The following is a 56,907-nucleotide window of genomic DNA, read 5'->3' as shown; positions in this document are numbered from 1 at the left end:
CACGCCCTCCAGCGCATATGCCTCATCCGCCAGCCGGACGAAAAGCGCATCCTGGTCTGGATCGGCATAAACGGCGACCGATTGCAGGCCGTAATCGCGACATGCGCGGATGATGCGCACGGCGATCTCGCCGCGATTGGCAATCAGCACTTTTTTCATCGCTCTTCTCCTCGAAATTATGTGTTTTTGGTCGCGATTTCGGCGAAGGGGCCGATCGGGCGGAACTTGATTTTGGCGTTGACGGGGATTTGCCCGGCAAGATCGAGATGATATTCCGCTACCGCGCCGATGACGGGATAACCGCCGGTCAAGGGGTGATCGGCAAGGAATAGAACCGGCTGGCCGCTATGGGGAATCTGGATCGCCCCGGTCGCTGTGCCTTCGCTCGGCAATTCGGCGCTGTCCTTACGTTCCACTGCCACGTCGCCGGCAAGGCGGATGCCCACCCGGTTTGATTGCGGCGTGACCTGCCAGAGCTGGCCGGTCAGGGTCTCGATACCTTTCTGTGTGAACCAGTCGGTGCGGGGGCCGAGAACGACATCCAGTGTCACGACCTCGCCGGTTGCCGGAGGATCAAAGGCCGAAACCTCATCGATCGACACACTGGAAAGACCAGACTTCTCGCCCTTGAGCGGCAGGATTGCACCTGTACCCACGGGTTCCGGGCCGACAACAGCCAGTGTATCCGTTGCGAAACTGCCGAGCACCGGCTCGACATCAAAACCGCCGCGCACGGCAAGATAACAGCGCATTCCCTTCGGCGGCTGGCCGAAGGCAACAATATCGCCGGGCTCGAGGGAGACCAGACCAGGGGTCTTGGCCGCGAAACTACGATCCGCGGTAGTGATGGTAACGGGGCAGGGCGCACCGGTTATACCGATGACGATGCGGCTTGCGCTTTTGAAGGAGAAACCGCCAAGCGTCAGTTCAAGACAGGGCGTGTTGACCGGATTGCCGACGATGCGGTTTGCGGCATTAAACGCGCCGCGATCCAGAGCGCCGGAGGCGGAAACACCCTGCCCGGTCTGGCCGAAACGGCCAAGATCCTGGAAGATGGCGGGCATCGGCGCGGTTAGCACCTCGAAATGCGGACCGTCTTTTGTCGGCGCCTTCTCGGAGCCGCGTGCTGCCGGGACGGGGAAATCGACCGTTCGACCGGCCTTGTCCAAGTCGAAGAAACGCACCCGATAACCCGGCTGGAAAAGCGCACCGGGGTCGCGGTTAATGTCCCACATCTTGACCGGCGTGGTACCGATGATCTGCCAGCCGCCGGGACTGTTTTGTGGGTAGACGCCGCTGAAAGCGCCGGCCAGCGCCACCGAGCCGGCGGGAATACGGGTGCGCGGGCTTTGCCGGCGTGGCACATGCAGGGCCGGATCGCCGCCGACCAGATAACCGAAACCGGGCGCAAACCCGCAGAAGGCCACGGTGAATTCACTTTCGGTATGACGGCGAATGACTTCGTCGATGCTCATGCCGGTCAGTTCGGCAACGTCTGCGAGATCCTCGCCATTATAATGGACGGGGATTTCCACGAGATTGTCCGAAGGCGCGATTTTTGCCGAGAGATCGCGACTTGCCAGCCGCGCGGCCAGCGCTTCGGCATCGATTTTCTCAGGGCGGAAACGGATCATCAGGGTACGGGCAGCCGGCACCGTCTCTTCAATGCCTTCGACCGGATCATTCTGAAGCGAGGCGAACAGTGCCAGCGTTTCATCGAGATCGGCGAGTTCGACAAGGATTGTGGTGAGGCTGACGGGGAGAAAACGCATCATATCCTCACGCGTGATAGGCAGTGTCGGGAATATCGGTAATGAACATGTGGCCCGGCGCATGGGTAATGGCAAAGGGAACACCCGATGCCATCACGGCGGCCTGTGGGGTCACGCCGCAGGCCCAGAATACCGGAACTTCGCCCGGTTCGATCCGAACAGCATCGCCGAAATCAGGCTTTGCGAGGTCGGTGATGCCAATTTCTTCCGGCGCGCCGACATGCACGGGTGCGCCATGTACTGCCGGAAAACGTCCGGAAATGGTGGCCGCATCGGCGACGCGTGATGCCGGGATCGGCCGCATGGAAACGACCATGTTGCCCTTCAGCCGGCCGGCCGGGCGGCAGGGCCGGTTGGTGAGGTACATCGGCACATTGCTCTTGTCGGTCATGTGGCGGATTTCGATACCCGCTTCCACCATCGGCGTTTCGAAGGTGAAGCTGCAGCCGATCAGGAAGGCAACGAGATCATCGCGCTCCGTCCAGGCGGCGGTGGCGTCAGCGGTTTCCTCGGCAAGCTTGCCGTCCCGCCAGATGCGGTAAAGCGGCAAGTCGGTTCTCAGATCAGCGCCGGGCGCCAGAAGCGTGGTGGGCGAGCCGGGATCGGAGACATCGAGCACCGGGCAAGGTTTTGGATTGCGCTGAGCATAGAGTAGGAAATCGAAGGCCCAGTCGCGCGGCAGCACGATCATGTTCGCCTGCGTGAAGCCGGGTGCAATGCCGGAAGTGGGGGCGACGAGGCCGTCGCGATAGGTGGCGCGAGCCTTTCGGGCGACTTCGGCGTCGGTATGGTTGAGATAGGATGTTGGTATCGTCATTGACCACCCCTTTCAGCGATCGGATGCGAAGGAGCGAATGTCGATGCCATCAGCCTCGAAACGACGGCGAATTTCCTGGGCAATGGCGACAGCGCCCGGGCTGTCGCCATGCACGCAGATGGATTGCGCCTCGATTTTTATGATGCTGCCATCGATCGCCTCCAGCGTACCCTCGCGGGCAAGCTGAACCATACGGTCGGCGATTTTTGCCGCGTCATGCAATACCGCACCGGTTTCCCGGCGCGACACCAGCTGGCCTTCAGGCGTATAGGCGCGGTCGGCAAAAGCTTCGGCGACGACAGGAAGGCCCGCCTTGCGGGCTAGATCGAGGATGGGGGCATTGGCAAGGCCCATCAGGACCAGCGATGGATCGATGGCCTTGATGCCATCAATGACGGCCTGTCCCTGTTTCGCGTCATTGGCGATGCGGTTGTAAAGTGCGCCATGCGGCTTGACGTAACGCACCGTGGTGCCGGCAGCGGTGGCAACGCCTTTCAGCGCGCCGATCTGGTAGATGACATCGGCAATCAGTTCTTCCGAGGTTGCGTCCAGATCGCGGCGGCCGAAGCCGACGCGGTCCGGATAGGAGACATGGGCGCCGACGACCACGCCTTTTTCGGCAGCGGCCTTGACTGTGCGGTAGATGCCGGCCGGGTCACCTGCGTGAAATCCGCAGGCTATGTTGGCGCTGGAAACGATGGCAAGCATCGCCTCGTCATCACCCATGCGCCACGCGCCGTAACTTTCGCCAAGATCACTGTTGAGATCGATAGCGGCCATGTTTGCCTCCCTTTATTGTCAGTAGCCGAGCAGGCCGAAGATCGCGCCGACCGATTTATAGGCCATATACCAGGTGAGTGCGCAGGTCAGCACACCAAGTATCAGCAGCCAGCGCGGGTAATGATAACCGTGCATCAGGTCGGCGCGTTTCCATGCTGCATACATGAAGATCGAAAGGCCGATCGGCAGAACGAGACCGTTCAGGCCGCCGACGAAGACGAGCATGGCCGCGGGTGGTGTGGTGATGATGATATAAGCGATCAGCGAGATGGCGATGAAGCCGACGGTAGCAAAATTGCGCTGGCGTTCCGTCATTTCCGGCTTGAAGGCCGTCAGGAAGGAAACGGAGGTATAGGCCGCGCCGATGATGCTGGTCATGGCAGAGGCGAGGAACACCGCACCGAACAGGCGGTAGCCGATATTGCCGGCGGCGGCATGGAACGCCTGGCCTGCCGGGTTTGCCGCCTTGCCGGAGAGATCGATGATCACGCCGCTTGCGACGACACCGAGAATGGCAAGGAACAGGATGTAGCGCAGCACGCCTGTTATCGCGATGCCGCTGAGTGCGGCGCGATTGACCGCGCTGATATTTTCAACGCCGACCATGCCCTTGTCCAGCAGGCGGTGCGCGCCGGCATAGGTGATATAGCCGCCGACGGTGCCGCCGACGATGGTGGTGATGGTGACGAAATCGATGGTATCAGGCAAGAAGGTCTGGCGGAAAGCTTCTGCCACCGGGGGACCGGAAACATATGCCGCATAAAGGATCAGTGCGAGCTTGACGAAAGCGGCCACGAAAACGACGCGGTCCATGGCGATACCCGCCCGGCGCGACAGGAAGATGCCGATGGCTGCCAGCGCGCCGATTGCGCCGCCGATCTTCGGGTCGAGATCGATCATGGCGTTAAAGCCAAGGCCGGCCCCGCCGATATTGCCGACGTTGAAGAACAGGCCGCCGATGATGACGAGGATGGCGAGCAGATAACCCGAGCCTGGAATGGCGGCATTGGCGATGGCCGGCGCCCGCATGCGGGTGATGGTGACGATACGCCAGATATTGGCCTGCACCACAAAGTCGATCAGGATGGAAATGAGAATGGCGAATGCGAATGCGGCGCCTAGTTTCACCGTGAAATTCGCCGTCTGAGTGATGAAGCCAGGCCCTACGGCTGACATCGACATCAAGAACATGGCCGAAAGCAAGGCATATCGCTGGGTTTTTGCCTTCTGTGCCGCCGCATTCGGGTCGGCGGGCGTGGGCATTTTCTGCTCCATGGATTTTCTCCGCTCCTGTCGCAATCCGCCCCTCGCGGATGCTTTATGCGGCCGATCTTGTCCTGTTCTGCGAAATTGTCAACTTTGTTGAACAATATAAAGTTATCGTTCTTTCATTTTGTCTATTTGTTGGACGCAATGACCGCGATTTAATCACGTTTTTTTCGTGCTTTGCTAATGCTTTGTGCTATGGGCAGAACATGCCGTGTCCGAACATGCCTGTCACGGAATTCCCGATGCCGCATTGCTCTTAGGAAAGGAGCGCCATGACGGAAACGATAGAGGCTCTGCCGCTTGCGGATCGATTGGCCAAGGGTATCCGTACCCTGCTGATTTCGGGCGAGCTGATGCCGGGGCAACGCCTTTCAGAGGCAGCCTTCAGTGAACGTTTCGATGTCTCCCGCAATTCGTTGCGCGAAGCCTTCCGGCTTCTGACAAAGGACGGGTTGTTGCGCCACGAGGCCAATCGCGGCGTGTTCGTTGCCGTTCCCACCATGGCTTCGGTGATCGATATCTACCGTGTGCGGCGCATGGTGGAATGCGGCGCGCTGCGCCAGGCCTGGCATAAGCACCCGGCCATCCGGACGATGCGCGCAGCGGTCGAGGATGCCAAGGTGAAGCGTGAAACGGCTGACTGGCTGGGCGTGGGCAGCGCCAACATGAAGTTTCATGCCGCGGTGGTCGATCTCCTGGACAGCGCTCGCCTCAGCGATTTTTACGAGCGTATCGCTGCTGAGCTCAGGCTTTGTTTCGGCCTGCTGAAAGATCCCGAGCAGCTTCATTCGCCCTTTGTGGACATGAACAGCAAGATTCTATCGCTCATGGAAGAGGGTAAAGCGGCCGAGGCTGGCAACGAGATGGAAATTTATCTCAATCTCTCCGAGCGCACGGTTTTGAAGGCGCTTGAACGCGCCGTCGAACACGCATCCTGACAGGGCAGGCGGCAGGGAGAGAAAGCCCCTTGTCCCTCCATTCATTTTTGCGTCGGCAGCCGATTGCCAAGTTTGCTGCGCTGCGTCATCAATGCTGACATGACGCTTCGCGACCTCACCATTCTTGTCATAGACGAAAACGCGATCCGCGCCTCCATCATCGAGGAGGGGCTGCGCGAGGCCGGCTATCATCGCGTCACCGTCATCCACGAAGTGAACGGTGTGGCGCGCACCATCGAGACGCTGCAGCCCGATGTCATCTTCATCGATCTTGAAAATCCCAACCGCGACATGATGGAGCATCTGTTCCAGCTTACCCGCACGGTCGGCCGGCCGATCGCCATGTTCGTCGATCGCTCCGACACGGCGTCTATCGAGGCGGCCGTCGAGGCGGGTGTTTCCGCCTATGTGGTGGATGGGCTGAAGAAGGAGCGAGTCAAGCCCATTCTCGATATGGCGGTCAGCCGTTTTAATGCATTCAGCCGCCTGCAGCGGGAACTTGCCGAGGCGAAATCGGCGCTGGAGGAACGCAAGGTCATCGAGCGCGCCAAGGGCATCCTGATGAAGATGCGTGGCCTTTCCGAAGAGGAGGCCTTTGCGCTTTTGCGGCAAACGGCAATGAACGAGAAAAAGAAAATTTCCGAGATCGCGCAAAGCGTGGTCACCGCGGCCGGTCTATTGATGTGACAAAGACCAGCCGGACAGTGTGGAGTGAATGACATGGCGGCACCGGGAAAATTGGCCGGATCGGATAGCGTAGCGGCTGGCGCGCCGGCAATTGTGAGCAGTGACCGGCAGAAAATCCTGCGTGCGGGTTTTATTCCGCTTGTCGACGCCTCCGTTCTGATTGCGGCGGCCGAATTCGGGTTTGCCGAGCGCGAAGGCCTGTCACTCGATCTTGTCAAGGACGTGTCCTGGGCGAACGTGCGCGACCGGTTGGCGTTTCGACAATTCGATATCGCCCATATGTTGTCTCCGATGCCCGTTGCCTCGATGCTCGGCCTAGGTTCCAATCCGTCACCGACGATCACGCCTTTTTCGCTCGGGCGCGGTGGCAATGCGATCACGCTTTCGACCCGGCTGTTTGGGCGGATGAAGGCATTGACGGGGCTGTCTGAAACGGCAGGCGCGCTTGAAAACGCCAAGGCCTTGAAGCGGGTGCTGGATGATATGCGGGCGCGCGGAGAAGCGCCGCCGACGCTTGGCATGACCTATCCGTTCTCCTCGCATAATTACGAATTTCGCTACTGGCTTGCAGCTGGCGGCATTCACCCCGATCACGATGTCAAGCTGGTGGTGGTGCCGCCGCCCTTGACGTCGGATGCACTGGAGGCGGGCGCCATCGATGGCTTCTGTGTCGGAGCGCCCTGGAACATCGTCGCCGCCGAGCGCGGCGTCGGCAGGATCGTTGCGGCCAAGCAGGACCTGTGGCCGTCCGCGCCGGAAAAGGTGATCGGCATGCGGCCCGAATGGGCGGAAAACCAGCAGGAAACGGTCGGCCGGCTGCTGACGGCGCTGGATGCGGCCGCTCGCTGGTGCGACCTTGCGGATAATCACGACGATCTGAGCACGGCTCTTGCCGACCCTCGCTACATTGGCGCGCCTGAAGGCATCATCCGCCGGGTGCTGTCAGGTGAATTCAGCATCGACAGCCAGGGCAATCGCCGGGTGATCGACAATTATTTCCTTTTCCACAGAGGCCATGCCAATTATCCGCGCCAAAGCCAGGCATTGTGGATTTACAGCCAGATGATCCGCTGGGGCCAAGCAGAATTTTCGCAAGCGGGCGTGGAAGCAGCACTTTCCGCCTATCGGCCGGATATTTATCGGGCGGCGCTGGGAGAGACCAATGCACCTGACGATGCCGATATCCGTATCGAAGGGAGGCAAGAGGGCGACCGTTTCGTGGATGGTTTCGTTTTCGATCCCGCTGACATTGAGGGCTATGTGAGCGGCTTTACGGTGCGGACATCCGCGCCATTTTCCCCGTCTTCCGGAGAGGCGTGACTGACGTTTCGTCTTGCAGGCTGCGCAAATTTCAAGCGCGGAATTTTTTGCTTTGCACAAACAGAAGACAAAAAATACACTGATTAAAATTTAATCACATCGCAAAAATATAAAAATTACTGAATAATTTCAGTGTGATAGTTTATTTTTCATAAACTGGCACGCCTCTTGCGTCTTCCTGTTTGCACCGGTCAACGGCGATCGGGGCAGGCAAGGCGCGGCATAGGCGCTTTCAAAGACATAGACGTCGCAAGGTTTTGCTGCCCGGAACACCTCCCATTCCGCAGGCGCAGACACCGAGCGGCGTTTTTTTATTTTCAGGCTTTTTTCGCAAGCGAAAACGCCACCGGCAAAGGTGGCTCAATAAGGGGAACATGCGAATGAAAAAGATATTCTCGGGTGCTGTCAGCCGCCGCACGATATTGAAGACGACTGCCACCGCCGCCCTTGTCACCGCCGTGCGCACTGCCTTTCCATCCGGCGCTTTCGCCGCCACCGCAGAACCCGAGGTGAAGGGCGCGAAAATCGGCTTTATTGCGCTGACAGATGCCGCGCCGCTCGTCATCGCGGCCGAAAAGGGGCTGTTCGCCAAGCATGGCATGCCTGATGTCGAAGTTCTAAAGCAGGCCTCCTGGGGTGCAACACGCGACAATCTCGTGCTGGGCGGCGCCTCAAACGGCATCGATGGCGCGCATATTCTGACCCCGATGCCCTATCTCATGCATACCGGCAAGGTGACCCAGAACAACGTGCCGGTGCCGATGGCGCTCATCGCCCGCCTCAACCTCGACAGCCAGGGCATTTCCGTCGCCAGGGAATATGCAGATACCGGCGTTCAGCTGGATGCTTCGAAGCTGAGGGCGGCTTTCGAGAAAAAGAAGGCTGAAGGCAAGGAAATCAAGGCGGCGATGACCTTCCCCGGCGGCACGCATGATCTCTGGATTCGCTACTGGCTCGCTGCCGGCGGGATCGACCCGGACAAGGACGTCTCCACCATCGTTGTTCCGCCGCCGCAGATGGTCGCCAATATGAAGGTCGGCAACATGGACGTCTTCTGTGTGGGCGAGCCGTGGAATGAGCAACTCGTCAATCAGGGCATCGGTTTCACCGCCTGTACCACCGGCGAACTCTGGAAGGGTCATCCGGAAAAGGCGCTCGGCATGCGCGCCAACTGGGTGGAAAAGAACCCCAATGCCACCAAGGCATTACTGATGGCCGTGATGGAAGCGCAGCAATGGTGCGACGAGATGGCCAACAAGGAAGAGATGTCCACCATCCTCGGCAAGCGCCAATGGTTCAACGTGCCGCCGAAGGATGTTCTCGGCCGTCTCAAGGGCAATATCAATTACGGTAACGGCCGTGTGCTCGAAAACACCGGCCTGCAGATGAAGTTCTGGCAGGACCACGCCTCCTATCCCTTCCACAGCCATGACAGCTGGTTCATCACGGAAAATATCCGCTGGGGCAAATTTGCGCCCGATACCGACGTGAAGGCGCTGGTTGCGAAGGTCAACCGCGAGGATATCTGGCGTGATGCGGCCAAGGATCTCGGCGTAACCGATCTTCCCGCTTCCACCTCGCGTGGCAAGGAAACCTTCTTCGACGGCAAGGTCTTCGACCCGGAAAATCCGTCTGCTTATCTCGAAAGTCTTTCCATCAAGGCGGCCTCCTGAGGAGGAGACCGGGTGTCGCCCTTCATCCGCCAGTTGCCGCCGTCCACCGGCGGAGACTGAAGACCGGGTGAGGGGCGACACCCCAACCGCAATCGAAATCAAGAGGAACCGCCCATGTCCGCATTGGCCCGAAAATACAACGAAGAGCCGCAGCAGCCGGCAGCGCAAAAGGCAAATGTCGTAGCGCTTTCGCCCAAACACCCGTCGCGGATCGATCTGCGCAAATGGGGTGCGGCAGCGGCCCGCAACACCATACCGCCGCTTGTCGTCCTCGCTGTTCTGCTTGGTGTCTGGCAGCTGCTCTGTTCCGCCCCCGGCTCATCGCTGCCGCCGCCGAGCCAGGTCTTCGAGGAAAGCTACGATCTCATCGTATCGCCGTTTTTCCATAATGGTTCGCAGGATATCGGCCTTGGGCTGCGCGTGCTGGTCTCGCTGGAGCGGGTTGCCTACGGTTTCGGCCTAGCCGCCATCGCGGGCATCATCATGGGTGCCGTGATCGGCCAGTCGGTCTGGGCGATGCGTGGCCTCGACCCGATCTTTCAGGTGCTGCGCACCGTGCCGCCGCTTGCTTGGCTGCCACTTTCGCTGGCCGCTTTTCAGGACAGCAATCCGTCGGCCATTTTCGTGATCTTCATCACCTCCATCTGGCCGGTCATCATCAATACGGCGGTCGGCGTGCGCAACATTCCGCAGGATTACCGCAACGTCGCGCAGGTGCTGCGGCTCAACCAGCTCGAATTCTTCTTCAAGATCATGTTGCCTTCGGCCGCGCCCTACATCTTCACCGGCCTGCGCATCGGTATTGGCCTGTCGTGGCTCGCCATCGTCGCCGCTGAAATGCTGACCGGCGGCGTCGGCATCGGTTTCTTCATCTGGGATGCGTGGAACTCCTCGCGCCTGCCCGACATCATCGTCGCACTCGCCTACATCGGTGTCGTGGGCTTCATGCTCGACAAGCTGGTGGCGGCGCTCGGCAAAGTCATCACCCGCGGCGCTGCGGCGAATTGAGAGGGAAAGCAATTCCAGGAAAAGTGGGAACCGGTTTTCCGTCCGGGATTGCGTCAGAGGAGAAATCAATCATGAACGCTTACCTGAAGCTCGATCATATCGACAAATATTTCGACAAGGGCGGCTCGCGTGCCGAGGTGTTGAAAGGCATCAACCTCACCATCGAAAAAGGTGAATTCGTCTCCGTCATCGGCCATTCCGGCTGCGGCAAGTCCACCATGCTGAACCTCATCGCCGGGCTGACGAAAGTTTCCGCCGGGGCGGTCCTTCTTGAAAACCGCGAAGTCAACGAACCCGGCCCGGAACGTGCCGTGGTGTTTCAGAACCACAGCCTGCTGCCCTGGCTTTCGGTTTATGAAAACGTCAATCTCGCCGTGGAGAAAGTGTTCAGCAGGACAAAAACCCGGGCCGAGCGGCATGACTGGGTCATGCGCAATCTCGATCTCGTACAAATGGGACATGCGAAGGACAAGAAGCCTTCGGAAATTTCCGGTGGCATGAAGCAGCGCGTCGGCATCGCCCGCGCGCTCGCCATGGAGCCGAAGATCCTGCTGTTGGACGAGCCTTTCGGTGCGCTGGATGCATTGACCCGCGCCCACCTTCAGGACGCGGTGATGGAAATCCATGCCCGGCTTGGCAACACCATGGTCATGATCACCCATGATGTCGATGAGGCGGTGCTGCTTTCGGACCGCATCGTGATGATGACCAACGGTCCCGCCGCCCATATCGGGGAAGTGCTTGATGTGCCGCTGGCACGCCCGCGCCACCGCATCGAGCTTGCATCCGACAAGACCTATCTCAAATGCCGCGAAGCCGTGCTGAAGTTCCTTTACGAACGTCACCGCTTTGTCGAAGCCGCGGAGTAACAACCATGACGCAAAAACTCGTCATCATCGGCAATGGCATGGCGCCGGGGCGCATGCTGGAAAACCTGTTCGAAACTGCCCCCGGCCTTTATGACGTCACTATTTTCAACGCCGAGCCACGCGTCAATTACGACCGCATCATGCTGTCGCCGGTGCTCTCAGGCGAAAAGAGCTATGAAGACATCGTCATCCACAATGACGAATGGTATGCGGCCAACAATGTCACGCTGCACAAGGGTGCGAAAGTCACCGGCATTGACCGTGACAGGAAGACTGTGACCAGTGAAAACGGCATCACGGTCTCCTATGATCGGCTGGTCATCGCCACCGGCTCTCTGCCCTTCATCATTCCCGTTCCCGGCCATCAGCTTCCCGGCGTGCTCGCCTATCGCGATCTCGACGATGTGACGAAGATGCTGGAGATCGCTGAGGGCAAAGGCCGCGCCATCGTCATCGGCGCCGGGCTTCTGGGGCTTGAAGCGGCCTATGGCCTCAAGCGTCAGGGCATGGATGTCACCGTCATTCACCTGATGCCGACGATCATGGAGCGTCAGCTCGATCCGGCAGCGGCCTATCTCCTGGAAAAGGCGCTGAACGAACGTGGTATCGACATCATCACCAAGGCCAATACCAAATGCATTCTCGGCGAGGATAAGGTTGAAGGCATCGAGCTGGAAGACGGCCGTGTCATCAAGGGCGACATGGTGGTGATGGCGGTTGGTATCCGTCCCGCTTCGGGTCTCGCCAAGGAGGCCGGTATCGCCGTCAATCGCGGCATCGTCGTGGATGACGGCATGATGACGTCGGACGCCTCGATCTATGCGCTGGGTGAATGCGCAGAACATCGCGGCATGTGTTATGGCCTCGTTGCGCCGCTTTATGAATCGGCCCGCGTGCTGGCCGACCGGCTGTGCGGAGGTTCGGCCGAATATCATGGCTCCGTCACCAATACCAAGCTGAAGGTCACCGGCATCAACCTGTTTTCCGCCGGTGATTTTGCCGAAGGTGACGACCGCGAGGAAATCGTGCTGCGCGATGCCACGGCCGGTGTCTACAAGCGCCTGATCCTCAAGGAAAATCGCATCATCGGTGCGGTGCTATACGGCGAGACGGGTGATGGGTCGTGGTTCTTCGACCTGATGAAAAAATCGACCGATATCTCTGCCATGCGTGAAACCCTGATCTTCGGCCAGGCCTATCAGGGAGGGTCGCCGCTGGACCCTATGGCGGCCGTTGCAGCCTTGCCGGATGATGCGGAAATCTGCGGCTGCAACGGCGTTTGCAAGGGTAAGATTACCTCGACCATCACCTCCAAGGGGCTGACGTCGCTGGACGATGTACGCGCCCACACCAAGGCATCAGCCTCCTGCGGCAATTGCACCGGCCTTGTCGAGCAGCTGATGACGATAACGCTCGGCGACAGCTACAATCCCGCTGCCGTGCAGCCGATGTGCAAATGCACCGATCTCGGCCATGACGATGTGCGCCGTCTCATCAAGGCCAAGGGCCTGAAGACCATCCCAGCCGTGATGCAGGAACTGGAATGGAAAACCTCCTGCGGCTGCGCCAAATGCCGGCCGGCGCTTAATTATTATCTCGTCTGCGATTTTCCGGATGAATATGCCGACGATTACCAGTCGCGTTATATCAACGAGCGTGTCCACGCCAATATCCAGAAGGACGGCACCTATTCCGTCGTGCCACGCATGTGGGGCGGGGTAACGTCCTCTTCCGAACTTCGGGCGATTGCGGATGTGGTCGACAAGTTCGAAATCCCGATGGTGAAGGTGACGGGCGGCCAGCGTATCGATCTTCTCGGTATCGAGAAGGAGGATCTGCCGGCGGTGTGGTCCGATCTCGGCAAGGCGGGTTTCATCTCCGGTCAGGCCTACGCCAAGGGGTTGCGCACGGTAAAGACCTGTGTGGGTCAGCAATGGTGCCGCTTCGGCACGCAGGATTCCACCGGCTTCGGCATCCGCATCGAAAAATTCATGTGGGGTTCGTGGACGCCTGCCAAGCTGAAGCTTGCCGTTTCCGGCTGTCCGCGCAACTGCGCCGAAGCCACCTGCAAGGATATCGGCGTCATCTGCGTCGATTCCGGTTTCGAGATCCATTTCGCCGGTGCCGCCGGTCTCGATATCAAGGGCACGGAAATTCTGGGGCTCGTCCATAGTGAGGATGATGCGCTGGAGCATATCGTGGCTTTGACGCAGATGTACCGTGAACAGGCGCGCTATCTCGAACGAATTTACAAATGGGCCAAGCGCATCGGTTACGACGAGGTTCGCCGCCAGATCATGGACGACGCCGAAAAGCGCCGGGCCTATTTCGACCGCTTCGTCTTCAGCCAGAAATTCGCGCAGGTCGATCCCTGGTCGGAACGTGTGTCCGGTCACGACAAGCATGAGTTCAGGCCCATGGCGGCAATCGGTTTCAACCAGGCAGCGGAGTGAGAACGATGGACAGCAACTGGATCGACATTGGTGACATCTCCGACATTCCGCTGCGTGGCGCGCGCTGCGTGAAAACGCCGATGGGCAAGATCGCGGTGTTTCGCACGGCGGAAAATCAGGTCTTCGCCATTGAGGACCATTGCCCGCACAAGGGCGGGCCGCTGAGCCAGGGCATCGTGCATGGGGCTTCGGTGACGTGTCCCTTGCACAACTGGGTCATTTCGCTGGAAACCGGCAAGGCGCTGGGGGCGGATGAGGGCGAGGTGCGGACCATTCCGGTGCGTAATCTGGATGGGCGGCTTTCGATAGCGTTCGAAACGCTGATGATTGCGGCGGAGTGAATTGCGATGGCGGTGGCGTTACCCCTCTCTGTCCTGCCGGACATCTCCCCCTCAAGGGGGGAGATCAATTGCAGCACAAACTTCCATTCACAACTGGCCTCGTCGCCGGTGGTGAGGAAACGAGGAGCCTTCCGCTTGTCGATCTCCCCCCTTGAGGGGGAGATGTCCGGCAGGACAGAGGGGGGTAAACGCCACGCACTGAGAGGGCAAACCCATGCCCGTTGAAACAAAAACCACCTGTCCCTATTGCGGTGTCGGCTGCGGCGTCATCGCCACCGTCAACGACTCCGGCGTCGTGTCCGTCAAAGGCGATCCGGACCATCCTGCCAATTTTGGCCGGCTATGCTCCAAGGGTTCGGCTCTCGCCGAAACCATAGACCTCGAAGGACGTCTTCTCTATCCCGAGATCGCTGGCAGACGGGCGACATGGGACGAAACGCTTGATCTCGTCGCCTCCCGCTTCTCCGAAACCATCGCCAAACATGGCCCGGATTCGGTTGCCTTTTACGTCTCCGGCCAATTGCTGACGGAGGATTATTACCTCGCCAACAAGCTGATGAAAGGTTTCGTCGGTTCGGCGAATATCGATACCAATTCAAGGCTTTGCATGTCGTCTTCGGTCGCCGGCCATCGCCGCGCCTTCGGGGCCGATACGGTGCCGGGCACCTATGAGGATATGGAGCTTGCCGATCTGGTGATCCTCACCGGTTCCAACCTCGCATGGTGTCATCCGGTTCTCTACCAAAGGCTGGCGGCGGCAAAGACCGCACGGCCGGAAATGAAGGTCGTGGTCATCGATCCGCGCCGGACGATGAGCGCCGATATTGCCGATATGCACCTCGCCATCTGCCCGGATGGAGATGTGGCGCTGTTTACCGGTCTTTTGGCGCATCTTTCCGTCAGTTCCGCGATCGATAGTGCTTACGTGCAAAACCACACGGCCGGTTTCGACGCCGCCATGCAGGTCGCAAGCGAGCATAGCCTGTCGGGGATTGCCGAAGCCACCGGCCTGACCATCGCCGAACTGATTTGCTTTTACGAATTGTTCGAACGCACGGAAAAGACCGTCACCTGTTACAGCCAGGGCGTCAACCAGTCGGAGAGCGGCACCGACAAGGTCAATGCGATTATCAACTGCCACCTCGCTACCGGCCGTATCGGCCGGCCGGGCATGGGGCCGTTTTCGCTGACCGGCCAGCCCAATGCCATGGGCGGGCGCGAAGTCGGCGGTCTCGCCAACATGCTGGCCGCCCATATGGCCATCGAAAGTGCTAGGGATCGCGACCGCGTGCAGCGCTTCTGGGCCTCACCCGCCATTGCGCAAAAGCCCGGGCTGAAGGCGGTGGACATGTTCCGGGCCGTGGCCGACGGCCGCATCAAGGCCTTGTGGATCATGGCCACCAACCCCGTCGTCTCGATGCCGGATGCCGGCGCCGTCGAAGCCGCGATCAAGGCCTGTCCTTTCGTCGTGGTGTCCGATGTCATGGACAATACCGATACGGCCCGTCATGCCCATGTGCTTCTGCCTTCACTCGGCTGGGGGGAAAAGGACGGCACGGTTACCAATTCCGAACGGCGCATTTCCCGTCAGCGCGGTTTTCTCCCTGTGCCCGGCGAAGCCAAGGCCGATTGGTGGCAAATGGCGGAAGTGGGCCGGCGCATGGGTTTCGACGCTGCTTTCGCTTATCGCCAGCCATCGGAGATTTTCGCCGAACACGCGGCCCTCTCCGGCTTTGAGAATGCGGGTAGCCGGGATTTCGATATTAGCGGGATCGAATGGGATTGCTACGATGCGATGACGCCGTTTCAATGGCCGAAAGCCGCTCCCGGTGGCAATGCCGAAACGCGCTTTTTCGCGGATGGCCGTTTTTATCATGCCGATGGCAAGGCGCGGTTCATCGCCACAGCCTTGCCGGAGACGGGCAGAACGTCGCCCGATTATCCGCTGACGCTGAATACCGGCCGTATCCGCGACCAATGGCACACCATGACCCGTACCGGCAAAAGTGCGCGGCTGACCGCCCATATCGCCGAGCCTTTCGCCGAACTTCACCCGCGCGATGCGCAGGCGCTGGGCATCGAAAGCGCCGATCTGGTAGAACTGGAAAGCCCGCACGGCAAAGTTCTGCTGCGCGCAATGGTCAGCGAAAGGCAGGCGCGTGGATCGGTCTTTGCGCCGATGCATTGGAACGACCAGTTCGCCTCGCGGGCGCGCATCGATGTGGTTGTTGCGCCGGTCACAGACCCGCATTCCGGCCAGCCGGCTTCTAAGAACGTGGCGGTAAGGGTAAGGCGTTTTGCGGCAAAGGCTTATGGCTTCGCCATCTCCCGCACCCGACCCGATGCACCCGATTGCACCTATTGGGCCATCGCCAAGGCGGATGGCGGCTACCGCATGGAGCTCGCCTTCGAGAAAGAGCCGCAGGACTGGACGCTCTGGGCACGGCAGGTTTTCGGCATCGATGTCAGGGTCGAGCCGCTTGGTTACAGCGACCGGCAGACGGGCAATCTGCGGCTTGCCTTTTTCGATGGTGAGACCCTCTTGGCAGCGGTGTTCATCGCCAATCAGCCGGTGGCCGTCGCCCGCAACTGGGCGATATCGCAATTGACCGACCGCCATGAGGATTTGCGCATGCGCTTTGCGCTGGTTGCCGGTCGCCCCGGTGCCGGGCGGGCCGATCCGGGTGCAACGGTCTGCTCCTGCTTTAATGTTGGGGTCAATCAGATCACCGCCGCCATCCGCGATGGCTGCCACAGCGTCGAAGCCATCGGCAAGGCGTTGAATGCCGGAACCAATTGCGGCTCGTGCCGCGCCGAAATCAGGGGGATCATCGATGGATGCCTTAAAACCGCAGCGGAATGAACCGGCGCGCATGGAAAAGCTCGCCAAATTACCAGTTTTCTGGGGGCTGGAGGGTAAACGTGTGGTGCTTGCGGGCGGGTCGGATGGGGCCGCCTGGAAAGCGGAACTGTTGCTCGCCTGCGGTGCTACGGTGCATGTCTATTGCGACAAGCAAGATTTGTCGGAGACATTCACGACCCTTATTGCAAAGAACCCGGCCTTGAGCTTTCACGACCAATCCTGGCATTCTGGCATATTCGACAATGCCGAACTGGCGCTGGCCGATTGCGAAACGGATGTGGAAGCAAAAGCCTTTTATTCCGCCGCGCGGGCGGCCGGTATTCCCGTCAATGTCATCGACAGGCCGGAATTTTGCCAGTTCCAGTTCGGCTCCATCGTCAATCGCTCGCCGGTGGTGGTGTCGATTTCCACCGATGGCGCAGCCCCCGTTCTGGCGCAGGCCATCCGTCGGCGCATCGAGACATTGCTGCCGCTGGCCCTGAAGGACTGGGGCGCACTTGCCCAGACGATCCGAGATCGCGTCAATCTGCGGCTTGCACCCGGCCCGTCTCGGCGATCTTTCTGGGAAAAATTCGTCGATCGGGCCTTTACCGAAAGGCTGGATGAGAGCAGCGAAGAGCGGCTGCTGACGGATATCGGAACGCAGAACGCGCGCACGGGCCCAGAGCGCGGACGTGTAACGCTCGTGGGTGCCGGTCCCGGTGACGCCGAGCTTCTGACGCTGAAAGCGGTTCGCGCCCTGCAGGCCGCCGATGTCATCTTATTCGATGATCTCGTGTCAGCGGAGGTACTGGAACTGGCGCGGCGGGAGGCGAAGCGCATGCTGGTCGGCAAGCGCGGTGGCCGGGAAAGCTGCAAGCAGGAAGACATTAATGACATGATGATCCGCCTCGCCAAGGCCGGCAAACGGGTGGTGAGGCTGAAATCCGGCGATCCGATGATTTTCGGGCGCGCCGGCGAGGAGATCGCCGCGCTGCAGGCTGAAAATATCCCGGTAGACGTCGTGCCGGGCATTACCGCCGCAAGTGCCATGGCCTCGCGCCTCGGCGTCTCCCTGACGCATCGCGACCATGCGCAGTCTGTTCGCTTCGTCACCGGTCATTCGCGGCAGGGAAAGTTACCGGAGAATATCGACTGGGCATCGCTTTCCAATCCTGCCGTGACCACTGTTTTTTATATGGGCGGCCGCACTGTAGCTGATATCCAATCCTCGCTGCTCGCCCACGGCATGCCTGCCTCGACGCCCGTTGCGGTGATGATTGCCGTCAGCCGGGCAAATGAACAGCGCTGGTGCGGTTCGCTCGCGCAACTGGCTGCGGCAGTCGAGAGACTGGGCGTGAACGAACCTATCCTGATCGGTATCGGCGATGCGTTCAGTGCCGCGTCTTCGGGATTCTCCGGTATCGATATGCAGGGGGTCGCCTCAAGGATAGCTCAGAAAGCCGGCTAATGAGTTTGTGGGCAACGCCATTGCGTGTTTCAGGCATATTCGCAGACAGGTAGAACGCACCGCCACAAACCTTCCCTTGACATTGGTTTTTCGTTCGCTCTTCAATAAAACGAAAAAATTGAAAGAGGAGGGAGGGTGAAATGCTGCTCACACCGCGTCAGGATGAAATCGTTGCGCTGGCGAAAGCGAACGGGCGGGTGCTGGTCGATGAGCTGGCGGCGCGCTTTTCGGTGACCCCCCAGACGATCCGCAAGGACCTGAACGATCTCTGCGACACCAGGGTGCTGACGCGCATCCATGGCGGCGCACTTTTTCCAAGCGGCAATGAAAACGTCAAATACGAAGCGCGCCGCGCGATTGCTTCTGTTGAAAAACAGGCGATCGGCGCCGCTGCAGCTGCCCTCATTCCCAATAACTCGTCGCTTTTTATCAACATCGGCACGACGACCGAGTCGGTGGGTGAAGCTTTGGCGGACCACCACGAGTTGATGGTCATCACCAACAATATCAATGTTGCCAACAGGTTGCGGGTTTTCCCGGGCATTGAAGTGGTGATTGCCGGCGGCGTGGTGCGCGGTTCCGATGGCGGCATCGTCGGTGAGGCGGCGGTCGATTTCATCCGCCAGTTCAAGGTCGATTTCGCCGTCATCGGCGTTTCGGCCATTGATGAGGACGGCGCTCTGCTGGATTTCGATTTCCGCGAGGTCAAGGTCGCGCAGGCGATCATTTCCAATGCCCGCCATGTCATTCTGGTGTCGGACTCGCTCAAATTCGAGCGGACGGCCCCGGTGCGCATCGGCCATCTTTCGCAGGTGCATACTTTTATTACCGACCATTGCCCGGTCGATTCGATCCGTTCCATCTGTGCCGATCATGACGTTCGGCTTATTGAAACCGAGGCGCGGGAGACCTGATCCTGCGCCATCGGAATTTCGTTTGACATTCGTTTTGTCTTCGAATTAGATGTCCATGCTTTCAATATATCGATGAGGAGAGCGTCGATGAAAGCGCGGGAGAATTCATGTCTGACGAGGCAATCCACGATATTTTCGTGATCGGCGGCGGCATCAATGGCTGCGGCATTGCGCGTGATGCCGTTGGCAGGGGTTATTCCGTTGCACTTGCGGAAATGAACGATTTTGCCTCAGGCACCTCGTCCGCCGCGACCAAGCTCATCCATGGTGGTTTGCGTTATCTCGAACATTATGAGTTTCGTCTGGTGCGCGAAGCGCTGATGGAGCGGGAGGTGTTGTGGGCCATGGCGCCGCACATCATCTGGCCCATGCGTTTCGTTCTGCCGTTTCAGAAAGGTGGCGTGCGTCCGGCCTGGCTCGTGCGTCTCGGACTTTTTCTTTATGATCACCTCGGCGGCCGCAAGCTTCTGCCTGCCACCCGTTCGCTTGATCTGCGCCGCGATCCCGCCGGAAAACCGCTGAAGCCGATTTTCGCCCGCGCTTTCGAATATTCTGACGGCTGGGTGGATGATGCCCGGCTTGTGGTGCTGAACGCCCGCGATGCCGCTGATCGTGGCGCCCTGATCCTCAACCGCACGCAGGTGGTTTCAGCGCGACGCGAAGGCGCCTTCTGGCGGGTTGAAACCCGGAGCGCAGCCGGGGAAAGCGCGACCTACCGGGCACGCATGCTGGTAAATGCCGCCGGCCCCTGGGTCGACAAGGTCCTGTCTTCGGCATTCGGCAAAAACAACGTTCACAATGTCCGCCTCGTGCAGGGCAGCCACATCATCGTGCGCAAGAAGTTTGCCGATCCGCGCGCCTATTTTTTCCAGAATCCGGACGGGCGGATCATCTTCGCCATCCCTTACGAACAGGACTTCACGCTGATCGGCACGACGGATCGCGACTATACCGCCGATCCCCGCGCTGTTAAGATCACCGCGGAGGAAATCAGCTATCTTTGCAGCGCGGCCAGCGAATATTTTGCCGAACCGGTTACGCAGGACGATATCGTCTGGACCTATTCCGGCGTGCGGCCGCTGTTCGACGACGGCGCGTCGAAAGCGCAGGAAGCGACCCGCGATTATGTGCTGAAAACTGATGGAGCGGAGGGCGAAGCACCTTTGCTCAATATTTTCGGCGGCAAGCTCACCACTTATCGGCGGCTTGCCGAACATGCTCTTGAAAAAATCGGCGATGCGCTGGGTGAAAAGGGTGCGCCCTGGACGGCGGGTTCGCATTTGCCGGGCGGGAACTTCGGTGCAGAGGCTTACGGTGCAGAGGTTTCGGCCCTGCGTTCGCGTTACCCCTTCCTGGAAGAGCGACATGCCGGGCGGCTCGTCCGCTGCTACGGAACGGATGCGACGGCAATGATCGGTTCTGCCACGGATGCGGCAGCACTGGGCCGTCATTTCGGCGGTACGCTTTATGAGGTCGAGGTTCACTGGCTGATGGCGCGGGAATGGGCGCTGACGGCGGAGGATATTCTGTGGCGCCGCACCAAGCAGGGGCTTTTTTTCACTCCTGAAGAGGTGCGCGGGCTGGAGGACTATATCGAAGACATTGCAGGGGAACGCTTGAAGGCAATCTGACGATCCGATCGAAAAGCGGAGGAGGCTTTGGATCAACATGCTTGAATTGCGAAACGTCTCGAAGATGGCCGGCGGTGAATATCATATTCACCCGACCGATCTGACGTTGCAGCGCGGAAGCCTGAACGTCCTGCTTGGACCGACACTTTCGGGCAAGACGACGCTGATGCGGCTGATGGCCGGGCTGGACAAGCCGAGCGGCGGCGCGATCTTCTTTAATGGTGAGGACGTGACGGGCTGGCCGGTGCAGAAGCGCAACGTCGCCATGGTCTATCAGCAGTTCATCAACTATCCGGCGCTGAGTGTCTACGAAAACATCGCCTCACCGATGCGGGTTGCCGGTAAAGACCAGGCAACCATTGATCGGGAGGTGAGGAAAGCCGCCGAGCTTCTGAAGCTCACGCCTTATCTCGACCGGACGCCGCTCAATCTTTCCGGTGGCCAGCAGCAGCGCACGGCGCTCGCCCGCGCCATCGTCAAGAACGCCAATCTGGTGCTGCTCGATGAGCCGTTGGCCAATCTCGATTACAAGTTGCGCGAGGAACTACGCGAGGAATTGCCGCGCATTTTCGCGGAATCCGGCGCAATTTTCGTTTATGCCACCACCGAACCTTCCGAGGCACTGCTGCTGGGTGGCAATACCGCGACGCTTAATGAGGGAAGGGTGACGCAGTTCAGCCGCACCATCGAGGTTTACCGGCATCCGGTGGATATCGTGACCGCGGAAATCTTCGCAGATCCGCCGCTTAACACCATTGAGGTCATCAAGGCCGGCAATGCTTTCACCCGTGCGGATCATGCCGTGGTCGCGGTTCCAGCCCATCTTGCCGCCATGCCGGACGGCCCGGTGACGATAGCCTTCCAGCCGCATCATCTTTTCCCTTATGCGAAGGGAGAAGCGCGGCAATCCATTCGGGCGCGAACGCTGATTTCGGAAATCGCCGGATCAGAAAGCTTCGTGCATGTGGAATTTTCGGGCCGGCGCTGGGTCATGTTGGCGCACGGCATTCACGATATCGAGCCGGACAGGGACATCGAACTGTTTCTTGATACGCGGCATTTGATGGCCTTTGACGCGAATGGCCGCGCCATCGGCAAAGCGGCTTAAAGGGAGATCGGTCATGGCACGCATCACGCTCGATCACATCCGCCACGCCTATAACGCCAAGGCGCAGGCAGCCGGCGATTATGCCCTGAAAGAAGTGCATCACGAATGGGAGGATGGCGGGGCTTATGCGCTGCTCGGGCCTTCCGGCTGCGGTAAGACCACGCTGCTCAACATCATTTCCGGGCTGCTGCGACCGTCCGAAGGGCGTATCGCTTTCGACGGAACTGACGTGACCGATCTTGCCACCGAAGACCGCAATATCGCCCAGGTATTCCAGTTCCCGGTCGTCTACGACACGATGACGGTCTACGATAATCTGGCTTTTCCGCTGCGCAACCGGCATGTGCCGGAAGCCGAAGTCGATCGTCGGGTGCGCGACATTCTTGAAATGACCGATCTTTCCGGCATGGCGAAACGTCATGCGCGCGGGTTGACGGCAGATCAGAAGCAGAAGATTTCGCTGGCACGCGGCCTCGTGCGTTCCGACGTCAACGCCATCCTTTTCGACGAGCCGCTGACGGTTATCGATCCGCATATGAAATGGGTGCTGCGCTCGCAGCTGAAACGGCTGCACCGGCAATCCGGCTTCACCATGGTCTATGTGACGCACGACCAGACCGAAGCGCTGACCTTCGCCGACAAGGTGGTGGTGATGTATGACGGGCAGATCGTTCAGATCGGCACGCCGGCTGAGCTTTTCGAGCGGCCCGGGCATACATTCGTTGGTTATTTCATCGGCTCGCCTGGCATGAACGTGCTGCCCGCCAGGATAGACGGCGCAACCGCTATGATCGGCGACCTCGGTGTGCCGCTTGCCGGTGTACCGAAGGTTGATGGAGCGCAGCGCATTGAGATCGGCGTTCGCCCGGAATTCATCCGGCTGGAACGGGGCGGCATGCCGATCACCGTCGACAAGGTCGAAGATATCGGCCGGCAGAAAATCGTCCGCGCCCGGTTTGCCGGCCAGAAGCTGGCAATTGTCGTTGCCGAAGACGAGGAAATTCCGGCGGAAGCGGGTGTTCGCTTCGACCCGGCCGCCATCGGCGTCTTTGCCGATTCCTGGCGTGTGAAGATGGGGGCCTGACCATGGAAAAGAGCTGGAACAACAAGGCGTGGTTCATGGTGCTGCCGGTTCTCGTGCTGGTCGCCTTTTCCGCCGTCATTCCGCTGATGACCGTCGTGAACTATTCGGTGCAGGATACCTTCGGCAACAACCAGTTCTTCTGGGCGGGAACGCAATGGTTCGAAGAAATTCTGGCATCGGCCCGGTTCTGGGACGCGCTGGGGCGCAACCTGCTGTTCTCCGGCATCATTCTGGCGATTGAAATTCCGCTCGGCATTTTCATCGCGCTTAAAATGCCGAAATCCGGCATCGGCGTGCCTGTCTGCCTTGTGACGATGGCGCTGCCGCTTCTCGTGCCGTGGAACGTGGTCGGCACGATCTGGCAGGTGTTCGGGCGCAGCGATATCGGGCTGCTCGGTTATTACGCCAACCAGCTTGGGCTTGATTACAACTACGTCAATGATCCGCTCGATGCATGGATCACGGTCGTCATCATGGATGTCTGGCACTGGACGAGCCTCGTCGTGCTGCTCTGCTATGCCAGCCTCGTTTCCATTCCGGATGCCTATTACCAGGCGGCCAGGATCGATGGCGCATCGCGTTTCGCCGTATTCCGGTTCATCCAGCTGCCGAAGATGAAACGCGTACTGCTCATCGCCTTCCTGCTGCGCTTCATGGACAGCTTCATGATCTATACCGAGCCTTTCGTGGTCACCGGCGGCGGCCCGGGCAATTCCACCACCTTCCTGTCCATCGATCTCGTGAAGATGGCGCTCGGCCAGTTTGACCTTGGTCCTGCAGCAGCCATGTCGCTGATCTACTTCCTCATCATCCTGCTGTTGTCCTGGGTGTTCTACACCGTGATGACCAGCCACGACGCGGAGACTTGAGACATGAGCGCCTCTGATGTCACCACAAGCGTGGAACGGATGGGAAATTCCCCGGTGAAAGCTGCCTCGGCGGGATTGTCCGGCCTTGCGGCACGATCGCGCCGCCGCCATGGGCCATCGCGTTTTTCCTGGCTGGTGCCGACGATCTACATCATTCTTCTGCTGGTGCCGATCTATTGGCTCGTCAATATGAGCTTTAAGACGAATGCGGAAATCGTCTCGTCGATGACGCTTTATCCGCATCAGCCGACGCTGCAGAACTACCGGACGATCTTCACCGATTCCTCCTGGTATTCGGGCTACATCAACTCGATTATCTACGTCGTCATGAACATGGTGATCTCGGTTGCGGCAGCACTTCCGGCTGCCTATGCCTTCTCGCGTTACCGTTTTCTCGGTGACAAGCACCTGTTCTTCTGGCTTTTGACCAACCGCATGGCGCCGCCGGCGGTGTTCGCGTTGCCCTTCTTCCAGCTTTATTCGGCATTCGGGCTGATCGACACGCATATTGCTGTGGCGCTGGCGCATTGCCTGTTCAACGTGCCGCTGGCGGTGTGGATCCTCGAAGGTTTCATGTCGGGCGTGCCGAAGGAAATCGACGAAACCGCCTATATTGACGGCTATTCCTTCCCGAAATTCTTCGTGAAGATTTTCATGCCGCTCATCGCTTCCGGCATCGGTGTGGCCTGCTTCTTCAGCTTCATGTTCTCGTGGGTCGAGCTTCTGATCGCCCGTACGCTGACGACGACGGACGCCAAGCCGATCGCCGCGACGATGACGCGAACCGTGTCCGCCGCCGGCATGGATTGGGGCCTGCTTGCCGCCGCCGGTGTGCTGACACTCATTCCGGGTGCGCTGGTGATCTGGTTCGTGCGCAATTACATCGCCAAGGGCTTTGCGCTGGGGAGGGTTTGACCATGATAAAGATGCCCGATTTTACCTGGATGGCGTGGACTTGGGCTACGGCCGCATTTTTCTGCGCCATCGCCGTGCTGCTCGTCGGCATGTGGGTCTGGGAATATTTTTCGCCCGGTGGCAATCCCCGCTTCGGCCTCTTGCGCTTTGAGACCACGCGCGGTGACCGGTTGTTCATTTCGCTGCTCGGCAGCGCCTTCATTCATCTCGCATGGCTCGGGCTGGTCGGCCCGAACCTGTGGTGGGCTCTCGCTCTGTCCGTGGTCTACGCCATCGGCGTTTTCCGTTTCGTTTAGAGCAGAAAGAACGGTGCGGCGGAGGAAAACCGCACTGGAGGACTTCATGCAATCGCAACCCCTGGGAGGACTGATATGCGACGGCATCTGATGACGACGACGGCAGCCATGCTGCTGGCAATGACAGGTTCCGCTTTCGCCGGAATGGAGGAAGCAAAGCAGTTTCTGGACAAGGAAATCGGCGATATGTCGTCGCTTTCCCGTGCGGATCAGGAGAAGGAACTGCAATGGTTTATCGATGCCGCGAAACCTTTCGCCGGCATGGACATCAAGGTCGTTTCCGAATCCCTGACCACGCATGAATATGAATCGAAAGTTCTGGCGCCGGCCTTTACCGCCATTACCGGCATCAAGGTCACGCATGACATCATCCAGGAAGGTGACGTCGTCGAAAAGATCCAGACCCAGATGCAGACCGGCCAGAACCTTTATGACGGCTGGGTCAACGACAGCGATCTCATCGGTACGCATTGGCGCTACCAGCAGGTGCGCAACCTGACCGACTTCATGGCCAATGAAGGCAAGGACGTCACCAATCCCGGTCTCGACCTCAAGGATTTCATCGGCAGCGCCTTTACGACGGCACCGGACAAGAAGCTCTACCAGCTTCCCGACCAGCAGTTCGCGAACCTTTACTGGTTCCGTTACGACTGGTTCAACGACGACAAGAACAAGGCCGATTTCAAGGCCAAATACGGCTACGACCTCGGCGTGCCGGTCAACTGGTCGGCCTATGAGGATATCGCCGAATTCTTCACCGGCCGCGATGTCGGCGGCAAGAAGGTCTTCGGCCATATGGACTATGGCAAGAAGGACCCGTCGCTTGGCTGGCGCTTCACCGATGCCTGGCTCTCCATGGCTGGCAACGGCGACAAGGGTCTGCCGAACGGCCTGCCGGTCGATGAATGGGGTATCAAGGTCAACGACAAGTCGCAGCCCGTCGGTTCCTGCGTGGCGCGCGGCGGGGATACCAATGGTCCGGCTTCGGTCTATTCCATCGAGAAATATCTCGAATGGCTGAAGAAATATGCGCCGCCGGAAGCACAGGGTATGACCTTCTCCGAATCCGGACCGGTGCCGGCGCAGGGCAACATTGCCCAGCAGATCTTCTGGTATACCGCCTTCACTGCCGATATGGCCAAGCCCGGCCTGCCTGTCGTGAACGAGGACGGTTCGCCGAAATGGCGCGTCGCACCTTCGCCGCACGGTGTCTACTGGAAGGACGGCATGAAGCTCGGTTATCAGGATGTGGGTTCGTGGACATTGATGAAATCCACCCCCGACGACCGCGCCAAGGCCGCTTGGCTTTATGCGCAGTTCGTGACCTCCAAGACGGTGGATGTGAAGAAGAGCCATGTGGGTCTCACCTTCATTCGTGACAGCACCATCCATCACCAGAGTTTCACGGATCGGGCTGCCAAGCTCGGCGGCCTGATCGAGTTTTATCGCTCGCCGGCCCGCGTGCAATGGTCTCCAACCGGCACCAACGTTCCTGATTATCCGAAGCTGGCGCAGCTGTGGTGGCAGGCAATCGGCGATGCGTCGTCGGGTGCGAAAACCGCACAGGCAGCCATGGACTCGCTCTGCGCCGAGCAGGAAAAGGTCATGGCCCGTATCGAGCGCGCCGGTGTGCAGGGTGATATCGGCCCGAAACTGGCGGAAGAGCATGATATCGACTACTGGAACAAGGACGCCGTTTCGAAGGGCAATCTGGCTCCGCAGCTGAAGATCGCCAACGAAAAGGAAAAGCCGGTCACCGTCAATTACGACGAACTGGTCAAAAGCTGGCAGAAGTAATTTCTGCGTGACATGAAGCATTTCCAGTAAAAGTGCGTAGCGGTTTTACGTCCGGAAAATGCGTGAAAACAAAGATACAGAGTACGTCTGACAACGTGCTCTGAAACCGGGGCGGCTTTGCCGCCCCGTCATTGCGTCTGAAAGGGAGTTACATAATGGGCGGTTATATTCTGGCGATCGATCAGGGAACGACATCGACACGGTCGATGGTCTTTGATCGCGACATGCGGGTCATCGGTGTCGGACAGCGAGAATTTCCGCAACATTTCCCGGCCTCGGGCTGGGTGGAACATGATGCCGAGGATATCTGGAAAAGCGTGCTTGAAACAATCCGGCTGGCGCTCGCCGATGCCGGCATCGCTGCTTCCGATATAGAGGCTATCGGCATTACCAACCAACGCGAAACGACAGTGCTTTGGGACCGTAACACGGGTGAAGCCGTACACCGTGCCGTGGTCTGGCAGGATCGGCGCGCCGCACCCATCTGCGAGGACCTGAAACGCCGTGGCCTGGAGCCGCTGTTTTCGAAAAAGACCGGCCTGCTGCTCGATCCCTATTTTTCCGGCACCAAGCTGAAATGGATTCTGGATAGCGTCAGCGGTCTTCGCGAAAAGGCGGTGAGGGGTGACATCTGCTTCGGCACCGTCGACAGTTTCCTGATCTATCGCCTGACCGGCGGTCGTCGCCATGTGACCGACGCCACCAATGCCTCTCGGACCTTGATCTACAATATTGAGGACAATGCCTGGGATGACGAGCTGCTGTCGGTCCTCGACATTCCCCGCGCCATGCTGCCGGAGGTGCTGGATTGCGCCGCTGATTTCGGCGTGACGGACAAGGCGCTTCTAGGCGCAGAAATCCCGATCCTCGGTGTTGCCGGCGATCAGCAGGCAGCTGTCATCGGCAATGCCTGCTTCGAACCGGGCATGATGAAATCAACCTATGGCACCGGCTGCTTCGCGCTTCTCAATACCGGCACGGATCGCGTCGCTTCCACCAACCGGCTGCTGACGACAATTGCTTACCGTCTTGATGGTGTGACGACCTATGCGCTTGAAGGCTCGATCTTCATTGCGGGTGCAGCAGTGCAATGGCTGCGCGACGAGTTGGGCTTCATCTCGGTCGCTTCCGAAGTCAGCGCGCTTGCCGAAAAGGCCGATCCCAATCAGCGGGTCTATCTGGTGCCGGCCTTCACCGGACTTGGTGCGCCGTATTGGGATGCTGATGCGCGCGGAGCGATCTTCGGCCTGACGCGCGGGACAGGACCCGCGGAATTCGCACGTGCGGCGCTGGAAAGCGTTGCCTATCAGACGTTTGACCTACTGGATGCCATGCGCAAGGACTGGGCGGGTGACAATGGCAAGACGGTGCTGCGGGTCGATGGCGGCATGGTTGCCTCTGACTGGACAATGCAGAGGCTGGCCGATGTTCTCGCCGCACCGGTAGACCGGCCGGTCTTTCTGGAAACGACCATTCTGGGCGCCGCCTGGCTCGCTGCATCGCGTGCGGGCATCTGGCCGGATCGCGAAGCCTTCGCAGCCCATTGGAAACGCGATCGCCGTTTCGCTCCTGACATGGACGAGGCGGAGCGGAAAAACGCCATCGCCGGCTGGCGTGACAGTGTCGGCCGGTGCCTTTCACGGCGGGAAAACTAGAGCATTTCCAGCAAAAGTGTGAAGCGGTTTTGCGTCCGGAAATGCGTCAGGGAAGCTATACGAAGCTGCCTGGCGCGATGCTCTTGCTGGACACGAGATCAGAAAGGGCGCGCACCAGTTTCGTATCTGTGCCCTTGCTCGGCTGAAGCACGAATTCCACGTCTTCGAGTGCCGGCAGCACATCCGCTGCAATCTCCTTGAGACCGGCAGGCGCCATGCTGCGTGGCTGCACCAGAATGCCCATGCCCGCTCTTGCAGCAGCCGTCAGCCCGCTGAGGCTGCCGCAGGTGCAGACAATGCGCCAGGAGAGACCAGCGCGGTCAAGCGCTTCCTGCGCCGCCTTTCTTGTAATGCTCGGCGGCGGAAAGGCGATCAGCGGCAGGGCGTCCGGCTGGTTCAGCATGCGCTCGGGGTCACGCGCCAGCCACACCAGCGGTTCACGATAGAGGAAGTGTCCGAGCTTGTCGCCAAGACGCCGCTTGGCCAGCACCACATCCAGTTCGCCATTATCCTGCATCTGGTAAAGCACGCCGCTCAGCGAAACCGTCAGTTCCAGATCCACCAGAGGATAAAGACGGATGAATTCTTCCAGAATGGCCGTCAGCCGACTGGCGACGAAATCTTCGGAAACACCGAGCCTCAGCCGTCCGCGCAGGCGGCTTTCGCTGAAGAGCGAAGAGACCTTGCTGTCGATGTCAAGCATATTGCGGGCATAACCGAGCAGTGCCTCGCCCTCACCGGTCAGTTTCACCTGATGGGTACTACGTGCAATCAGCCGGCGACCAAGCGAGGCTTCCAGGCGTTGAATATGCTGGCTGACGGTGGATTGGCCGACACCCAGTCGCTCGGCGGCGAGAGTGAAACTGCCGGTTTGCTGCAGCATGACGAAGCTGGCTAGATGTTGAAGGTTCAGCATTATCTCAAATCATGATAACTGTTAGTCTTTGCATTCGAATTCATGATTAGCGATAGTGGCTGACATTTCAAGCAAAACTGATGCCGGAAAGATTTTCCCATGACCCGCTTCTTGCCTGACCGCTTCACCATGATGTTGGTGGCCACCGTGATTTTGGCTTCCTTTCTGCCCATCAGCGGTCAGCCGGCGGAATATTTCGGCCTTGCGACGAAGCTGGCGATTGCGCTTCTGTTCTTCCTGCATGGTGCGCGACTTTCGCGGGATGTGGTGATTGCCGGCATCCTGCACTGGCGTCTGCATCTGGCGATCCTGCTCGTGACTTTCGGCCTTTTCCCGTTGCTGGGCGTGGCGATCGGTTTCATTCCCGAAAACATCCTGCCGGCGCCGCTTTATATGGGCGTGCTGTTTCTCTGTGTCCTGCCATCCACTGTGCAATCCTCCATCGCCTTCACCTCCATGGCGGGCGGAAACGTGCCGGCGGCGATCTGCTCGGCTTCGGCATCGAATATTTTCGGCATGTTCCTGACGCCATTGCTGGTTGGCCTGCTGTTTACGGTGGGCGGCCATGGCAACGGGTTTTCGCTCGACGCTTTCCTGCAAATCTTCCTGCAGCTGTTGTTGCCTTTCATCGTCGGTCAGGTGTTGCAGCCGTGGATTGGCGACTGGATCCGAGCGCGCAAAAAACTGCTGTCTCCCGTCGATCGCGGCTCGATCCTGATGGTTGTCTATCTCGCTTTTTCTGATGCTGTCATCGAGGGTATCTGGCAGACGTTTTCCCTGCGCGACATCGGCGTGGTCATTGTCATCAACATCGTGCTTCTGGCGTTTGTCCTCTGCGTGACGATGTTCGGCAGCCGGGCGCTTGGTTTCAACAAGGCGGATGAAATCACCATCACCTTTTGCGGGTCCAAGAAGAGCCTTGCCAGTGGTGTGCCCATGGCGGGCGCGATCTTTGCCGGCCAGAGCATTGGCGCTATCGTTCTGCCAATCATGCTCTTCCATCAGATTCAGCTGATGGTCTGCGCTGTGCTGGCCCAGCGTTATGCCCGCAAGGCCCATGAGAAGGCAGCGATTACGGAAACGGCTGCCGCAGAAGGCGTGGCGGCATCCACCCGCTGACACAAAAATTTCTGCAAACAAAAACGGCCCCGGGAAGGGGCCGTTCCGATTGCATTTCAGGATAGTTTAGTTGACCTGAGCCGGCGTGATCTGGGCTTCGATCGTCTTCGGCGCATCGGCGCTGTCGGACGAGATCGCGATGCGGCGCGGCTTCATGGCTTCCGGAATATTGCGGACGAGATCAATGTGGAGCAGGCCGTTCTTTAAGGAAGCGGTCTGGACTTCGACGTGGTCGGCAAGCTGGAAGCGGCGTTCGAAAGCGCGCGTGGCGATGCCGCGATACAGGAATTCGCCTTCGGATGACTTCTCGTCCCCGGACTTCTCAGCCTTCACCGTCAGCGCATTGGCGCGGGATTCAATGCTGAGTTCGGTCTCATCGAAACCGGCAACAGCCATGGTGATACGATAGGTGTTTTCACCCGTCCGCTCGATATTGTAGGGCGGATAGGACTGGGCCTGCTCGGGTTGGCCGAGGCCGTCAAGCATCGAGAAAAGACGGTCGAAGCCAACGGTGGAGCGATAAAGGGGGGAAAAATCGACGTGACGCATGGTGTCCTCCTAAGAAGCGACTGTTTGCGGTTAAATCCGGCGTCCCGTTCTGGCAACGGCCGGACATAGGGCGCGGTCCCGTTCTGGCGACCGCATGAAGGAGATGGGAATGGCTGGAGCCTGCGTCAAGGGGTGGTCACAACATGAACCATGGCTGAACATCCGGTTCCGGCATCGTTCAGTTTGAGCGCCATAAAACTGCGGTCATCGGAGACATTCTCCGTGGACAGAAGCAATAACGTCCCTTCTTCTTCTGTCTTACTGGCCGGAACCGCGACTGCTTTAACCGACGGTTCCGGCAATTTTTTCTTTGACCTTCTGTCGCCGCCGACCTATCCGAAAAGAGTTGAAAAGCCGGAAAAGACCGATGATCGAAGCCACATTGCGCGTCAGTGAAGATAACCTGGTTCCCGGCAACCATACCGTCGGATATTTTGCCGGCCATGGCGGCAAGCAGCTTCGATATGCGATCTTTCGCGCCAGCCGCCATATTGCCCGCGGAACGGTGGTTCTTCTGCACGGCCGCAACGAGTGTATCGAGAAATATTTCGAAACGATTGCCGATCTGACGGCCATGGGCTTCTGGGTCGCGACCTTCGACACGCGCGGGCAGGGCGGTTCTGAACGGCTGCTGAAGAGGCCGGGCGCCGGGCATGTTCGGCGGTTTTCCGACTATCAGCGCGATATCAGCCTGTTTCTCGAGCAGGTGGTGTTGCCGGATACACGGCTGCCATTCTTCATGATCGCGCATTCCACCGGTGCGCTTGCAGCACTTGCGGCGGCACCCGACCTGTCCAACCGGATAGACCGACTGGCGCTTTGCTCGCCATTCATCGAGCTGGACAGCCAGCAATCCGTTCCTTCGCCCGTCATCCGGCTTGTCTCGACGGTCTTAAGTCTGATTGGCCTCGGAAGAATTCAGCTCGGCAAGGATCAACGTGAGCGGGATTTCGATGGCAACCCGCTGACCTCGGATGCGAAGCGTTTTGCGCGAAATCTATCGCTGCACCGGCAATTTCCGGAACTGTTCATCGGTGCGCCAACGGCGCGCTGGGTCTATGAAGCCTTGAAGGCCATGGCGCGGGTGACCCGTCAGGATCATCTGACGAACATCACCATTCCGACCCTCATTCTGGCGCCGATGCTGGATACGATTACGCCCTATAAGGCGCAGGAAGAACTGTCGCGCAATTTCCGGGCGGCACAGCTGCTTCCCGTCACCGGTGCGCGCCATGAGCTGCTGCATGAGCGCGATGTTTTCCGCAAACAGGCGCTCGCGGCCATCGGCGCGTTTTTCGCGCCGGAGTGATCGCCGCTCAGCCAGGCTCCTAGAGTTTCGAGAGAATGGCCAGGGCCTCTTCGTGCACGGCCCTGGATCCGGCTGCCAGAATGCGCCCGCCATTTTCCGGGCGCCCGCCATCCCAGGTGGTCATGATACCGCCAGCCTGTTCGATCACCGGGATCAATGCGCCGACATCATAGGGCTTCAGACCGGATTCGATCACCAGATCAACATGGCCGGCGGCCAGCAGGCAATAGGCGTAACAATCCACACCGTAGCGGAAAAGGCGGACCTGTTTCTCTACCTTTTCATAAAGCGGCTTTTCTTCTGCGGTGAAGATATGCGGGGTGGTGGTGAACAGCACCGCATCGGACAGAGACGCGCAATCACGCGTGCGGATTTTCTTTTCGCCATCGGGTCCGAAATACCAGGCACTTTCACCATCTGCGAAATAACGCTCTTTCGTGAAGGGCTGGTCCATGATGCCCATCGTGGCGCGGCCGGCTGACTGGAAACCAATCAGCGTGCCCCAGACCGGCACGCCGGAAATGAAGGCGCGGGTACCGTCGATCGGGTCGATGACCCAGATATGGTCGCGGTCGAGACCGACATTACCGTGTTCTTCGCCAAGAATGCCGTGCTGCGGAAAATGCTCTTCGATGAGCGCACGAATGGCGGTTTCTGCTGCCTGATCGCCTTCCGTCACCGGATCATAGCCGCCATCCTGCTTGTTGGTGACGGCAATGCCCGTGCGAAAGCGGGGAAGCGTTTCAGCACTGGCTGCATCGGCAAGTTTGAAGAAGAAATTCCGGTCGGGCAGCATGCGAAACCTCATTGCCTGGATGGTGGAGCCTGAATGATGTGGCCTGAATTGCGTGGCGAAATGCATAGACCGGAATCACATCCGCCGTCCACTCGTATGGATGCGGGAGCCGGTGTTTCCATATTTTCGGCATAAGTCTAAAAAATAGGCATAAAATAAAATGATTGACAATTGTGCACGCACTGCGTAGCGTGACCCTGCAGTCTTTGACTGTAAATACCCTCCTTGGGTGTTTCCTCCCTAGACTTGACCGCGCCAAAAGCGCGGTTTTTTTTGCCCGGCATGCCGCCAGACGGTCTCGTCTAAAGATTTGAAATATCGGGAATTTGGCGCGTTATTCGGCGGCGAGCGAGGTCTCGATCGCGTATTCCGAAACGAAAGCGCCGAGCTGACGCATGAAGATTTCCAGCGATGCCTGAATGGCCGGAAAATCGGCTTTCTTCGAAAGCGTCTTTTCATCGACGTAAAGCGACCGGTTGACCTCGATCTGCAGCGCGTGGAGGGAGCGAATGGGCCGGCCGTAATGTTCGGTGATGAAGCCGCCGGCATAAGGCTTGTTGCAGACCGCGATGAAGCCCAGCTCCTCCAGGAAATGCAGGGCGGCGCGGGAGACTTCCTGGGATGCGCTGGTGCCGTATCGATCGCCGATGATCACATCCGGCCGGAGGTTCGAGCCGGCGACGCGGATATTGCCGGGCATGGAATGGCAATCAATCAGCACCGCCATGCCGAAATTGGCATGGGTGCGTGAAAGCAGCCGGCGCAGGCAGGCGTGGTAGGGTTTATAGATCGTCTCGATCCGCGAGAGTGCCTCATCGACCGGCAAGCGGTGAGCATAAATATCCATATTTTCGGCGACGATGCGCGGCACCGTGCCCAAGCCGCCAGCAACCCGCATGGAGCCGATATTGGCATAAGGCGGCAGGGTGCCTTCGAACATGCGCGGATCTAGCTCGTAGGGCTCGCGATTGACGTCGAGATAGGCGCGGGGAAAATTCGCTTTCAGAAGCGGCGCGCCGATCTCGGGGGCGGCGGCGAAAAGCTCATCGACGAAATGATCTTCCGAGCGGCGAATCTCATGCGAATCCAGCCGCGCCGATTCGAGGAAGGAAATGGGATAACAGCGGCCGCTATGGGGTGAATTATAGACGAATGGCAGGGTTTGAACGGCAGGCTCCGTTACTTCAAACAACTCATATTCGCCCGTTACCCAGTCCATTCAGACCCATTTACCATGTCACAAACTATCAGGATGTTCATGTTGCCAGTTACCGTGCAGCAAGTCCATACTATCGCCAAAGCAGCGCTATACCGATTCACGTGTTCACAGGATATTTACCGTGAAAATCCTATAATCGGGCTAGGGTATTCCAAACATTGAGCAGTTACGGTCACTTAACCATGAATCAAAAAATTCTTCTTGCTGAAGACGACAACGATATGCGCCGCTTCCTCGTCAAGGCGCTGGAAAAAGCCGGTTACAAGGTTTCTTCCTTCGACAATGGCGCAAGCGCTTACGACCGGCTTCGCGAAGAGCCTTTTTCGCTACTGCTGACCGATATCGTCATGCCTGAAATGGATGGCATAGAACTCGCGCGACGCGCGACCGAACTCGACCCGGACCTGAAAGTCATGTTCATCACCGGCTTTGCCGCGGTTGCACTGAATGCCGATTCGAAGGCCCCGAAGGACGCCAAGGTGCTTTCCAAGCCGTTCCACCTGCGCGATCTGGTGGATGAGGTCAACAAACTCCTTGTGGCGTAAGGCCTCTTAAAAAACCTTCACAAAACCGAAAAAAAGCAGTTGACGCATGAACCGGTTTTGTGGTCTATCCGCCGCCAACGGAGGGCGTGTAGCTCAGCGGGAGAGCACTACGTTGACATCGTAGGGGTCACAGGTTCAATCCCTGTCACGCCCACCATCCGAATTTTGATATCATTGAGAAATCCCCTTCTGGGGATTTTTCATTTTTAGAGACTGACACGCTTCTGACACGTGAACTAGCCTTGGTACAGTGTAGGTCAAGCCGAGCGTCTCGAAATAAGCGTCTATGGCTATTCGTCCTGCGCTCAAGTAATCCGGCGCGTAGTGCGCATACTTCTCCGTCGTGCTTGGTCTACGGTGCCCAAGAAGCCCCTCAATTTCCCAAGCCGACACGCCACGACGGCGTAGTTCAGTAGCCATCGTGTGGCGCAGGCTATACGGCGTAATTTCTTTTGACAGACCTGCGTCAAATACGGTGGAGGCAAAGGTCTTTTTTACGCTTGCTATAGGTTTGCTGTTCCAAAGCACGAATGCGGGGATATCTGTCTGCTGGAGGAAGGGTAGTAGGGTATTCGTGATAGGGACGATTGGACGGTATTTTTTCGTCTGTTTTCTGCCCTTTGGGTTGAGGTTGATCCACCGGTCAGAAAGGTCTACCTGCGACGGAGAAAGCTGGAGGGCGGCTTCCGGTCGAGCCATGATGTTCAGTGCTATCATGCAATAGATGAACATATGAGGGCGCTCCTGCGCCTTAGTTAGTAGCCGTCTCATCTCCGCGAGCTTGACTAGATAGGGTTCTTTCTCGTCAGACCTGTCTGGCTCGTCGTAGATAAAGGGCACCGAGCTAATTTCGCCGTTCTTCCATGAGAAGCGAACAGCGGACCGTCCGACGGACATTGTCCGAGATACGTAGCTATTCTTGTAGCCTTTTGCCTTTAGCCAGAGAATGAACTCTTTCTGTTTTGGCGGCGTGAGGTCAACAACCGTTGAGGCTCCCCAGAATTCGGTCCAGAGCGATAAAGCGTATTTTGCTTGGTCTGCCGATGCAATGTTCTTCGCATGGTGTTCCCAATACCGGTAGAAAACGAGGCCTAGTGGCATGTCCGCGGCCCTTTGATCCTTAGGTATTGTCTGCTTCAGGGCGTATTCTGCGAGGAGCTTTTTTGCTTCATGAAAGTCTTTTGTGCCAAGAGATGCGCGGCGTGTTTGTCCAGTGCCCGCGTCGTACCAAGTGGCTTTGTAGACGGTGCTGTTGTGCTGTGAGAGCCAATATTCGCCGAGTTGGTACCGTTCGTTTTGCATAGTTCTAAGCCTTTCAAAAATTCATCAATATGCTGGTGGGTGTAGTAGGCGGAGCGACCTATCTGGTAGCAGCCGATTTCACCCCGTTTTCGAATCCTACGGAGTGTGTGGATGGATTTGTGTATGCGTTCGGCTGCCTGCGTCTCGGTGAGGAGATGAGCTGAACCAGGTTCCGTAGACGCGCGGGATCGAGGAAATTTCAGCATTAAGCTTCATCCTCCGCGCTAGCGCTCTTTGCAGTTTTTACAATTTGGATGATCTCGGCGTTTAGGCTTCGCCCGTTTTTGCCAGCTTGATCGGAAAGCCAAGCTTTGAGTTCGAGAGGGAGTCGAATGTTGAAAGCAGAAAGTAACTTCATATTACACCTTTATGGTTCAGGACCGTTACGGTGTACATAGATTCCAGCTTGTGGTCTAGACCATTATGATCCATACCGATGCGATGATTAGCTATACGCAGATGAAAATTCGCCTATCGCAGGCACTAAAAGAGCAAATCGAGAAAAGTGCTACGGAGTCGAACCGTTCGCTAAACTCTGAGATAATTTCTCGCCTGGAGGCGTCCTTTCCCAACGTTGACTTTGGAGAAGGGCAATCGAGACGCGCTCTAAGGCGCGATAAGACGGAGATTGAGCTCGAAAATTTGCGCGCCGGACTTCGTGCCGAGGAGGCTCGTGGAACGGATCTAGAGCGACGGCTTAAAGAAGTTATTTTTAGACTAAACAAGTTGGAGCGCGGCGAGCGTAGCTAGTTCCTACGAACCAGCCCGTAATTTGGAAAGGGCACCTTCAAGCCCATCGGTGTCGAAAATCAGTGTTTCGACATGTCCGCAGTCGTCTTCATATCTTAATCTAATTTCATCTGCGCCGACGATGGAGTTCAGGAATTTGTCGGATCGAGTGCCTGGTTCGATTTTCAGTCGTCGCTTGTCTCTAGAAACGTCCCAACGCATTTGCATCGGTTGGGAAACGAGACCGTCTCTTAGCGAGATGAAATCGATGACAAGCCAATCTCCGCCAATCGTGCAGATATAGCTCCCCGGATGAATTACAAACGCTGTATTTTCCTTAAAATCTTGTCGTCTCTTGTCTGGTTTCCCTATGTATAGAGACTGCCCTTGGTCGTTTTCAACGCGAGCAAAATCTACATTTAATCCCGTGAAAGAGTCCTGCTCCACGATGTAGCGAAACGCTGGAACCATAATGTCGGAACGTGAACGCAGAGCATCTGCGTTTACTGGCGCCGGAGCATGGTGGTTAGGTGAGCGCAAAGACGACCGGACTGTCGAAACAGTGAACAGTACTATCAGTGATACCGCGATCAGGACCAGCCATGCCGCCGGAGAATTTGTCGTCGTCCGTGTCACTCTGGAAACGTCAGCTTTGCCGTTTTCTATTGATTTGAGTTGATCCCGTACCTTCTCAGAAAAGCGAACGCCGCGATCCTCGTTGTTTTTTGAGGTGGTGGTTCCGCCAACAGTAAGTGGTTCCGGCTTTTTTTCAGCCATTCTTGTCCCCAGCAGCATATCATCTCAAATTGACGATAGCATGCTTCCTTTGAAATGCAATTAATTGCAAATACGTATTTTTAATCCATAACGCCTAGCGTTTCTCCCGTTTTACATCTCCTCTTGGAGACGTAATCATGGACCTTCGTTCAACATTTGGGTCATGCGTTAAGGCGCATAGGCACAGGCTAAAGTTAACGCAGCAACAGCTGGCCGATCAGACGGGCATGTCTATCGATACGGTAGCGAAAATTGAAAGCGGAGCAATTGGGGCGAGTTTCGCAACAATCGAGAGGTTCATGAGGTTTTTTGCCGTGGATGCTGCAAGTTTGTTTCGGATTGATGAGACCGATCCTCGCTTTAATCCGCAGCTTAACACTGTTGTAAACAAGCTGGCGGCGCTCTCAGAGGGCGATCTGATTTGGCTATCAGCAATCGTTGACGCCGCGTTGAAGCCCCGCCCCCGGTAGCCACTATCTGTTTAGCCGCTAGTGGGGAAGAGAGCCTCGTCCGATGTCCCGCGCGCACGCAATGATGAGCTTTTGCCGTAGAATTTTGCAGGATTACCAAACGGCTAAAGTCTGCTGTCGGCCCAAACTGGTCATTAGGGATGAACTCGTCCAACGGCGGTTTTGTGTCTTCATCTCAGATGTTCCCTCATCTGCTAGAAGAGGCTAAAACCGGACGTAGAAACCAAACAGGTTGGCCGGTCGCGGCTTAAGCAACGGTAAAGGTAATAAATCTTGACTGCTTATGGGCGCAATAACTTCGAACTAAATTCTGCGATTGCAATCCGTGACATATATCGTTTGTTTTTAGTATTTAGCGGCGATGGGCAGCTTTTTGACCTTGCACCTGCACCGGACGATCCTCTTAGGCTGATGCGCGACGATCACTTCGCAGACGAGATTATCCATTTGCTGGTTGGCACCGCGGTCGCTAATCGCATTCATGCAGAACACATGAGCCTTTTACGCGCTGATCCAGCAGAGCTGAGGCACCAGCCAATTACTTTGCATTGTGGATCGCTCCAACCGGACATCTTAAGCAGCAACCGGGAGGTGCCGCTTACCTTCGAGCAAGCCTGTAACAAAATCATCCACGCCGTCCACATTGTCCCAGATTGCGGCAACCCCGCCGAAAATCCATTGAGCAGTGAAGTCAAGCTGCGAGGTCATCTGGGAAAATCAGCTTGGTCTGCATACCTAAATATTCCGCAATACGTCCGCGCATCGATACTGAATTTCCGCGACCATACGTGATCTATAAGAAAAACTAGCAGCGGCAAAACGCGCGCTCATGTTGGCCGCTGGCCGCCTGATCGCATTTTCCGAAAGAAGACACCGCTCCGGCAACTTCGTTAAGTCGCCTTCGCGCCTACATCTCGGCCGTCCGAGTGTTTCTCGCTGGTACCCGATAGTGTACGAAATGCTGACTTATCTTTCTCTCGCCGACCCTAAGCGCATGCTTCGATCGGGTCTGTGCAGCTTCGCACTGAAATTTGGAGTGAAGTTATTGCCGCTCGCACAGCGTTGGCCTTAAAATTGGTCAACGCAAACCCACTCCATATCGGCGAGACCTATTGGCCAAATCCACATTCCAGAAATCACTCGATAAGGCGGGTCAGTACATCGACGACGGATTTGACCGGAGCGATCCACAACTCACTGACCGGGCGTTCGCGGCTCTCGACAAGCTCGCCGCACGCAAGATTATCCGCGATGACGACGCGGTCCTCTTGCATTACTTTCGAGCCAACGCATTCAACAACCGACAGCACGAAGCCGGGCTAGAGCGGTCCTGGCAATGGGAAAGTGAGCACCTCCAGAGCGAACTGCTCGAATTACGCAAGGCTGCTAGGCATAAGGGGTTTGAAAAACTCGGCCCGATCCGGCGCTGCCAAATTTTGACTAATCTCGGTAGTAAGCTCAATTCAGTCGGTCGCCCTGTTGAAGCCCTGCACTATTGGAACAAAGCGCTCGCGATTGAGGGACGTTTTGCCATGGCGCTCTTTAACAAAGGTTCGGGACTTCTGAGCTATGCAGACTCGGTCAGCGATCCCGGACACTCTCAACTCATCGCTGCGCAAGCTTACGATAACTTTGTGGCAGGAACAGCTCCGGATGCTGTGCACGAAAGTTCGGAGAACGCGGAGCTTGTTCCTCATTTTGCTGAGCGAGCGAAGAATATTTCAAAGTGGCTCAACGTGGCATCCGCCAACGCGAATTTGGCGGAGGAACACAGTCTAGGCCGCTCAAGGGCAGAGATGGTCTACCGTCGTTGGTGCCTGGAGAAGCGGCTGTTTCTCAATCCCATGAATGACCTTGGCACATATTCGATTGCCGCAACAGACAACTTGGTTCTGCCGTCCATCAGACTTCCGATCGCCAAGGGGGGAGCGCTGCCACCGGCTGTCTTCGGGCTTTTCAATCAGCTTAAGCAGGAATTCACTACGGCAAGGTTATTCCTTTTTGAGGCTATGACAGCCAATACAGCGCACTTCGCCGACAAGGGCGTGAAGCTTGCAAACACGCTCGACTATCCGAGCTATGGGGTGAACGTCGAAAAGGCGCGACAGGCCTTTCGAATGACGTATGCCTTGTTCGATAAGATTGCTTTCTTCTTAAACCACTACCTCGAACTTGGCATTTCCGAGAATAAGGTCTTCTTCCGCTCGATCTGGTATGAGGAGAAAGGAAATCCAAAACCGCTCCGTCCGTTCTTCCTGGATCGGGAGAATTGGCCGCTTCGAGGCTTATTCTGGCTATCCAAAGACCTTTATGATCGTGAGTTTCAGGAAGCCACGGAACCGGACGCGGAAGCACTGGCGCATCTGCGCAATTATCTCGAACACAAATACTGCCAGATTCATGAGCAATGGGGCGCGACCGTTCTTGATTTAGACGATGCAGAAACCGAACAGGTCGGACTTCACATCGGAAGGCAAGATTTTGAGGCAAAGGCGCTGAGGCTAATGGGACTCGCACGCGCCGCGATAATCTACCTTTGCTTGGCTGTTCATCGAGAAGAGAGCCTCAGGAAGAATGAAAGCGAAAACGCAATTTCGATGCCGATGATTTTCGACACATGGGATGATAAGTGGAAAGTATAGACGCAGGTGAAGTGCCAAGCGGCTATCGTGCCATCGTTCCCAAGCAGGGCGTCGATCACTCTCAAGGATTGTGTCCCTCGACCCGCTCGCGCTTTACCGTGAAGCATGAGGTGCCAATCCTCAGCGAATCATTGAAGAAACTGCATTCTTGATACCCGCTACGCATCGCGTCCGCTTGCTCCGACCGCCCATGTCGGCCATTCGCCCGAAGCGGACATGGCTAAGCAACACCAGGTTCGGCATAATTTTCTAAGATACGCGACAGACAAAGAACTAGCACGCAAAGCAACGTGGAGGAAAAATGATGGACGATGCAGATGAAGAGCCGGTAACGTCGGACGAAACAAAAGAGGCTTCGCGGTCGCCACAAGCCACTGTCACGCCAGCGGACCTCCGGAGCATTGACTACAACGCGATCGTGCGCGACCTAAAGTCTGCCTACGGTAGCCGCCTTGAGAATGAGTTCATGAAGGCAATGCGACTCAACCATGACAATGAGCCCGCATTCAGCGTTTACCGTCTGCTCGCGTCTGTTTGCAGTCTGCACTTTCGTTTGCATGATAAGGCGGGTGCTTTCGGCGCGAAAATGTCGATCGGGAATCGGCGCACGGCCATACCCGAGGACTGGCTTGGTGAGCAGACCGACTATTTCTTTGAGATTGTGGATGAGGTTGAACACCCAGCACTCCGGGCTCGGCTGGCTGATGTGGTTTGGACAAACGACCGCAAGAAAGGCAAGGCCGCCACGATTGCGGTGGACGCGTACTGTGAGTGCGTGGAAAGCCTCATGAACGGAACCTACGAACACCGCTTCGAGACTAATAACGGGGTTTCCCTAGAAGAGGTCGATCTTATAGAGCGAGCGTCTCAGATACACGTGAGGTCGAACAAGCGGACTGCACCGATGCACGATCGTGTCGCGGCGCTGCTCAACTCGCTCTACAGCCGCGCTCTTTTCCACGTCGACGTCGTGCCGTTGAATCGGATTGCAACGCTGCTTTTACGACATTCTCTGATAACGCTGGACCAGCTCGCTGCCGATATAGAGGCGGCAGCAACTGCAGCCGAGCATAAACCCGATTCCTATCCGGAAGCTATCAAGGAGTTATGGGACCTTGCAGCGTTTGCTCATAAGCAAGCCAATCGGCCTGAAGATCGGCGACGCTGTCAACTTGCTGCCGTAGAGCAGACGCTCAAGATGGCGGCACAGATAGGCTCGTCGTCCGGTTCCGCGCACTGGTATCGACAAGCAATTGGGGAGTTGCGGGAGATACCAGGGACTCAAGAGCGGCGCGAAGAGCTTCGCAAAGAAATGCGGAACCTACAGGAGAAATCACTCGAAGAGATGGGTTCGTTCGAGATGCCGATTGATTTGTCCGATGTCGTCAGTGGCACAATTGAGGTTTTCGAAAAACTATCTCTACCAGAAGGGCTCAAGCAGTTCGCGTTGTTAATTCGTCCTGCCAGCGCGACGGAGATGAGAAAGAAAGCTACTGAAAAGGAGGGCAGCTTCGTAGACATGTTCGCGGCCACCCACCTAGACAGCGAGGGGAAAATCATCGCTGAGATCGAGGGAGCACCACTCGACGGATCGCCGCCAAGCGAGGCTTGGATCAAAAGCAAGATGATCCAGCATCTGCAGATCTCGATAGAGATTGCTGTGAAAGGCGAGCTCGAACCCGCCCGACGGTTCCTCGCAGGAGAATTCCCATTATCCGAGCGGCACTTTCGCTTGATCGTGTTGCAAAGCCCATTCGTCCCACCCCATCACGCTGCAACGTTTGCTCTTGGATTTGCACGTCTGATGCAGGGAGATACGCTCTCGGCAGGGCCGATCCTCATTCCTCAACTGGAACACTGCCTCCGACACGTGCTGGTCAACAGTAGTACCGACACTTCAACGATGCGGAATGATCTGACGCAGGAGGATCGGTCGCTCTCCACATTATTAGAGACTTATCGAAACGAGTTGGTCGCGATCTTCGGCGAAGACATCGTGCTGCACATCGACCTAATCTTCAATCATCGCCCAGGTCCTGCTCTTAGACACGAATTTGCTCACGGAAAAGTAGGTGATCGGAGCTACGGGGACCCGGTAATCTACTACGCCTGCTGCCTCATTTATTTCCTGGTCTGCGTCCCGCTCATACCAAGTTGGGCTCAGTATGTGGCACCAGCGATCGAAGCTGGGTCCTTCTGACCACAAATTGCGGTGTGCGGCCAGAAGTCTGTAACGTTCGCTAATGGCGCAAAGCGGAAGACCGCAATTGGCGCAAAAGCACCGCTTACTCTGATGCCCAATTGTCGCAAACTACATTCAAGATCCCTTTTCCTTCGATGCGGATTGCCTAGAGGGTGCGCTTTCCGAGAGATCCAAACTTTGGAACCTGAGTCGGGCTTGCTGCATACTAGGGTTGTAAAAACTCTGGGTTCTTTGTTGACTACGACCGCCTCATATTGTCCAGTACCATGCAACGCAATTTGGCCGGTACCGCATGACTGAGATTGAAAAGCTATCTGTTTCGCTGACAAAACACGGTGCATACAAAGTAGCTCGACTGATCGAGCATTTTGACGTTGATGCGGTTCTCGAAAACACATGGGATACATACGACGGCATTCGAATTGACCGTGCTCAAGCGGCTAAAATCTTGTCCGCACTACCGGATGGAACATTACCTGGCCTTTGGAATGAGGCGAAAAAGCATGGGCCTGAATCGATCAAGGCGCTTGTTTTGCTTGCGATAGTTTTCAGCCATTCTGAATTGATTTCGGTGTTCCAGGCTGGAGTAAAAAGCCGTAACAAGGGTAGCATTAAACGTGGGCAGCTAACTGCTGCAAAAGCATTTACCAATTTGAAAAATAACTTCGTCGAGCTTGGATACTCCGAGACCGCCGACGAGGAGCAGTTTAGCTATGATTTTTCAGCAATTACTGGTGATTCAAATCTGGCTCCACTCGTGGTGGAGTTAATGCGCCTAAAACTGATTGCAGCGAAATGGCCTGGAACTAATGATATTATTGACGAGTGCGTATCGCTCAATTTTCATCGAGTTCTAGCCCTTTCCGAAGCTGATTTTCGTTCTTGGCTTACTAACGTGCCAGCCGCAAACCGCGATGAAGATGAGCTCCCCAATAAAGTCGACCCTGAGACTGAAGTCGTGAAGGCTTTCAGCTTTAAAGCGGGCCACGTTAACAGAAGCACCAATGACGTTGTTCGTCGTGGCTCTGGAAAGCATCCCAAAGCCCGACTGCTACACAACGCGTTACAAAACGCGCTCTATGCATATCTCAGCGGGAACTATGGCGAAGACAATGTTGGGACTGAAGTTCCTACAGGAGCCTCTGACACGTCAATTGATTTGGTAAGGCGCGACGGAAACGACTTTATATTCTACGAAATAAAAACCGTTGTTTCGCTCAAGAAAGCCGTGAGAGAGGCGCTTCCGCAGCTTCTTGAGTATGCTTATTGGCCCTCTGCGAAGCGCGCAGCGCAGCTAATTGTCGTCACCCCAAATAAATCCACTTCTGAAGCTCGCCAATATCTCAGTTTGCTCCGAGAAACATTCGAAATCCCGATTTTTCACGAGACAATTGACGCAGTGACCGGGGCTCTAAGCGATAGGATTTAAGAAAGACGTCGAGCTATCAATAGAGCCTCTTCAACATCGCGCATACGGTCGGCCCGTCGTCCCATAGTCATGTGCTGATAATCCTTCGTGAGGACTTCGACTGAATAAGAAGTACCGAACACATCGGCTGCTATAGAGCCGATTTGTATGAGATCGAGAAGGGCCGTGTTGCTATAGCTCAGCACAACGTTGGACCCTGTGAGGCGAACTCCATCAAACATTTCTTCGAACGCTGTAGGAACCTTGCTACGAATACTAAATGGCGATTGATGTCGTTCTTCTCTGTAACGTCCCTTAACAACTTGCCCTGCTTTTAGCTGAAGGTCAGGGTAATCGTAGAGCACAAATGTCTCGATCGCGTGATAAAATCTACTGTAGTGGACAAACGCATAAGGTGGGTCAGCGTAAACCGTGGCCTCGCTCAGTTCAGCTATGCAATCTCGGTAATCGAGTGCTTCGAACCGATGGTTTGGCTGTGAGCTGACGTACCTTAGGTTCCAGTCTCGGATTGCGAGAAATTTGCGCTCAAAATAGCTGCGAAAGCTCTTTTGTCGGTAGATGTTTATGTCGCGCATAGAACTTTGAGTTTTAGCGTCGCGATATTGTGCGTAGTGACCCGTACCTTGCCCGCAATATGCCATAGCATGCATCGCGCATGTTAAAAGTATGGCATGGTCACCTTCATTCACCTCGCTACGCTCCAGCAAGCCATCAATCGCACTACGAATCGCGTCAATCCAAGCGCATTGTTCAGCAGACCACCACGTTCCTGCGTAATTTTTGAGGAAGAGATGGTATTTATGATCAAAGCTTAACTCAATGAGACCCCTGTTGCGGTTCTCAATCGCGTTGAACTCTTCTAGCGACGGTGACGTGGGATATGAGTAGTCCTTACCCAATGTACTGAGGGTGTGTTTAACTGAAGCGGCAACTTCCTCGCAAATTCGATGGATGTCTAGAGTCGCGGCTTTATCCGATAGACGGTGGAGATACACATGAGCTATTACTCTAGAATAATTCTGGATGTCGTTGGTTACAATTCTCGTTTGATCGCCGATTGCGCCTGACAAGCTACATGCGCCCGCAAACAAGTCGCAAACCGTGTCTCCAATAGCAGCGATGTTAAGCCCTTCAAGTACGAAATCCATCAATTTCGCTTTCGAACCCATATACTTGATCACTAGCGGGTATTCCCGCTTTTCAAACGTAACTGGTATTTCTTGAGAGCGAAGGGCTTGCATTGACATAAAGGTTCCTTCCCATTCCATCGGGTTTTGCCACCAGATCGCGGGCAAAAAACGCCGAAGCAGCTATCAAGGTGATAGCACACTTTTGGCTATGGTTTGGTATTTGCAAGATTTTTCCACCTGCAATTCTCGGCAGGCGTTCTGGTAGCAATCATGTGCCCCCTCGGATTTTTGACGCGATTTCAAAACTAACGACCTAAATGGTCTAGGCGCCGAGGAACGATCAGTTGCTCTGAGCGCCATTGGGTTGAAGGCGCTCACGCAGATCTTCCGTATTTCACCCCTCTAAATGCCAAATCGTGACCCGCCTGAGCGAAAACCGCCAAGGTTTCAGTCTAAGATTTGGCGAGTCTTGTGAGCTGTGCTTCAAGCTTGCTTAAAGGAAATACCTTGAAGTCACATTCAACAGAATTATCGGCGATAACTGAGTTAAGTCTGTTATTGAAGTCGGCGCAGTTGAAATCGTTATCTACACCTCTAAGCCGAGATTTACCTTTGTCAGCTACGCCAAAAACAATATAGCCACCAAATGCGTTATGAAATGCAACCGCATCCTTTATGATTTCGGATGTCTCAATATCAAACTGCCTACGAAACCCTCAACCCTTCAGTTGGCTCTTTAGCAACTTTTTCTTTGTAATCCCAGAGTTACTTCTCATCGTCATGAGGTTTTCCATCAGGAGGTAGTAAAGAGAAGACATCCGACGTTAAGTCTAAATTATCGACCATGATTTTAAGGCGATTGATTTATCTCCGCTGTGGACAGTTGGCGCACGCGGTTTCTCCCTTTTCCCTAATCATATGGAAGTTGCATGGCATGGCGCGTTCTACCGCATTCAGTTAACAATTTTTGGCGTGTGTGGAGCAGGCAGACTTTGACTGAGGCGAAGGCGCAATATTGGCGACCGTGCGTTTAGTTCACCAGCGTATGGCGTTTTATAGCAACCTACCTGTCACAAACACAGGCTCGCTTTTGTCGATCGATAAACAGCGATCTTTTAACCGTCGGCCTGCTATTCCAAGCTTCGCAAATTGGGGGAAAGGTAGCATGATTTCGAGGTTATTTGCGGCGACAACGGAAGAAGATTTCAATCTGTCTGCAAATGGTTGGTTCCAGTTAACATTGATCGCCGCTGCACTAGGGTTCATATTTTTTCTTTGCAGCGGTATCACAGTCGCCACTCAGCCTAACGCGGAAACCAAACAAAAGATTTCGCAGGCCTTTGCACCCTTTCTTGTTGGCGCAGTTGCCATCGTGACATTTTGTGCTGCCATATGGCGCGGCAAGCTCAACTCAGAGCAAATCAAACAACAAAAGCGCCAGAACGACGCGAATTCTGGCAGAAACTGAAACAAGTCGAAATTGTCGAATCCACCCCTTGCGCGACCAAAAGCAGATGTATATATCATGGGCATGATAATTCACACCAAGGATAATGGTGTGGACCATATCGATTTTGATTTGACCGACTTTGCATATGACTCGCAGCATTTCCGTGAACTGGCTGAGACCGAACTGGGCCAGGAAATCCTGAAATTCATGACGCATCCGGTCAACGTGGTCCGGATGCAGACCGCAACCGAGCTGGAGCGTGTCGCCGTCGAACCCCTGGGCAAATACCTGGTAAAAGAGTTCGGTGAGGAAGTCATTGACGACCGGATCAAGCAGATGATCGGCCACATGGCTAGGCAGATCATGGAGCACATCGGCTACCAGCATGATCGCAAGAGCCTCCAGATCACACGTCCGGGCCTATTCTCCTCCGGCAGCACATATCGCAATGACGTGAAATCCGAAATGCGGATCACTAAGGAACAGCGTGAAGCTTGGCTGAAAAACACGGCGCAGTCGCCGTTCAATAAGTGGCTCGATGAACAGGTGCGCACCGACGGTAAACTCGACCTCAATAAGCTTTATGAGGTCGCTGAAAAGCATGGTGTCACGAAGCGGTATGATCACCTCAATCCTGGTCAGCAGCGTATGAACATCGGGGTTTTGCTTCGGAAGATGGTGAAGATCGCAGCTTAGGCCGCGATCTCGAAACCGCTGGAAAAACAGCAATTTCTGCGCTACTGGAAATTGCAATCAGGGGGATCGAATGCGTTTTCTACAAATCTTGTCAGCCATCTGCATCAGCAGCGTTTCAACAGCTTATGCCGCAGATGAAGTGCCGACAGCACAAGGCTTGCTGGAAAACATCTGCATTGGCAGTCGCCTCGATGAAAAGCTACTTGAGCCTTTCGTGAAACAGACAGCCGCCCATTTTGGAGCAAAATCCATGAAAATGGAGGCGGACATGCTGCCATCGGTAAATCCCGATGCGACATCAGGTTGGCTGATCGGAAAAGACGACCGGTCTTTCGCCATCGCGTTTGCAAAGAAGATTGTCGATGGCATGCCAAGCATAAGCTGCTCTATCGTGACCCAGGCAGATGATAAGGCGGTTGCTGATCTCCGGACGCACATTGAGACGACCTACAAAACACGGAAAATTGCAGACCAGAAGCAGGGTGGTACGACCATTGCTGTCTACAGCGCGGAGTTGTTAGGCTTCTCATCACCTAAGAACTTCAGCGTCCAGCAAGTTCACGCTGGGCCAGGTCTGGATGGCATGGTCATGGTTTCGTTCTTCGACAGCTCTGCGAACTGAGGAGTCCGGATGACGGCATGCGTAAGGATGAGCCAAGATGACCAGGACGCCTCGACAACAAAAGTATTTTGGCTTGAGGTCGTCGACAGACCTATTTCTGAAATTGGTCTACGACATCGAACGTCTGCGTAATGCCAACAGTTCGACGGCCATCCAATATGCTGCCATCGACGCAGCCGTGACCGGATCACATATTTTGGATTGGGTGCTGGTTGAGCTGGATTCTGAAGCCTACCTGCGGCTCACCGGCTTAAAGAAGGGCAAGAAGATCAAGAAGGGCGAAGTTGGTCCGATCCAGACTTTTATCCACCTCAATGAAAAGGAAATGCCCGCAATCGATTATTGTCGACGGATCGCCAATAACGTGAAGCACAGGACATCGGAGCTAGGCGGTCCGATGAAGGACATGGCCATCGGGAGTACCGTGAAGCTAATCTGGAAAGACAAGAAGCTCACTGACACCCACCCAACCGCATACATCCAAAAAGAGCCAGGTGGTGAGAAAATCAACGTCCTCGATCTGTTCGACAGCATGGCAGAGCAATGGCACGACTTCTTGGTCGGTGAAGGTCTTTGGGTCGAACAACCACCCGACTGGGACGACCAAGCCTAGACGTACTCTCCATCTGACAGATAGCCATCGCCACCGATAGCGTCTCTTATCTGGCCTCTTGTATTGTCGTACGGGTTTAAATCAGGGGCCAGAGGACCTTCAGCCCGCTCAGCTGCCTGTTTGTAGATATTGCCACGATCTGGGCTCAGGGTGAGAAAAAACTGGTCCTCCCTGAAGAGCATCGCCCCATCTCGCATCTCAATCCATTCTCCAGCATCAGGTGCCCGATGAGCTATTCCCTCGTTGCCTATGAGCAGTAACATCGGCACGGTGCTTCTCTTGTTTTCGTTCCAACCATAGTAACGGTCGAAAACATACGCCGTGTTCCAGCGCGGATGATCCTCGATGACTTTGTAAGATTTTTCGTAGACGACCTTAAATTTCTTCATTTTTAAGAATTCGACCAGGAAACGTTCCAAAGTTGCCTCGTCAGAAACGCCATCTGGTCCGGCACCATATCTATCGATGTCGTCGGCACGGCAGACAATGCTATGTTTGCATTCTCCACGCCAAGTTTCCACTGCGACAACCTGAGCCTTCTGCAGTGGGGTGAATTTGCCTTCCAGCCGGACAATCACGAAATCATTCGGTTCAACACCGAACTTGCAGTTCACAGGATAGGGATTTCCATCTTCGGAAAATCTCACTTTCGCTATGCGGTACTCAGCCATATTTATCCTGCACTACAAAGTTGCTGTTTACAGAGCAGTGAGCTTTATAATGGCTGTGAAGTCAACGCTTTGATCGCAGAGAGCAATAGAGCTGCCCAGGCAAGCTGAAATCGCTGGAAAAATCGCTGCGCCTATGCAATTCCTGGTCGCAGAACAGATTTGAAGAGAGTGACACCACATGGATGACCCGCAGAAGACCCTCGCGGATGAGATAGTCAAAATGACCGAAAAATATTGGGCCGATGAAGAATCGCCGTATCTATTGGCTGAGCTGGGTCCGAAGCTCGGAAGCTATCGCGATATTATTGCTCCACTCACGTTGAAACAGTTTGCCAGCGGACTGAGCGACAGAATTAAGGTCGTTCAGCATTCGTCGAAGAAGGCCAAGATCGGCCTGATACCAGCGGCTCAGTCGTATTCCTTCGATCAGGTCGTTGAAGCCGCCGAAGTGGCGCAGGAAGTGGCTGAGACCAAGAGCAAAGAACGACGGCGCTCCAACAAGTATGTTGTCCTGAATTTCCTGCAGGCGCTCGCTACTCTGGATGATGAAGACCTTCGTGGTGTCGTCATTCCCGCGTTCGTATTGGCAAAGCTCGTCAAAGAAAAATAAATGACCGTTCAATTTATCGTTGTCACGCAATCCGACGACGTCTTCCGATATGTCGGTGTAAAGCGAACGAACATATTCCCGAAAGACCTAAGAGTTGGCCTTCCGGAGATTTTTGCCAAATTCGAGGTTTACTCGATAAAGGCGGCGTCCTCTGCTGAAGCGAAAAAGATGATTTTCGAGCACGCTTCTAACGGCTTTGATGAAGTCAGTGGAGCGGTGATCCTCCTCGACGACACCTTTAGCGATATCGTTGTGGAACTTGGTCGCATATTCTTCGTCGTCAAATTTGATCGCAACCTCGGCGGAATGAGCGTCCATAACTATTTTAATCGGTGTTTGCCGCCGATATCCAAGACGTTCGCTTACTTCGCGAGCGAGTTTGACAATGAGAAGCGTCGAAAGATGTTTCTTCTACCGCTAAGAAATTTCGACGCTGACGAGCTACAGGATTTGCTGAAGGTTTTCCTGCAGGGGGTTCCGATGAAGGGGCTGCCCCTGTCGATCAATCAGTTCTATGGAAAAATGCGAAACCGACAAAAACCGAAAACGATCAAAACAAATGACCAGTCGTCATATTACGTCGACGATAACGATCATTTCTACTCGTACGGTCCAGAGCACCACGCGCTACCTGAAACGAAGAATCCGCCACATGGAGACGCGTGTGCTTACACATCCAGGCTCCGGTTCGGTAAGCGTTACGATCACGGCAAGCACTACAACGTGTCAAATGAAGCTGGAAAAATTGCCGGGAATTTCGATGATTGCCACGGCACGGCCACCCCGATCAAAGAGCGCAAACATATCAACATGTTTCCGAACGATTATATGACGTAGAAATGCGAACGGGGACGTACGAATACGTCCCCGCCGAAATCTAAGGCCTATGCGGAACTTCATTTCACCGCTGCGGTAAGATCAGATCACGACATTGTCGCTGCTCAAAATCCACCGACACAGACGCCAGGCTGAGGGATACCTAAATAAATAGGTTAAACCCCTCTGCATAAAATGACACAAGGCGTATTGAGATATGGGCTATGTACGAGTGTTTGTCAAATTAATTGGAAATTTCGTTGACGCACGAATTGACGCACAGTTAATCGCACGAAAAGAAATCCGATGATAAATTCGATTGCAACGGAATTGCACGATTGAAAATTTCGGTGACGCAAACGGATTGACGAGCAATTTACACTGTCGATGATCGACTGGCCATGATTGCTTCACCGATCTCACGCTTCCGGGCATCGAGCGCGGCGATCTTCCCATTGATGGTTTCGATATCAACCTTCGAATTGGCGATCTGCTCAGCCAACAGCGCCAGCACTTTGTATTGGTCAGCTATTATAGGATTGACGACGTCATCCTTCATGTCCGCGACGCTGAGTGCTGCGGCATCATCGTAATCGTCGATCATTTCTCGGATGATTTGACCGATCTGAAGGTCAAGTTTCAGGATTTCGTTGTAGTATTCGCCATACAGCCGGATTTCGAGCGTTTTCACATCGTCGACGGCATAATTACGAATGCCGAGTTCCATCAAGCACGCAGCACTCAACGGACCCATTGTATACCGCTGCATGAGAAGGCTCTTCCAACCTCCTCTCGGAAATTGCTGGAAGAATTCGACATCGGCGACCAGATGAGCCCACACGTGGACGGATGCGATGTCCTTAGACGCACGAACTAGCTCACACCATCCTTCTTCGACCAGAACGATTTTGAGCAATTTCGCACGCTGACCCTGCTGACAAAAATAGAATTTACAAGTATATGGCTTGTCGCCGTGCATTAAGAGCTGCGAGCGGAGTTGGGCACACATCAAATAGAACTATCAAAATCGACTTAAGCTCGGAGCCTCAAAAACCGATACCAACTATATTGGGCTGCTCGAGGTTACGAGTAACGGGTGGTACCATCGCCGGCTCCAGATACGAGAAGATCAGAGCGGAGATGTTGCTGGAGTTAAGAGATGCCACAGTGAAAACGGCGGTCGTTGCAAAGGAAGCTTGGTCGTTTAAGGGATGCGCATTTATCGATTGCCACATCAAATTCTTAGCGCAGGATTTTATCGAAAATAACAGCTTTACGAATTGTGATTTTTCAGGCGCTGAGACTTCAAGAATTGGTCTTACAGACAGAGACGGTGGCTTTTTAAAGAAACTCGAAAACGCAGGAAACTACTATGTGACCGGGACACCTCCTGAAACCATAGGAAATATAAATCCAACACTTGCTCTGTAAGCAAAATCTCACGGAAGAAGTAATCGTCTTGTCAGAAGCCGACCGCAATTAAGACGGGCTCCATCCTGACAGCTAAATGTTAGATAGCGGCGATTGAATCCCGAATCGCCACTACTTGACTCCTATGACTCGCAGTACATCCCGTAAACCTTCACAAGACAGCGCTTGCAGCGTTGCTCTCGAACAACTCCGTTAAGCGAATGTAGCGAGCCAGCATCTGCTCTGATTGGTGCCCTGTTTGGCGGCGTATTTGCCAGCTCGACGCTCCAGCCTGTGCTGCGCTTGTTGCGAAACCGGCTCTCAAACTATGACCAGAGAAGAGCGACGGATCGACGCCGATGGCACTTATTCTCTCTTTCACTATCTTTGCAACGGAGCCATCACGCAAACGTACCTCCGAAATACGTCCGTGCCGGTTGATTGGCCTGAATATGGGCCCGAACCGGATGCCAGACGTTTCCAGCCAAGCTTCAAACGCAGCAACAGGGCAATGACGAGTTCTACCAAACGGGATGGCAATCTGTCGGCCGTTGCCCTCTTGGTCTGTCTTGCTACGGCGAATGTTGATTATGAGCCCTCTGCGAACGACCTTAATGTCAGCGACGTCAAGGGCAACTAGTTCACTACGTCGAAAGCCTCCTGCGAATCCGATTAAGAGTAAGGCCTTGTCGCGGAAATCACGAGGGTTAATTGCCATTGCATCGAGAATCGAAAGCAGATCATCCCGCAAAAGAGGATTAACCATTTTGGGGGCGGCACCAACTGAACGATTGATGCCTTTGAGTGTTGCCTGAACAATATTGGTCTTCGTAGGGTCCTGCAGGCCGATAGCGCTATGGGCGTATGAAAGTGACGCGACCCATCTTCTAAGTGTGGCTGCTTTATGGGTTTTCGCATGGGTGGCGACATACGTCGCAACGAGCTCTGGACTGCACGGAATTCCTCCTCCCCAGCGCTCGAAACGCCCAACGTCTGACGCATACGCACGACGGGTATTGAGCGCAACACTCTGGGAGACAAACTCTCGAACTGACTTTCCCAAAAATTCCAAACCAGGGACTTGTGCAATTGATTGCAAATTTTCGCTGCTTTCAAATCTCAGGAGGTTTAACCCCTGATAATGAGAGTTATCGTGGGTTAGATCGCTCATGCTTCATCCCTCAGTGCGACGGTTCCGGTCAAGCCGTTATAAGATTTCGGTGCCTCTCGGAGCCTTCTGCGAATTTCATTGAGGTGGTCGAGGTTGGCGAGCACTATATTTGTGATTGCCTCTACTCCTGGGTCTGGTGTGCCTATCTTTGTCATGTCGGTTTTACGACCAAGAGCGAAAAGCGCGTCGGATTTGGTCCAAGTTATCCTGTGGTTCAAGGCTATCGCATCTGCATAGAATGCGGCCATGCTTGCCACTTCGATCGCTTTATACTCAGGCACAAAGTCAGCAATGCAGTCCCTGACGACGCTGCTCTCGCGTAAAAGTTGTCTTATGGCTTGCTTTCCCAATCGGGTATGTTTGTCGAAGGTGTAACTCGGCAAACCTCCGCATAGCACTGACCGTGGCGCGGGCTCCCGTAATATCATTGGCGCTTCACGTGTTTCGCGAATAGCTACCCATAACAGAGCCACCATCACAACGATTGGCTCGAGAGTCTTTTCAGAAGCCCCCTCGATTGCGGTGGACACACCGGGTGGCAAACCAATTTCTTCCAATGCCCGCATTAGGCTTGGTAAATCACCCTTCGATAGAACACGTGGCCCGCCTCCGTTGATACCGGATGCCATCCACGCTGCCGTAGCGCGCTCTAGGAGCGGCGTGCGGGGGTCGGTGGCTGTCTCCCCATCTGCGCTATTGACCTCCCCGCCACGGACGCTCTGAGGCCCTCTGTGAAGGTGGCCTGCTTAGCGGTGCATATCAGGTAGTCGGTCTCTCGATTCTTAGGTGCTGTGCTCATCTGCTTTGTGAGCTCTAAAATTATCTCACCATCTGTTCCAGCTTGTCTCCGGACGTTTCGATCAATCGCATATCGCGCAATGTCGCCGCAAAGGGGGAGATCGCCGATGCCGATGTCTTCATAGGCGATGAGTGTTAATCGTCGCCAGATTGCATTGCCTCGTAGTTTGTGGAAGTTGATGGCCGCCGCTTGGGCGTATTCTGTCTCGCCACGCCGTACAGCTTTTTGGAGCAATGAGCTGGCGGTCCATGCGTCGATTGCAGGTAATAAAGATTTTATGTCGGGCATTCAAACCTCCTTGTTGTTACAGGGAGGTCATCCATCATCGAGCGACCCAATAAGGACGATAGCTAGCAAATCTGTCTATTCAAGAAATTAGAACGCTTTCACCCAATTAAAAAAAATGAAATTTTCTTTTGCTGAAAGGAGATAGCTGAAAACGCTATGTTCCGCCAATGTGTGTCTCTAACCCGTAGCTTGTAACCTGTTATTTCGGGTAAGGAATTTCTCCGAAAGCTCAAGTTTCTTCCCGTCTCCATAGCGAGGCTTGCCGAGCGTATGGCCTATTTCTATCTTTGACCGAAATATTATGTCCCCTGTAATATAAGATAGAAATAGGTATCTTATATTACAATAGGGGGCATAATGCATTCGGTCATTTGATGTGTGTCAGCGTTGATAGCGTCTTTTGACTGCTTTTCGCCGAGTAAGCCTTTTGCTCTTTCATCAAATGCATTTCTATTCCGACGGAGTTAAAGCGTAGAATGAAGCTCGTCGGAGGGAAATCATCATAGTATCGGAAGTAGCCTTCGTCACCGAGTAGTGCGATCTGAATTTTTGCTCCCGCCATAAATGCTGGTACATCGTTTAGGACGAGCTTGAATATCTCTGGAGCTTTCTCCATACCCCACTCGTCTGCAAGGCCACCCAAATGGCCATATTGGGCACCATTTATCCTCCGACCAGTTTTGGACAGCCATATTTTGGCAAGGATATTTTGGACGTGCTTCTTGGTTTTTACCCCGTAAACGCCTTCACGAATGAGTGTAACTTTCTTGCCTGTATCAGGGTCTAAAACACATTCCCGAACGAACGGCGGTTTAGAGATCAGTCGGCGGAACGTTTCTACCGAAAAGCCAAGTGTACTAACCCACCAAGCTTGTGGCCTTTTCGCCCACACAAAACCATTGTGGTTGTAAGGTTCGGCAGTGGTGAGCTGACCTACGAGTTTTTGGATAGCGCCAACCTTTTGCGACGGCGCTTTTGCGAACGAGTGCTTTTGAGCAGTGGTTATCGCTTTTTCGACGTGTTCCTTACTGTTGACCGCTAATGCTTCTTTGCTATTTTGTGACATCGACTGAGGATTCCTATGGATGCTGTTCTTTAGCCGTAAAATGGGCGAGGTCGTAAAGATGAGCCCCAGCTGCGAGCCGCGGACACGCCTTCGTTCCCGAGACAGTGATCGCGCGGGCACCTACACGCGGGTGACACGTGAACCTCTGGAAACTGTTGGTAATGGTGGATAGCTGCTGGCAGGCGGTAGTAGCATTTGCTATCAGCTAGCTCTGTATTCGTTGATGTTCATAGACGTTGACATCGTAGGGGTCACAGGTTCAATCCCTGTCACGCCCACCATCCGAATTCATGAAAAGGGTTTCTGAGTGATCAGAAACCCTTTTTTCGTTTCTGGCCTGCGTCAGTTCAATCTCCCCACATGATCCGCAAGAGGTTTTCACAACGTCTCGAAGCGTGAATATCCGCAAGCGGCAGATTGCCCCCGATGGGACCTTATCGCCAATCTTCCCCGACAACGTTTGCGTTGATTGCAATAAATTTCACATAACAAAATAAAATTCAAACCACATTGACGCCCACTCGGTTTGCGGATATCTCATACTCATGCAATAAATTACAAAGTTCAAAATTTATTGCGGACTAGCTCATTGTCCTTGGGAGGGGAATATGTTGGCTTTTCTGAAATCGACCGTTGCCGCGGGTGTTTTTGCCGTGGCGGTTTCCGCTGGCGTGGCTTCACCGGCCGCCGCTGCGGGCAAATTCGCCTGCGAACCGGGTGAGACCTATGTGATGAACGTCATGGTTTCCAGCCACCCCTATTGGGTGCCGGTCTTTGAAGGGTTCAAGCAGGCCGCCAAGGCGCTTGGCTGTGAGGCTGTTTTCACTGGCACGCCCGAATATGACATCACCAAGCAGATCGCGTCCTTCGAACAGGAACTGGTGAAAAAGCCGAAAGGCATTTTGCTGCATCCAATGCAGGCTGATCCCTTCATCGAACCGATCAACAAGGCTATTGCCTCAGGTGTGTCGGTGACGACCTTCGCGGCTGACTCTCCGAAGTCGAAGCGCACCGCCTATATCACCTCGGACAATGTTGCCGAGGCGAAATT

At 55.7% G+C, this 56,907-nt stretch carries 57 protein-coding genes, 1 tRNA gene and 1 pseudogene (2 of these 59 cut by a window edge); 38 read left to right on the top strand and 21 right to left on the bottom strand.

Features of this window, described 5'->3' with window-relative positions; genetic code table 11:
• The 5 genes in view from EXN68_RS15630 to EXN68_RS15610 are tightly spaced (at most 18 nt apart) and all read right to left on the bottom strand, a layout consistent with a single transcriptional unit that may run on beyond the window.
• A protein-coding gene (locus tag EXN68_RS15630; RefSeq protein ID WP_142841735.1) for an acetyl/propionyl/methylcrotonyl-CoA carboxylase subunit alpha crosses the window boundary here: on the bottom strand, positions 1-159 show its start. Its footprint begins 1,572 nt before the window's first position; the window shows 159 of its 1,731 coding nt (coding positions 1-159); it begins with the start codon at positions 157-159; its stop codon lies off the left edge, out of view.
• A gap of 17 nt (positions 160-176) precedes the next feature.
• Positions 177-1,772, bottom strand: coding sequence for a 5-oxoprolinase subunit B/C family protein (locus tag EXN68_RS15625; RefSeq protein ID WP_142841734.1), 1,596 nt, complete (start codon positions 1,770-1,772; stop codon positions 177-179).
• Between the two features lie 7 nt (positions 1,773-1,779).
• Entirely contained in the window at positions 1,780-2,589 is an 810-nt protein-coding gene (locus tag EXN68_RS15620; protein WP_142841733.1) for a putative hydro-lyase, read from the bottom strand.
• Between the two features lie 12 nt (positions 2,590-2,601).
• On the bottom strand, positions 2,602-3,369 hold the full coding sequence (locus tag EXN68_RS15615) for a LamB/YcsF family protein (protein ID WP_142841732.1): 768 nt from the start codon (positions 3,367-3,369) through the stop codon (positions 2,602-2,604).
• Positions 3,370-3,387: 18 nt separating this feature from the next.
• Entirely contained in the window at positions 3,388-4,644 is a 1,257-nt protein-coding gene (locus EXN68_RS15610) for an NRAMP family divalent metal transporter (protein WP_142841731.1), read from the bottom strand.
• Positions 4,645-4,910: 266 nt separating this feature from the next.
• On the opposite strand from EXN68_RS15610, the gene EXN68_RS15605 reads away from it, so the two are divergent.
• The 19 genes from EXN68_RS15605 (at position 4,911) to glpK (ending at position 28,509) form a co-directional block, all read left to right on the top strand.
• Positions 4,911-5,576, top strand: coding sequence for a GntR family transcriptional regulator (locus EXN68_RS15605; RefSeq protein WP_142841730.1), 666 nt, complete (start codon positions 4,911-4,913; stop codon positions 5,574-5,576).
• 99 nt (positions 5,577-5,675) lie between these two features.
• Positions 5,676-6,263, top strand: coding sequence for an ANTAR domain-containing response regulator (locus EXN68_RS15600; protein ID WP_003519752.1), 588 nt, complete (start codon positions 5,676-5,678; stop codon positions 6,261-6,263).
• Between the two features lie 33 nt (positions 6,264-6,296).
• Positions 6,297-7,583, top strand: coding sequence for a CmpA/NrtA family ABC transporter substrate-binding protein (locus EXN68_RS15595; RefSeq protein ID WP_142841729.1), 1,287 nt, complete (start codon positions 6,297-6,299; stop codon positions 7,581-7,583).
• Between the two features lie 380 nt (positions 7,584-7,963).
• Positions 7,964-9,256, top strand: coding sequence for a CmpA/NrtA family ABC transporter substrate-binding protein (locus tag EXN68_RS15590; protein WP_142841728.1), 1,293 nt, complete (start codon positions 7,964-7,966; stop codon positions 9,254-9,256).
• A gap of 114 nt (positions 9,257-9,370) precedes the next feature.
• Positions 9,371-10,264 carry a nitrate ABC transporter permease gene (gene ntrB / locus EXN68_RS15585; RefSeq protein ID WP_142841727.1) on the top strand — a complete coding sequence of 298 codons (894 nt, stop codon included), beginning with the start codon at positions 9,371-9,373 and terminating at the stop codon, positions 10,262-10,264.
• Positions 10,265-10,335: 71 nt separating this feature from the next.
• Positions 10,336-11,133 (top strand): ABC transporter ATP-binding protein, encoded by a 798-nt coding sequence (locus tag EXN68_RS15580; RefSeq protein ID WP_142841726.1) that lies wholly within the window; start codon positions 10,336-10,338, stop codon positions 11,131-11,133.
• A gap of 5 nt (positions 11,134-11,138) precedes the next feature.
• Entirely contained in the window at positions 11,139-13,586 is a 2,448-nt protein-coding gene (nirB, locus tag EXN68_RS15575; protein WP_142841725.1) for a nitrite reductase large subunit NirB, read from the top strand.
• A gap of 5 nt (positions 13,587-13,591) precedes the next feature.
• Positions 13,592-13,927, top strand: coding sequence for a nitrite reductase small subunit NirD (gene nirD / locus EXN68_RS15570; RefSeq protein WP_142841724.1), 336 nt, complete (start codon positions 13,592-13,594; stop codon positions 13,925-13,927).
• 214 nt (positions 13,928-14,141) lie between these two features.
• Positions 14,142-16,790: a nitrate reductase gene (locus tag EXN68_RS15560; RefSeq protein ID WP_142841722.1), complete on the top strand. Its 2,649-nt coding sequence runs from the start codon at positions 14,142-14,144 to the stop codon at positions 16,788-16,790.
• Entirely contained in the window at positions 16,762-18,240 is a 1,479-nt protein-coding gene (cysG, locus tag EXN68_RS15555) for a siroheme synthase CysG (protein WP_161991355.1), read from the top strand. Before EXN68_RS15560 ends, cysG begins: the two co-directional genes overlap by 29 nt.
• Positions 18,241-18,380: 140 nt before the next feature.
• Complete coding sequence (locus EXN68_RS15550) at positions 18,381-19,154, top strand: DeoR/GlpR family DNA-binding transcription regulator (RefSeq protein WP_046799057.1); 774 nt, start codon at positions 18,381-18,383, stop codon at positions 19,152-19,154.
• 107 nt (positions 19,155-19,261) lie between these two features.
• A complete protein-coding gene (gene glpD, locus EXN68_RS15545) occupies positions 19,262-20,785 on the top strand; it encodes a glycerol-3-phosphate dehydrogenase (RefSeq protein ID WP_142841721.1) in 1,524 nt (507 codons plus the stop codon).
• 37 nt (positions 20,786-20,822) lie between these two features.
• Positions 20,823-21,893: an ABC transporter ATP-binding protein gene (locus EXN68_RS15540; protein WP_142841720.1), complete on the top strand. Its 1,071-nt coding sequence runs from the start codon at positions 20,823-20,825 to the stop codon at positions 21,891-21,893.
• Between the two features lie 13 nt (positions 21,894-21,906).
• Positions 21,907-22,977: an ABC transporter ATP-binding protein gene (locus tag EXN68_RS15535; protein ID WP_142841719.1), complete on the top strand. Its 1,071-nt coding sequence runs from the start codon at positions 21,907-21,909 to the stop codon at positions 22,975-22,977.
• Positions 22,978-22,979: 2 nt separating this feature from the next.
• On the top strand, positions 22,980-23,846 hold the full coding sequence (locus EXN68_RS15530) for a carbohydrate ABC transporter permease (protein WP_046799053.1): 867 nt from the start codon (positions 22,980-22,982) through the stop codon (positions 23,844-23,846).
• Positions 23,847-23,885: 39 nt separating this feature from the next.
• Positions 23,886-24,761 carry a carbohydrate ABC transporter permease gene (locus EXN68_RS15525; RefSeq protein WP_371338318.1) on the top strand — a complete coding sequence of 292 codons (876 nt, stop codon included), beginning with the start codon at positions 23,886-23,888 and terminating at the stop codon, positions 24,759-24,761.
• Positions 24,762-24,763: 2 nt separating this feature from the next.
• On the top strand, positions 24,764-25,057 hold the full coding sequence (locus EXN68_RS15520) for a DUF2160 domain-containing protein (RefSeq protein ID WP_142841718.1): 294 nt from the start codon (positions 24,764-24,766) through the stop codon (positions 25,055-25,057).
• Positions 25,058-25,132: 75 nt separating this feature from the next.
• Positions 25,133-26,854 (top strand): ABC transporter substrate-binding protein, encoded by a 1,722-nt coding sequence (locus tag EXN68_RS15515; RefSeq protein ID WP_142841717.1) that lies wholly within the window; start codon positions 25,133-25,135, stop codon positions 26,852-26,854.
• A 155-nt stretch (positions 26,855-27,009) separates the two neighbouring features.
• Positions 27,010-28,509: a glycerol kinase GlpK gene (gene glpK / locus EXN68_RS15510; protein WP_142841716.1), complete on the top strand. Its 1,500-nt coding sequence runs from the start codon at positions 27,010-27,012 to the stop codon at positions 28,507-28,509.
• 55 nt (positions 28,510-28,564) lie between these two features.
• Here the strand turns inward: glpK and EXN68_RS15505 are convergent, their stop codons facing one another.
• Positions 28,565-29,425, bottom strand: coding sequence for a LysR family transcriptional regulator (locus tag EXN68_RS15505; protein ID WP_142841715.1), 861 nt, complete (start codon positions 29,423-29,425; stop codon positions 28,565-28,567).
• Between the two features lie 99 nt (positions 29,426-29,524).
• Between EXN68_RS15505 and EXN68_RS15500 the strand changes: the two genes are divergently transcribed.
• On the top strand, positions 29,525-30,544 hold the full coding sequence (locus EXN68_RS15500) for a bile acid:sodium symporter family protein (protein WP_142841714.1): 1,020 nt from the start codon (positions 29,525-29,527) through the stop codon (positions 30,542-30,544).
• 66 nt (positions 30,545-30,610) lie between these two features.
• On the opposite strand, the gene hspL is transcribed toward EXN68_RS15500, so the two are convergent.
• On the bottom strand, positions 30,611-31,093 hold the full coding sequence (gene hspL / locus EXN68_RS15495) for a heat shock protein HspL (protein ID WP_046799048.1): 483 nt from the start codon (positions 31,091-31,093) through the stop codon (positions 30,611-30,613).
• A 222-nt stretch (positions 31,094-31,315) separates the two neighbouring features.
• Here hspL and EXN68_RS27675 point away from each other — a divergent pair, with 222 nt between their 5' ends.
• Complete coding sequence (locus EXN68_RS27675; RefSeq protein ID WP_193559526.1) at positions 31,316-31,489, top strand: hypothetical protein; 174 nt, start codon at positions 31,316-31,318, stop codon at positions 31,487-31,489.
• Positions 31,461-32,402: an alpha/beta fold hydrolase gene (locus EXN68_RS15485; RefSeq protein ID WP_142841712.1), complete on the top strand. Its 942-nt coding sequence runs from the start codon at positions 31,461-31,463 to the stop codon at positions 32,400-32,402. Before EXN68_RS27675 ends, EXN68_RS15485 begins: the two co-directional genes overlap by 29 nt.
• Positions 32,403-32,421: 19 nt before the next feature.
• On the opposite strand, the gene hisN is transcribed toward EXN68_RS15485, so the two are convergent.
• Positions 32,422-33,198 (bottom strand): histidinol-phosphatase, encoded by a 777-nt coding sequence (hisN, locus tag EXN68_RS15480; protein WP_142841711.1) that lies wholly within the window; start codon positions 33,196-33,198, stop codon positions 32,422-32,424.
• 334 nt (positions 33,199-33,532) lie between these two features.
• Positions 33,533-34,417 (bottom strand): N-formylglutamate amidohydrolase, encoded by an 885-nt coding sequence (locus EXN68_RS15475; RefSeq protein ID WP_046799046.1) that lies wholly within the window; start codon positions 34,415-34,417, stop codon positions 33,533-33,535.
• 182 nt (positions 34,418-34,599) lie between these two features.
• Between EXN68_RS15475 and cpdR the strand changes: the two genes are divergently transcribed.
• Both cpdR and EXN68_RS15465 read left to right on the top strand, forming a co-directional pair.
• A complete protein-coding gene (gene cpdR / locus EXN68_RS15470) occupies positions 34,600-34,962 on the top strand; it encodes a cell cycle two-component system response regulator CpdR (RefSeq protein ID WP_003497910.1) in 363 nt (120 codons plus the stop codon).
• An 82-nt stretch (positions 34,963-35,044) separates the two neighbouring features.
• Positions 35,045-35,119, top strand: a tRNA-Val gene (locus EXN68_RS15465).
• A 14-nt stretch (positions 35,120-35,133) separates the two neighbouring features.
• Here the strand turns inward: EXN68_RS15465 and EXN68_RS15460 are convergent.
• From EXN68_RS15460 to EXN68_RS28195, 3 genes and pseudogenes are all read right to left on the bottom strand, one after another.
• Positions 35,134-36,264: a tyrosine-type recombinase/integrase gene (locus EXN68_RS15460; protein WP_142841710.1), complete on the bottom strand. Its 1,131-nt coding sequence runs from the start codon at positions 36,262-36,264 to the stop codon at positions 35,134-35,136.
• A 23-nt stretch (positions 36,265-36,287) separates the two neighbouring features.
• Positions 36,288-36,470 (bottom strand): annotated as a pseudogene (locus EXN68_RS28200) (helix-turn-helix domain-containing protein); the annotation flags it as partial.
• Positions 36,470-36,622: an Arc family DNA-binding protein gene (locus tag EXN68_RS28195; protein ID WP_142841708.1), complete on the bottom strand. Its 153-nt coding sequence runs from the start codon at positions 36,620-36,622 to the stop codon at positions 36,470-36,472. The gene EXN68_RS28195 and the pseudogene EXN68_RS28200, both read right to left, overlap by 1 nt.
• A gap of 65 nt (positions 36,623-36,687) precedes the next feature.
• Here EXN68_RS28195 and EXN68_RS28190 point away from each other — a divergent pair, with 65 nt between their 5' ends.
• The gene (locus EXN68_RS28190) at positions 36,688-37,014 is read left to right on the top strand and encodes an Arc family DNA-binding protein (RefSeq protein ID WP_205125323.1); all 327 of its coding nucleotides are present in this window, start codon (positions 36,688-36,690) and stop codon (positions 37,012-37,014) included.
• A gap of 3 nt (positions 37,015-37,017) precedes the next feature.
• On the opposite strand, the gene EXN68_RS15440 is transcribed toward EXN68_RS28190, so the two are convergent.
• Positions 37,018-37,770 carry a hypothetical protein gene (locus EXN68_RS15440; RefSeq protein WP_142841707.1) on the bottom strand — a complete coding sequence of 251 codons (753 nt, stop codon included), beginning with the start codon at positions 37,768-37,770 and terminating at the stop codon, positions 37,018-37,020.
• A gap of 137 nt (positions 37,771-37,907) precedes the next feature.
• On the opposite strand from EXN68_RS15440, the gene EXN68_RS15435 reads away from it, so the two are divergent.
• From EXN68_RS15435 to EXN68_RS15415, 5 genes are all read left to right on the top strand, one after another.
• Positions 37,908-38,240 carry a helix-turn-helix domain-containing protein gene (locus EXN68_RS15435; protein ID WP_142841706.1) on the top strand — a complete coding sequence of 111 codons (333 nt, stop codon included), beginning with the start codon at positions 37,908-37,910 and terminating at the stop codon, positions 38,238-38,240.
• A 273-nt stretch (positions 38,241-38,513) separates the two neighbouring features.
• Positions 38,514-39,032, top strand: coding sequence for a hypothetical protein (locus tag EXN68_RS15430; protein ID WP_142841705.1), 519 nt, complete (start codon positions 38,514-38,516; stop codon positions 39,030-39,032).
• A gap of 320 nt (positions 39,033-39,352) precedes the next feature.
• On the top strand, positions 39,353-40,882 hold the full coding sequence (locus EXN68_RS15425) for an LA2681 family HEPN domain-containing protein (RefSeq protein ID WP_142841704.1): 1,530 nt from the start codon (positions 39,353-39,355) through the stop codon (positions 40,880-40,882).
• Between the two features lie 301 nt (positions 40,883-41,183).
• Positions 41,184-43,082, top strand: coding sequence for a DUF7380 domain-containing protein (locus EXN68_RS15420; protein WP_142841703.1), 1,899 nt, complete (start codon positions 41,184-41,186; stop codon positions 43,080-43,082).
• A gap of 295 nt (positions 43,083-43,377) precedes the next feature.
• Complete coding sequence (locus EXN68_RS15415) at positions 43,378-44,514, top strand: hypothetical protein (RefSeq protein ID WP_142841702.1); 1,137 nt, start codon at positions 43,378-43,380, stop codon at positions 44,512-44,514.
• Here EXN68_RS15415 and EXN68_RS15410 read toward each other — a convergent pair.
• Both EXN68_RS15410 and EXN68_RS28185 read right to left on the bottom strand, forming a co-directional pair.
• Positions 44,511-45,782 (bottom strand): DNA adenine methylase, encoded by a 1,272-nt coding sequence (locus EXN68_RS15410; protein ID WP_205125322.1) that lies wholly within the window; start codon positions 45,780-45,782, stop codon positions 44,511-44,513. The genes EXN68_RS15415 and EXN68_RS15410 overlap by 4 nt on opposite strands.
• A gap of 314 nt (positions 45,783-46,096) precedes the next feature.
• On the bottom strand, positions 46,097-46,339 hold the full coding sequence (locus EXN68_RS28185) for an AlbA family DNA-binding domain-containing protein (protein ID WP_142841778.1): 243 nt from the start codon (positions 46,337-46,339) through the stop codon (positions 46,097-46,099).
• A 320-nt stretch (positions 46,340-46,659) separates the two neighbouring features.
• Here EXN68_RS28185 and EXN68_RS15400 point away from each other — a divergent pair, with 320 nt between their 5' ends.
• The 4 genes from EXN68_RS15400 to EXN68_RS15385 all read left to right on the top strand — a co-directional run bounded on the left by EXN68_RS15400 (position 46,660) and on the right by EXN68_RS15385 (position 49,025).
• Positions 46,660-47,112: a hypothetical protein gene (locus EXN68_RS15400; RefSeq protein ID WP_142841701.1), complete on the top strand. Its 453-nt coding sequence runs from the start codon at positions 46,660-46,662 to the stop codon at positions 47,110-47,112.
• A gap of 90 nt (positions 47,113-47,202) precedes the next feature.
• Positions 47,203-47,790 (top strand): hypothetical protein, encoded by a 588-nt coding sequence (locus EXN68_RS15395; RefSeq protein ID WP_237681413.1) that lies wholly within the window; start codon positions 47,203-47,205, stop codon positions 47,788-47,790.
• A 70-nt stretch (positions 47,791-47,860) separates the two neighbouring features.
• Complete coding sequence (locus tag EXN68_RS15390; RefSeq protein ID WP_142841700.1) at positions 47,861-48,412, top strand: hypothetical protein; 552 nt, start codon at positions 47,861-47,863, stop codon at positions 48,410-48,412.
• A gap of 37 nt (positions 48,413-48,449) precedes the next feature.
• Positions 48,450-49,025: a hypothetical protein gene (locus tag EXN68_RS15385; RefSeq protein ID WP_142841699.1), complete on the top strand. Its 576-nt coding sequence runs from the start codon at positions 48,450-48,452 to the stop codon at positions 49,023-49,025.
• Here EXN68_RS15385 and EXN68_RS15380 read toward each other — a convergent pair.
• Positions 49,022-49,696 (bottom strand): hypothetical protein, encoded by a 675-nt coding sequence (locus tag EXN68_RS15380; RefSeq protein WP_142841698.1) that lies wholly within the window; start codon positions 49,694-49,696, stop codon positions 49,022-49,024. The genes EXN68_RS15385 and EXN68_RS15380 overlap by 4 nt on opposite strands.
• A gap of 178 nt (positions 49,697-49,874) precedes the next feature.
• Between EXN68_RS15380 and EXN68_RS15375 the strand changes: the two genes are divergently transcribed.
• Together EXN68_RS15375 and EXN68_RS15370 are read left to right on the top strand one after the other, a co-directional pair.
• Positions 49,875-50,306, top strand: a complete 432-nt coding sequence (locus tag EXN68_RS15375; protein ID WP_142841697.1) for a hypothetical protein — start codon at positions 49,875-49,877, stop codon at positions 50,304-50,306.
• Positions 50,307-51,143: a hypothetical protein gene (locus EXN68_RS15370; protein ID WP_142841696.1), complete on the top strand. Its 837-nt coding sequence runs from the start codon at positions 50,307-50,309 to the stop codon at positions 51,141-51,143.
• A 355-nt stretch (positions 51,144-51,498) separates the two neighbouring features.
• Here the strand turns inward: EXN68_RS15370 and EXN68_RS15365 are convergent, their stop codons facing one another.
• Positions 51,499-52,101 (bottom strand): hypothetical protein, encoded by a 603-nt coding sequence (locus tag EXN68_RS15365; RefSeq protein ID WP_142841695.1) that lies wholly within the window; start codon positions 52,099-52,101, stop codon positions 51,499-51,501.
• Positions 52,102-52,289: 188 nt separating this feature from the next.
• Here EXN68_RS15365 and EXN68_RS15360 point away from each other — a divergent pair, with 188 nt between their 5' ends.
• Entirely contained in the window at positions 52,290-52,553 is a 264-nt protein-coding gene (locus EXN68_RS15360) for a hypothetical protein (RefSeq protein ID WP_142841694.1), read from the top strand.
• 151 nt (positions 52,554-52,704) lie between these two features.
• Here the strand turns inward: EXN68_RS15360 and EXN68_RS15355 are convergent, their stop codons facing one another.
• From EXN68_RS15355 to EXN68_RS15340, 4 genes are all read right to left on the bottom strand, one after another.
• Positions 52,705-53,703, bottom strand: a complete 999-nt coding sequence (locus tag EXN68_RS15355) for a site-specific integrase (RefSeq protein ID WP_142841693.1) — start codon at positions 53,701-53,703, stop codon at positions 52,705-52,707.
• Positions 53,700-54,332: a hypothetical protein gene (locus EXN68_RS15350; protein ID WP_142841692.1), complete on the bottom strand. Its 633-nt coding sequence runs from the start codon at positions 54,330-54,332 to the stop codon at positions 53,700-53,702. The genes EXN68_RS15355 and EXN68_RS15350 overlap by 4 nt, the downstream gene beginning before the upstream one ends.
• A gap of 20 nt (positions 54,333-54,352) precedes the next feature.
• Positions 54,353-54,790 carry a hypothetical protein gene (locus EXN68_RS15345; protein ID WP_142841691.1) on the bottom strand — a complete coding sequence of 146 codons (438 nt, stop codon included), beginning with the start codon at positions 54,788-54,790 and terminating at the stop codon, positions 54,353-54,355.
• 367 nt (positions 54,791-55,157) lie between these two features.
• Positions 55,158-55,856 (bottom strand): hypothetical protein, encoded by a 699-nt coding sequence (locus tag EXN68_RS15340; RefSeq protein WP_142841690.1) that lies wholly within the window; start codon positions 55,854-55,856, stop codon positions 55,158-55,160.
• 608 nt (positions 55,857-56,464) lie between these two features.
• Between EXN68_RS15340 and EXN68_RS15335 the strand changes: the two genes are divergently transcribed.
• A protein-coding gene (locus EXN68_RS15335; RefSeq protein WP_142841689.1) for a substrate-binding domain-containing protein crosses the window boundary here: on the top strand, positions 56,465-56,907 show its start. 571 nt of this gene lie beyond the right edge of the window; only the first 443 of its 1,014 coding nucleotides appear in the window; its start codon is at positions 56,465-56,467; its stop codon lies beyond the right edge, outside the window.

It is taken from the genome of Martinezella rhizogenes, assembly GCF_007002745.1.
Lineage (GTDB): Bacteria > Pseudomonadota > Alphaproteobacteria > Rhizobiales > Rhizobiaceae > Agrobacterium > Agrobacterium cucumeris.
This window is presented reverse-complemented; position numbering and strand designations above follow the sequence as displayed.

Bases quoted from the DNA above. Each gene is read 5' to 3' on its own strand.
- EXN68_RS28190 (WP_205125323.1), top strand. From the start codon at position 36,688: ATGATCCATACCGATGCGATGATTAGCTATACGCAGATGAAAATTCGC.
- EXN68_RS15605 (WP_142841730.1), top strand. From the start codon at position 4,911: ATGACGGAAACGATAGAGGCTCTGCCGCTTGCGGATCGATTGGCCAAG.
- EXN68_RS15610 (WP_142841731.1), bottom strand. From the start codon at position 4,644: ATGGAGCAGAAAATGCCCACGCCCGCCGACCCGAATGCGGCGGCACAG.
- EXN68_RS15625 (WP_142841734.1), bottom strand. From the start codon at position 1,772: ATGCGTTTTCTCCCCGTCAGCCTCACCACAATCCTTGTCGAACTCGCC.
- EXN68_RS28195 (WP_142841708.1), bottom strand. From the start codon at position 36,622: ATGAAGTTACTTTCTGCTTTCAACATTCGACTCCCTCTCGAACTCAAA.
- EXN68_RS15415 (WP_142841702.1), top strand. From the start codon at position 43,378: ATGACTGAGATTGAAAAGCTATCTGTTTCGCTGACAAAACACGGTGCA.
- EXN68_RS15370 (WP_142841696.1), top strand. From the start codon at position 50,307: ATGACCGTTCAATTTATCGTTGTCACGCAATCCGACGACGTCTTCCGA.
- hspL (WP_046799048.1), bottom strand. From the start codon at position 31,093: ATGCGTCACGTCGATTTTTCCCCCCTTTATCGCTCCACCGTTGGCTTC.
- EXN68_RS15385 (WP_142841699.1), top strand. From the start codon at position 48,450: ATGACCAGGACGCCTCGACAACAAAAGTATTTTGGCTTGAGGTCGTCG.
- EXN68_RS15350 (WP_142841692.1), bottom strand. From the start codon at position 54,332: ATGGCATCCGGTATCAACGGAGGCGGGCCACGTGTTCTATCGAAGGGT.
- EXN68_RS15505 (WP_142841715.1), bottom strand. From the start codon at position 29,425: ATGCTGAACCTTCAACATCTAGCCAGCTTCGTCATGCTGCAGCAAACC.
- EXN68_RS15590 (WP_142841728.1), top strand. From the start codon at position 7,964: ATGAAAAAGATATTCTCGGGTGCTGTCAGCCGCCGCACGATATTGAAG.
- EXN68_RS15520 (WP_142841718.1), top strand. From the start codon at position 24,764: ATGATAAAGATGCCCGATTTTACCTGGATGGCGTGGACTTGGGCTACG.
- EXN68_RS15475 (WP_046799046.1), bottom strand. From the start codon at position 34,417: ATGGACTGGGTAACGGGCGAATATGAGTTGTTTGAAGTAACGGAGCCT.
- EXN68_RS15620 (WP_142841733.1), bottom strand. From the start codon at position 2,589: ATGACGATACCAACATCCTATCTCAACCATACCGACGCCGAAGTCGCC.
- EXN68_RS15340 (WP_142841690.1), bottom strand. From the start codon at position 55,856: ATGTCACAAAATAGCAAAGAAGCATTAGCGGTCAACAGTAAGGAACAC.
- EXN68_RS15460 (WP_142841710.1), bottom strand. From the start codon at position 36,264: ATGCAAAACGAACGGTACCAACTCGGCGAATATTGGCTCTCACAGCAC.
- EXN68_RS15410 (WP_205125322.1), bottom strand. From the start codon at position 45,782: ATGGAATGGGAAGGAACCTTTATGTCAATGCAAGCCCTTCGCTCTCAA.
- EXN68_RS15540 (WP_142841720.1), top strand. From the start codon at position 20,823: ATGCTTGAATTGCGAAACGTCTCGAAGATGGCCGGCGGTGAATATCAT.
- hisN (WP_142841711.1), bottom strand. From the start codon at position 33,198: ATGCTGCCCGACCGGAATTTCTTCTTCAAACTTGCCGATGCAGCCAGT.
- EXN68_RS15580 (WP_142841726.1), top strand. From the start codon at position 10,336: ATGAACGCTTACCTGAAGCTCGATCATATCGACAAATATTTCGACAAG.
- EXN68_RS15560 (WP_142841722.1), top strand. From the start codon at position 14,142: ATGCCCGTTGAAACAAAAACCACCTGTCCCTATTGCGGTGTCGGCTGC.
- EXN68_RS15530 (WP_046799053.1), top strand. From the start codon at position 22,980: ATGGAAAAGAGCTGGAACAACAAGGCGTGGTTCATGGTGCTGCCGGTT.
- EXN68_RS15525 (WP_371338318.1), top strand. From the start codon at position 23,886: ATGGGAAATTCCCCGGTGAAAGCTGCCTCGGCGGGATTGTCCGGCCTT.
- EXN68_RS15615 (WP_142841732.1), bottom strand. From the start codon at position 3,369: ATGGCCGCTATCGATCTCAACAGTGATCTTGGCGAAAGTTACGGCGCG.
- EXN68_RS15420 (WP_142841703.1), top strand. From the start codon at position 41,184: ATGATGGACGATGCAGATGAAGAGCCGGTAACGTCGGACGAAACAAAA.
- glpD (WP_142841721.1), top strand. From the start codon at position 19,262: ATGTCTGACGAGGCAATCCACGATATTTTCGTGATCGGCGGCGGCATC.
- EXN68_RS15380 (WP_142841698.1), bottom strand. From the start codon at position 49,696: ATGGCTGAGTACCGCATAGCGAAAGTGAGATTTTCCGAAGATGGAAAT.
- cysG (WP_161991355.1), top strand. From the start codon at position 16,762: ATGGATGCCTTAAAACCGCAGCGGAATGAACCGGCGCGCATGGAAAAG.
- EXN68_RS15345 (WP_142841691.1), bottom strand. From the start codon at position 54,790: ATGCCCGACATAAAATCTTTATTACCTGCAATCGACGCATGGACCGCC.
- EXN68_RS15600 (WP_003519752.1), top strand. From the start codon at position 5,676: ATGACGCTTCGCGACCTCACCATTCTTGTCATAGACGAAAACGCGATC.
- EXN68_RS15440 (WP_142841707.1), bottom strand. From the start codon at position 37,770: ATGGCTGAAAAAAAGCCGGAACCACTTACTGTTGGCGGAACCACCACC.
- EXN68_RS15500 (WP_142841714.1), top strand. From the start codon at position 29,525: ATGACCCGCTTCTTGCCTGACCGCTTCACCATGATGTTGGTGGCCACC.
- EXN68_RS15365 (WP_142841695.1), bottom strand. From the start codon at position 52,101: ATGCACGGCGACAAGCCATATACTTGTAAATTCTATTTTTGTCAGCAG.
- ntrB (WP_142841727.1), top strand. From the start codon at position 9,371: ATGTCCGCATTGGCCCGAAAATACAACGAAGAGCCGCAGCAGCCGGCA.
- EXN68_RS15535 (WP_142841719.1), top strand. From the start codon at position 21,907: ATGGCACGCATCACGCTCGATCACATCCGCCACGCCTATAACGCCAAG.
- EXN68_RS15375 (WP_142841697.1), top strand. From the start codon at position 49,875: ATGGATGACCCGCAGAAGACCCTCGCGGATGAGATAGTCAAAATGACC.
- glpK (WP_142841716.1), top strand. From the start codon at position 27,010: ATGGGCGGTTATATTCTGGCGATCGATCAGGGAACGACATCGACACGG.
- cpdR (WP_003497910.1), top strand. From the start codon at position 34,600: ATGAATCAAAAAATTCTTCTTGCTGAAGACGACAACGATATGCGCCGC.
- EXN68_RS15390 (WP_142841700.1), top strand. From the start codon at position 47,861: ATGCGTTTTCTACAAATCTTGTCAGCCATCTGCATCAGCAGCGTTTCA.
- EXN68_RS15485 (WP_142841712.1), top strand. From the start codon at position 31,461: ATGATCGAAGCCACATTGCGCGTCAGTGAAGATAACCTGGTTCCCGGC.
- EXN68_RS15355 (WP_142841693.1), bottom strand. From the start codon at position 53,703: ATGAGCGATCTAACCCACGATAACTCTCATTATCAGGGGTTAAACCTC.
- EXN68_RS15595 (WP_142841729.1), top strand. From the start codon at position 6,297: ATGGCGGCACCGGGAAAATTGGCCGGATCGGATAGCGTAGCGGCTGGC.
- nirB (WP_142841725.1), top strand. From the start codon at position 11,139: ATGACGCAAAAACTCGTCATCATCGGCAATGGCATGGCGCCGGGGCGC.
- EXN68_RS15550 (WP_046799057.1), top strand. From the start codon at position 18,381: ATGCTGCTCACACCGCGTCAGGATGAAATCGTTGCGCTGGCGAAAGCG.
- EXN68_RS15515 (WP_142841717.1), top strand. From the start codon at position 25,133: ATGCGACGGCATCTGATGACGACGACGGCAGCCATGCTGCTGGCAATG.
- EXN68_RS15435 (WP_142841706.1), top strand. From the start codon at position 37,908: ATGGACCTTCGTTCAACATTTGGGTCATGCGTTAAGGCGCATAGGCAC.
- nirD (WP_142841724.1), top strand. From the start codon at position 13,592: ATGGACAGCAACTGGATCGACATTGGTGACATCTCCGACATTCCGCTG.